We start from the raw sequence: 46,735 nt of genomic DNA on the forward strand, positions 1-46,735 counted from the left end.
TCAGAATGCCGTTGGTGTATTGCGGGCCACCGGCCGCGGTCACCATTTCCTTATTGACGATACAGTCGCCGGAGAAGAAGGTCGCCTGAACGCCCTGTTCACGCATCTGCCGCACTAACGGACCGGCTTCCGGATGGCAGCCACCGAAAAACACCACATCCGGTTTTTGCGCACTGATTTTAGTCACCAGCGCGTTAAAGTCTTTTTCGCCGCGCGACAGCCCTTCATACATCACCTCCTTCACGCCCCGTTTGTTGAGCGCCGCTTTGGTGGCGTCCGCCAGCCCCTGACCGTAGGTGTCTTTATCGTGGATGATGACCACTTTTTTGGCTTTCAGTTTGTCGATGATGTAATCGCTCGCTACTAATCCTTGCTGGTCGTCGCGGCCACACATGCGGAACATGTCACTCATTCCGCGTTCGGTGATTTGCGGGTTGGTGGATCCTGGCGTGATGGCGATAATTCCGGCGTCGTTATACACCTCGGAGGCAGGCATGGTGGAGGATGAGCAGAAATGCCCGACCACGGCCTGCACTTTATCCTGATCGACTAAACGGTTGGCCACCGCTACCGCCTGTTTCGGTTCGCAGGCGTCATCGCCCTGCACCAGTTTGATTTTCTCGCCATTAATCCCGCCTGCGGCATTAATGTCTTCGGCAGCCTGCGTGGCCCCGTGCCAGTACTGATCACCGTAAGTCGCATTCGGCCCGGTAAACGGCCCCGCGACACCAATCACAATATCCGCATGCGCGGAGAAAGCGGTAACCAGACAACCGGCCAGCAACAAAGAGAGCGGACTTTTCATAAATTTCATCGACATCGTCATGATCCTTAGTACTGTGTTTGAGTAGAAACCTGAACTAAAAAGAAAATTCTGAAGCTTAATTTTGAAATTCACGGCTGAAGCCAAAAGACGAAAGGTTTCCCGAGGTTGAATCAAAGGTAAGAAACTTAAGCAAAATATCTGCCAGTGTTTCCAATACTCTGAGAATGTGCCGGGCTCTGTGAGTATAGATAGCGTTCAGCCTGCGCTACGGGCAACTGACAGAAACGACGACGGGATCACACCGCACTGCGCTGGTGCTGAAAAACAGCGAAAAAGACGATTGTGAAACTGCGTGCACCAAAATGAACCGTGATAAATCAGTCACTCAGTTCACACAATTACGCCTGGTGACATTTTTATCCTTTGCTTCTTGCGGCGGGTTGTTTTGTAATGCGGGCAGAGGATTGCAACGGGAAACCACTGAACAATGAAGAAATTATCCTGCCTGACGGTGATCGTTCTGGCGATGGCCTTAACCGGGTGCGCTGGAGATTATGTGATACACACCAAAGCCGGTGATCAGCTTTTTGCCCACGGTGAACCGGATCGCGACCGGGATACCGGCATGACCAGTTACACCGACATGAACGGTGATTACCATCTGATGAATACCAATGATATTGCGGGTATCGTGAAGAAATAAGCTCGGCTGTTTTCGCGATGAAAAGCGGTGATCTGCGCTAAATCTGGCAGTCGGCTGAAAATTCGTTATTATCTTTCCCCACTTTTCAGCCGGGCTGTCTGGTGTCTGAGATTATCGATACTTGTATTGCACCGCCGTGCCATGACGAGATAGAAATTTTCTTTCAGGACGAGCACCTGGTCCTCATCAATAAACCCACCCGGCTGCACGCTGATTCATCGTCTGGATTTCGGCACTTTCGGGCTGATGGTGATTGTGCGCAACAAGGCGATAAATGCCGCCCTTTGCCACCAGTTCAGCCAGCGCACGGTCACCAAAATGCACAGCGCACTGCTCTGCGGGCATCTGAACGAGAATGAAGGGATGATAGACGCGGCGAACCGGTCAACGTGCGATGTAACATTCCGTTCTGAACGCGCTATTTATTGAGAAATATCGTTAAATCAGCAATTACCACATCAAATCATCAGGCACTTTAAAGTCAGCGTAAGGATCTTCTTCATCCTGCTCTTCCTGACTCAGCGCACTGTTTAATACGATACTGTTCGCATCACGCTGGGCAATTTTATCGGCCACAACAGCGGGAATAATCGCGTATTCACTGTCACCCGTTTTCTCCGCAATCAGACGCGCAATAGCAAGACGCCCGCTGATCAGCTGAGCCTGCGTTGTCTTATCCACATATATCTTTTTGATTAAATTATTGTCGGTGAAGTTGAAACCGATATCACCTTTGGCAATATCGATTTTATTCATTTCAACAAGCTGCTTCACCTGCGCCTTATATTCTTTTGATAGCGCCGCTTGTTTTTGCTGTTCGTTGAGCTGCTTGTCGCGCTCAAGCTGGGCCTTTTTATTCTCTTCCACCGCCGCTCTCGCCTCGCGAGCCTGAACGCGTGATTTTTTAGCCGTTTTTTCGACTTTGGCCATTTTTTTGCTGGTCACTAAACCCGCTTTCAGCAATTGCTCTTGTAAGGACAGTTTTGTCATTTTCGTTTCTAAATCCGTTAAATAATTTCAGGGATTATACCTGCAATCTTCGGGGCAGTGCCAGATGTGACCGGTTCTGAGTATTCACCACGCCCCATAGGGATAGGTTTTGCCTTTGATGAAGTCCTGAGTCTTTTGGGTATAACTGTATCCTTTAGAATGACGGGTAGCCGCCACCGATATCCGAATGTACGCCGGGTAACGCCAGCTCCGGCCACGCCTCTTTAATGCTGTTGGAAGCAAAGTTAAAACGGCATTCGTTCTGCGCCGTAATCTGGAAGACTTTATCTGTGATCCCCGGCCGCAGAACAATATTCACCTCACCGGTATCGGCTGTGTGCGGATTAAGGCCATTAGCAGGCGTACCAATCGCCGCGACAGTATCGAAAAGACCGATAAAGCGGTTTTTCCCGGCAGGCATACCGAGATATTCCACATCACCGATCCCCTGACGGATAGCCGTCACGATTGCAGCGTCCTCAGAAAAGACCCGGTTAGCGAAATGCCGGGCGGCGGCTCCGCGGCTGAACCCGAAAATATCGAACTGAAGAGTTTTTATTGCAATATCGCCACCTGATGAGTTAATGAGAGTTCTTAGCGCTAACTGAATTGCCTGAACCAGACTTGCCACTGCGTCATCGGTTTTTGCGACCACTCCGGTATCTGATATTCCCAAGCCCAGACCCACGGTGCTGTCCGGGCTGCCCGCTTTTGTGCCAACCCGCGCTCCGGGCATGCCCTGAAAACGCAGCGTAGAACTCCCGCTTATAATCTCCCCGCCGCATGTCGTTTTATCGCCGATTCTAAGAAAAAATCCATTTGCCATTATGAATGTCCTTTTACTTTCATTCAGATAAATGAAATCGAGGTATCACTCTACGCCTGGCTATTTGAGATATGAAATACGAAGTCAGAGGTGGTTTTGTATGAACTATTCCTGCGCTTAATAGTGTCAGAAAAAAGGGGCTCATGCGTAACATGAACCCCTTTGATACTGGTGGTTAGCCCAGTAAATGAACTTTATACTTTCACCCGAAATTAAATGCCCTGCTCAGCAATATCCATCGCAAAGTACGTCAAAATGATATCTGCGCCTGCGCGTTTGATCGCGCCGAGGCTTTCGCGCACAACGGCACGCTCGTCGATAGCGCCGGCCTGCGCGGCGAATTTGATCATCGCGTATTCACCGCTGACCTGATACGCCGCCAGCGGCAGCCGGGAGGCTTCGCGAATATCACGGATCACATCCAGATATGCACCCGCCGGTTTGACCATCAGCGCATCCGCGCCTTCCTGCTCATCCAGCAGTGATTCGCGCACCGCTTCGCGGCGGTTCATCGGGTTCATCTGATATTGCTTGCGGTTGCCTTTCAGCACACTGCCGCCCGCTTCACGGAAAGGCCCGTACAGGGAAGAGGCGAATTTAGTGGAGTACGCCATGATTGACGTGTCAATGAAACCGGCTTCGTCCAATGCGCTGCGGATGGCCTGCACCTGACCGTCCTGAGCGGCGGATGGCGCGATAAAATCGGCACCGGCAGCAGCGGCAACGACGGCCTGTTTGCCCAGATTGGTGAGCGTTGCATCGTTATCCACGCCGTGGTCGTGCAATACGCCACAATGGCCGTGCGAGGTATATTCACAGAAACAGGTATCGGACATCACAATCATTTCAGGCACGGTGTCTTTACAGATACGCGCCATGCGGGCGACCAGACCGTTTTCGTTCCAGGTGTCGCTGCCGGTCGCATCCATGTGATGCGAAATACCAAAAGTCATCACCGAGCGGATACCGGCGCGGGCGTAGCGTTCAATTTCAAACGCCAGACGCGATTCGGGAATGCGCAAAACGCCGGGCATGGCTTCGATGGGAACGTATTCAGAGGTCTCTTCTTCTACGAAAATCGGCAGTACCAGATCGTTGACGCTAAATTCAGTTTCCTGAAAAAGAGTGCGCAGGGATTCGGACTGTCTCAGGCGGCGAAGGCGTGAACTCGGGAACTGATTCGACATGAAAACTCCTAAAAATTAATCTGTTGCGCTGATATTTTTTAGAAACAGGAGCGCAGACAGTTCAGACGGCAGGAGGCAATGCAGCGCCGTCAGACGATGAAGCCCGCATTTTATAATAACTTTTAAACAAATGATGAACTTTCCGTGAGGAGATGTAACAGAGGCCGCATTTTTGGAAAGGCGATCACCATTCAGGGGATCGCCGGAGTGAGGATTTAACCGAGTTTTATCTCACGATCGGCTGAGGCAATCGTCGATGGCCGGTGCGCGATAAATATCCGCGTGATATCCAGCTCGCTAATCGCCTGATTGATACGCGCTTCATTGTCGAGATCCAGATGGCTGGTCGCTTCATCGAGGAACAAAATGGCCGGACGACGATACAACGCGCGGGCAATCAGCAGCCGCTGTTTCTGGCCGCCGGACAAACTGCCGCCCAGTTCGCTGATCAACGTTTCGTAGCCCATTGGCATCCGTTCGATGTCGTCATGAATGTTGCAGCGCCGCGCGCAATCCATGATCCGCTCTTCGTCTTTTGCCTCATCAAAGCTGGCGATGTTCTCGGCGATAGAACCGGCGAAAAGCGTATCATCCTGTAACACACAGGCGATGCAGCTGCGGTAATTGTTCAGCCCGGCGGTGGTGATATCCATGCCGTTGATCAGGATGCGGCCTTCGGTTGGCGAGAGTAAACCGGTCATAATTTTCATCAGCGTGGTTTTCCCCTGCCCCGACGGCCCGGTGATCGCCACACTTTCCCCCGCCGCCACCGACAGGTTCAGGCCGTTAATCAGCGGCGCGGAAAGGCTGTCGTAATGAAAGACCAGATCCCGCACGTCCAGTGACGCTGCTTCGCCCGCCCGCAGCAACTCGCGCTCCGGCAGGGATTTCTCGGTATCCGTCAGCGCAATATCCGCGATACGGTCGCGATGCAGCGAAAGCATCCGCAGCTGTAACACCATGTTCAGCAGGTTCGCCGCGCGTTCAGAAAATTGCCCGCGATAGGTATTGAACGCGACGAACATCCCGAGCGTCATGTGCCCGTCGATTACCTGCGTCGCGCCCAGCCACAGCAGCGCGACCTGATCGAGCGTGGCGATCAGCGTGTTCCCACCGGTGAACATCATTTCAAACTTAGTTTTACGCACCGTCGCATTGGCATTATCAACGTTCAGGTTAAGCCAGAAGTTGGCACGCGCTTTCGATAAACCCAGTGCTTTCAGCGTACTGATGCCGTACAGCGTTTCCATAAAATGCGAACCGGCACGCGCACCTTTTACGATTTGTTCTTCCGAAACCTGACGATAGGCATTGTACGTCGTGAGGCGGAACACCACGTAAACGGCGGTAAACCCGAGGATCACCCAAATCAGCCAGCCACCGTACAGCACCATCATGACGATCAGCCCGACCGACATAATGCCGTCGATAATGCTGTTCACGACGTTGGTCGTCAGTGTAGTGCGCAAGGTATCGAGCGAGGCAAAGCGCGACTGAATATCGCCGAGTTTGCGCTTTTCGAAGTAGTCGAGCGGCAGTTTCAGCAGATGGTCAAACAGCCGTGCTTTCCACTGCACGTCAATCAGCGTGCTCATGACCAGCGACGTCCAGGCGCGCAACATACTGACGCCGGTGCGGAAAATAATGAAGAACAGCAAACCGAGGCAAATCAGCGTCAGCAGATCCGGATCTTTCGCCGGGATCACGTGGTCCATGACCAGCTGCATCCCAACCGGCAGCAGCAGGTTGACCGATTCAATCATCAGTGACAGGCAGAAAATCTTGGTCAGCGCAGGCATCAGGCCGCTGACGTTGCCCATCATTTTGCGCAAGTCCAGCCGGTCACGCGGTTTTTCACGGGTGAAACCGTTGTCCGGCCACAGCTCCAGCGCGACGCCGGTGAAGTGCTCCGACACTTCGCGCATACCCAACGAACGCCGGCCGAATGCCGGGTCATGAATAATCACCTTGCCCTGCTTCACGCCAACCAGCACCACGAAATGGTTAAGATCCCAGTGCAAAATGCACGGCGTTTTCAGGGCGCTCAGTTCGTCGATGTCCAGCTTCAGCGCACGGGATTTCAGTTCATTGGCGGTAGCAATATCCATCAGTGTGCGTAGCGTGGCGCCTCGCGACGAAATGCCATAGCGCTGACGCAAACTTTGCAAATCAACGTGTTTGCCGTGATAGCCGCACACCATCGCCAGACAGGCCAGCCCGCATTCGGCGGCTTCGGTCTGAATAATTTGCGGCACCCGGTTGCGCCAGCTGAAATGCAGGCGGTCAGCCAGCTCGCGTACGTTATCGAGATTCATTGATTGGCCCCACCACGCTTTTCTTCATGCTGTAATACGGAGACAACATCCACTGATACAGCGGCCTTTTCTCCAGGAATAAGGTTGATTCGGCTTTCATGCCGCTGGATAAGTTCAGCGTTTCGCCGTGCCAGTTCATGGCTTTTTTATCCAGTGAAACAATCACTTTGTAATAGGGCCCGCTGACCGTACCGTTGGCCGTGCGCGGCACGCTGGCGTAGGTATTCAGCTCCTGTTCGGAAACGGGAGCTGAAGAAATAGACTCGACCTTGCCGGGGAACTGGCCATATTTTTCAAACGGATAGGCTTCGTAGCGGATGTTGATATGCTCACCGGCTTTCACGTAAGGCACGCTTTCATTTGGCAGCCACGCGACCAGGAAGAACGGGGAATTTTTGGCTGGCACCAGCTGCGCCAGGCTGTCACCGGCGTTAACCATCTGACCCGGCGTGACGCTCAGCGAGGAAATCTTGCCGGAAGTCGGCGCGGTAATTAGCAAAGAACCTTTCGCATCGGCCTGCGCCAGCTGGCGCTCCAGATCGTTGCGCTGATAACCATATTGCGAAATCTGGTTATCAAATTCGGCCGCGCGGGTGACCAGCTCGCTGCGCAGATTGGTTATCTGTAAGGCTTCCTGAATTGCCTGCGTGTTCAGGCTCTGGAACGAGGTTTGTTGCTGATAGAACAGATATCGCTGGTTGTTCAGCTGGTCAGTATTGATCAGCCCTTTTTTCTGATACGCACCGTAGTTCTGCATGCTTTTTTTCATGGCATCCAGCCCTTCCTGCGCGGAATCCACCATGCTTTGTGACACCTGATGCGCCTTCTGGTACTGGTCGAGCTGCTGTTGCAGGTTTTCCAGCGTTTCCTGCTTATTGTGCTGAAGCTGCACAATGATGGCGTCAATTTGCTCACGTTGTTTTTTAATGGCAGCCAGTGTGGTGGTGCTGACATTCCCCGCCTGCGTCACCCGGCTGACGTCAATTTCATAGAGCGGCTGGCCTTTTTTCACCGGTTTCCCGGTATCAACATACAAACCGGTAACCACGCCCTGTTCCGGGCTGAATAAATTGATGCTATGCGGCTGAGTAATAATTTCACCACTGACATTAATTCGTCGGGTGTAGTTTGCGAAGATTAGGAATATCAGTAGAGCCAATATAAAAATGGCTGTCAGCGAAGTCACAATCCATAAAGGCCAGCCAGCAAGTAATAAAGCCTTACCCGTCCAGTGGTTTTGCTGATGATCATTCACCTCTTTGCGAAAGAGCATATTTTGTGATCCGGAAAAACAGAATCCCAAAAAGATAGCAGCCAGAAAATGGCCTGCCACCGCGATTACTCTGAAACAGGATGATCGTTTATTTTCATGGTGAAATTGTCATCACTCAATATCATCGAAAGACATTACCTCAATCACCCGGAATTAATAATACCCAAAGTGAATAAGATTAATTTTTGTCCGGAAAATAAATTATGCAAATTTTATTAACTATTAATTCAATTTTAAAACAATAGCTTAACTTCAACTTTCCACTTAGGAGATTATTCCTAGTCTAATTCAAGTCGTGGTGTTCTAGGCTTAATCCCCGTGAAGACATTGCGTAAAAATTATCTCCATAGCATTACTCAATGTTTTCATCGCCCCCGGATTTTCGGGGACTTGCTTTAACAGATTAAAAGGAAGGCCTAAGATGAAACAATTAACAGAACATGATATTGAAATGGTTAATGGTGCGGGTTGGTCGGAAGATATCAATAAAGTTGCCGATCGCCTCTCAAACTTTGGTCAGGACGCGGTAAGTGACACCAGTAATGCGGTGAACAAAGCGTATTCACAAATTTCCGATGGTCTTGCTAAAGCACAGAACTATCTGACGACCTAGTGATTAAAGGTTATTCAGCGTAATCCAGGCCCCGCTCACGCGGGGCTTTTTTATATCTTAACGGTTAAACACCGGCTTTCGTTTTATCCGTTTTCACCATGCTGTTTTTCAGCTTACCGACCAGTTCCTTACGGAAATCGCCGAGTTTAGGTTTGTCACCTTCCAGCCACGGCAGCGGACGGCAAAGTTCCATTGTTTTGATACCCAGACGCGCGGTCAGCAAACCGGCTCCGATACCTTGCGCAGCACGGGCAGAAAGGCGCGCCGCCAGATCCTGCGACATCCAGTCCATGCCCACTTCGCGTACCAGTTCGGACGCGCCGGCAAATGCCATATTCAGCAGTACCAGACGGAATAACCGGATGCGGCTGTAATAACCCAGTTCGATGCCGTAAAGCACCGCGATGCGATTCACCAGGCGCAGGTTTCGCCAGGCGATAAAGGCCATATCCACCAGCGCCAGCGGGCTGACGGCGATCATCAGCGCAGATTCCGCGGCAGAATGGCTGATTTCCCGGCGCGCCTGCGCATCCAGAACCGGCTGGACTAAGCGGGCATAAAGTTCGACCACTTCACGGTCGTTTTGCGTTTCATGCAGTGACGCCTGCCAGCGTTGCAATGCCGGATGGCTGTTATCCAGCCCGGCCTGCGCAGCCAGTTTTTCGCAGAATGCGCGCCCCTGCCCCAGCCCGTGGCTGTGCAGTAAATCCCGCGCCACATCACGTTCATCAGCGCGCTGACGCAGACGATACAGACGACGCCACTCAGTCGCCACGGAGCCCACGCCCGCGACGATGATCAGGCCGCCCGCCGTGCAGGCACCAAGCGCCACCCAATCCTGCTGAACCCAAGCCTGATGCACCCATTGCACGCCCTGCGCGACGACACTGATACCCAGCACCGCAACACCAAGACGCACAATTTTGCCCCATAAACTGCGGCGCGGTTTGAGCGCACGGCTGAGTACCGCTTCGGCTTCGCCCTCTTCATGCTGTTCGTCGGTTCCGGCGGTCACCGGAATAAAGCGTTCTGAAATCATTTCGTCAAAGGCCAGCGCCGGTTTGATCACCGGGTCAGCAGGCGCTTTTAATTCCGTTTCAAAATCGATACGCGGTTTTAACGGTTCGCTCATCGCATTTTATCTCCCAGTAAAAACTCCATCACCGCGTCCAGACGGATGTGCGGCAACGGCGTGTCCGTGCTCATTTCGCGCGGACGAAACTCGTCAAAGTGAAAACCTTGTTTTTGCCAGAATGCCGCGCCCGGTAAACGTGCAGGCACTTCGCCGGGGAACACCGTCAGCGGCGCGCCATCCTGTAAACGATGGCCTTTAAGCGCGGGAAGGCTTTGCCCCTGATATTCCACCCTGCCGGTTTCGGTCGCCTGAACGGAAGCCAGCCCGGCGCAGTCCATGCTGATGCCTTCGAAGGCCGCATTTTGCCAGGCTTCCTGCACCAGTTGCTGCAACAGCGAAACCAGATTCGCATGCTGATCGCCGGTGATGTGGTCGGCTTTGGTGGCCGCAAACATCAGTTTATCAATGCACGGATTAAACAGGCGGCGGAACAACGTGCGTTTACCGTAATGGAAACTTTGCATCAGCTGAGTCAGCGCCAGACGCATATCGTTAAACGCCTGCGGCCCGCTGTTGAGCGGTTGGAGGCAATCCACCAGCACAATCTGGCGGTCAAAGCGGACAAAGTGTTCTTTGTAGAAACCTTTCACGATGTTCTGGCAGTAATAATCAAACCGCGCGCGCAGCATGCCAAGATTGCTGTTTTTATCCGCCTGCGCCAGCTGTGCGTCGTTGTACTGATGCATTTCCGGCCACGGGGAAAACTGCAATGCCGGCGCACCGGCTAAATCGCCCGGCAGAACAAAACGCCCCGGCTGAATGAAGTGCAGGCCTTCGGTTTTGCAGCGGATCAGGTAATCGGTATACGCCTGCGCAATCGTGCCCAGCAGATTTTCATCGGCGGGTGCCAGCGGGTCACATTGCTGGCACAGTTCCAGCCACGGCTTCGCCCATTCAGCGCGATCGCCCTGTAACAGCCCCGCCATCTGGCGTGACCAGTCGAGATAATTTTGCTCCAGCATCGGCAAATCCAGCAGCCATTCGCCCGGATAATCGACAATTTCCAGATACAGCGTCGAGGTGTCTTTGAAGTGGCGAAGCAGGGAATCGTTAGAGCGGTAACGCAGCGCCAGCCGGATTTCACTGACACCGCGCGTTGGCGTCGGCCACGCAGGCGGCGTGCCGTAAAGTGACGCCAGGCCTTCATCATAAGCAAAGCGCGACACGCCCAAATCACGCTGCGGAACACGCTTCACGCCGAGCAGCCGTTCTTCCCGCGCAGCCGAAAACAGCGGCAAACGTGCGCCACTGTGCATGTGTAAAAGCTGGTTAACGAATGCGGTGATAAAGGCCGTTTTTCCGCTGCGGCTTAAACCGGTGACGGCCAGCCGCAGATGTCTGTCCATCCCGCGATTGATCAGTGAATTAAACTCGTTTTGTAGTCTTTTCATTGCTCTCCCTGGCGTAGCGCCCAAACAGCGCGGTCAAAATTCGTTTAAATAGCGGTTCTAATAGTAGTGCCAAAACGTACCTGAGTGGGCCTTTTCCCACCACGCCCAGCACACGCGCCGCCAGCCCGGCCGGACCAAAGGTCAGCGCCAGCGTGATGACCACGCTGAGAATTTTGGAAAACCAGCTGCTCTTACCCGGCAGCGGGGAATTCAGGTAACGGGCCATAAGGTTTCCTTAAGCGGACGTGAGGGAAATATAGCAGCCGGAGCGTTGTCCGGCGGCCAGAGGCGTAGCGAAGAATCGGGCTAAAGCTGGCGAAAGCGGCTGCGTACGCCAAAAGTTTCTGAGGTGACGTAACGTTCAACCTGCCGCAAACGCTGCTCGCTGGCTTTCAGCTCGCGGTCGGCTTCTTCGAGTAAACTGCGCGGCGATGGCGCGGTTTCCTCGTCATATTCGCTGGCTGGAACCGGATCCAGCACGTAACTCAGAATGATGTAAGCCACCAGCGTGAACATGAACAGGCCGAAAAAGACCGACAACACCGCCATGATGCGCAGAAGTTTGACCGGTACACCGAGATAGTGCGAAAGCCCGGCCAGCACACCCTTCACCACGCCCTCTTCCGGCACGCGGTAGAGTTTTTTCTCAGACAAACGCGTCGCCATTATGATTGCCTCCAGCCCGGATGCTCGGCGTCCAGAATTTCTTCCAGTGCCTGAATACGTTCACGCATGCGCTGCGCTTCAAGTGTCAGGCTCGAGAGATTTTGTATCTCATGCTGACTGAGCTGACTGCCATTTTGCTGGCGGTTGCTGTAGTGAAGCCATAACCAGACAGGCGCCACGAATAAAACAAAAATAGTCAGCGGAATTGCTAAAAACAGGAAGCTCATTATTTATCCTTAATTCTGATGAGTCTTATGGGTGCGTTAACCCCGTATAACCTGCCTGCGGACAGGCAGGTTTGCCGGAAAATTACGCGTCCTGATTACCGTTCATTTTGGCTTTCAGGGCAGCAATTTGCGCGCTGATTTCATCGTCGGCTTTCAGCTCAGCAAACTGCTGATCCAGCGATTTCTTTTTGCCAATACTGACGCTTTCCGCTTCTGCTTCCATATGATCGATGCGGCGTTCGAACTGCTCAAAACGCGCCATCGCTTCATCAATTTTACCGCTGTCGAGCTGGCGACGAACGTCACGCGAAGAGGCTGCCGCCTGGTGACGTAACGTCAGCGCCTGCTGGCGGGCACGGGTTTCAGTCAGTTTGCTTTCCAGCTCGCCAATTTCTGATTTCATGCGATCCAGCGTTTCTTCTACGACGGTCACTTCATTTTTCAGCGTCGCCACCAGCTCGGACAATTTCTGTTTCTCAATCAGCGCCGCACGCGCCAGATCGTCTTTGTCTTTACGCAGGGCCAGTTCGGCTTTGTCCTGCCATTCAATCTGCTGGGATTCACCCTGTTCAATGCGACGGATCAGCTGTTTCTTTTCTGCCAGCGCGCGGGCGGAGGTTGAACGTAGTTCCACCAGCGTGTCTTCCATTTCCTGAATCATCAGACGAACCAGTTTTTGCGGATCTTCTGCTTTATCCAGCAAGGTGTTGATGTTGGCGTTAATGATGTCAGCGAAGCGAGAAAAAATACCCATAATCGAAATTCCTCTTTGATTCTGTTTGGTTTCCGGCCAATTGTTTACCGGTTAAAGCCGCAGGAAAATTTTCATCCGTGGCGATAAACCTATATCAGGATCCGTGCCAACTTTTTAAAATCATTATCTTCATGAATAAATTGAATTTTTTATTTTCTTCTCTGCTATGCTTAATTTCCAAGATGATTATTTTCACTAAGAGTTAGTGTGTTTCACCACGCAAGGAAAGCCTCATGACTGATAATACAGACAATTTACTCGGCGAAGCCAATGCGTTTATCGAAGTTCTGGAACAGGTTTCGCAACTGGCGAAACTGAATAAACCGGTGCTGGTGACCGGTGAACGCGGCAGCGGTAAGGAACTCATCGCGCACCGTCTGCATTATCTGTCACCGCGCTGGCAGGGGCCGTTCATTTCGCTGAACTGCGCCGCACTCAATGAAAATCTGCTGGATTCCGAGCTGTTCGGCCACGAAGCAGGAGCGTTTACCGGCGCGCAGAAGCGTCATCTCGGGCGCTTTGAACGGGCAGACGGCGGCACGTTATTTCTTGATGAACTCGCGACCGCGCCGATGCTGGTGCAGGAAAAATTATTGCGCGTGATCGAATACGGACATCTGGAACGCGTCGGCGGCAGCCAGCCGTTACAGGTCGATGTTCGTCTGGTGTGCGCGACGAATGATGATCTTCCGGCACTGGCCGCCGCCGGAAAATTCCGCGCGGATTTGCTTGACCGCCTGGCGTTTGACGTCGTTCAGCTTCCGCCGCTGCGTGAGCGCCAGCAGGACATCATGTTGCTGGCGGAGCATTTTGCCATCCAGATGTGCCGAGAACTTTCTCTGCCGCTATTCCCCGGTTTTACCGAACATGCCCGCGAAACGCTGATGCGCTATCGCTGGCCGGGGAATATCCGCGAACTGAAAAACGTCGTGGAGCGTTCAATGTACCGGCACGGCACCAGCGATTTTCCGCTAGATAACATTATTCTGAATCCGTTTGCTCAGCGGACGGCGTATTCCGCACCGGAGGAACCGCGTGAGAGTGTTTCGTTACCGGCGTTGCCGCTGGATCTGAAACAGTGGGTCACCGGTCAGGAAAAAAATCTGATTGAGCTGGCGTTGCGGCAGGCGCGTTTCAACCAGCGCAAGGCCGCTGAGCAGCTTAACGTGACGTATCATCAGTTACGCGGAATGTTGAAAAAGCACGGAATACAGGTGAATTCGCAGGAAAGTGACTAAATAACAGGCAAAAAAAAGCCAGCACCCGAGCTGGCTAAGTAATACTGGAAGCAATGTGAGCAATGTCGTACCTCGCGATTAACGCCCCTGGCGGGACACCTCTCGTCCGGTGAAAAGAATGATAATGGTTCTCAGTATCGTCTGTAAAGCACTTTGTTGAGAATATTTCTCATTACCACACGGTTTTTAAGGCTACTTTTTGAACAACCTTAGCATCATTACGGACTACCACTCCGGGAAAGGATCGGCCATTGCCATCCAGCTGTCGATCCCTTCGGCCATTTGCTGCTCACTCAGCAGGCAGGCATCCAGCCGGTGAATAATCTCTTCCTTATCCAGATGCTGACCGATGAATACCAGCTCCTGACGCATATCGCCAAACGGCTCGACCCACTTCTCCATAATTTGCTGACGAGTTTCTTCATCCTGCGGCCAGTCATTTTCAGGCAATGCACGCCAGAAAATCCCCGCCATGCCATATCGCACGATCCCGCCCGCCTGACTCCATTGCCCTGCAAAACGGGGGCGTGTCGCCAGCCAGAAAAAGCCTTTCGACCGCAATAACGTCCCGCCGCCCCAGTCGCCATGTACCACGCGATAGAATTTATCTGGATCAAATGGCCGGCGCGCGGTGTAGACAAAACTGCTGATACCGTACTCCTCGGTTTCCGGCGTATGTTCACCACGCAGTTCCTTGAGCCAGCCTGGTGCCTGCTGCGCTGCGGCGAAATCGAAAAGACCGGTATTGAGTACATTTTCCAGCGGCAAACTGCCCGGTGATATAGGAATGATTTGCGCTGCCGGGTTCAGGCTTTGCAGTAGCGCGATCACTTCACGCTGCTGCTGGCTGTCGAGCAGATCCGTTTTGCTCACCAGCAACACGTTACAAAATTCAATTTGATCAATCAGGAGATCGGTCACGCTGCGTGCGTCGTCCTCACCCAGACTTTCACCCGCCTCCTGAACGCTGCGAGCCTCCTGATATTGCTGCATAAAATTGACGCCATCCACGACGGTGACCAGCGTATCCAGCCGCGCAAATTGTGAAAGGCTTTCGCCGTTTTCATCTTCAAACGTAAAGGTTTCCGCCACCGGCAGCGGCTCTGAGATCCCGCTCGATTCAATCAGCAGATAATCAAACCGCCCCGCCTGTGCCAGTTCGCGCACGGAAATCAGTAAATCTTCCCGCAACGTGCAGCAGATGCAGCCGTTGCTCATTTCCACCAGTTTTTCCTGCTGGCGGTCGAGCGTAACTTCGTTCGCGACCAGCGAGGCATCAATATTTACTTCGCTCATATCATTGACAATCACCGCTACGCGCATGCCCTGACGATTATTCAGGATATGGTTCAACACGGTAGTTTTTCCCGCGCCAAGGAAACCGGAAAGCACGGTGACGGGCAGTAAAGACATAATTAACCTCGAATCAAAAGACCGCGCAGGCAAAATACTTCGCCTGCGATTATTGTTATAATATAACATAACAATGTCAGCGCGATTTCAAGGGTTTTCTGAAAGAACGGATAAAAACTGCGCGAAATGCCGCAGGATTTCACCCTGTTTTGTGCAATGGATTGGGGTACCTCGCAGAGTACGGTACACTTAAGGCATTGCACCTTAACTTTGAAGCCTTTATGCGTCGTCTAACTTTGTGGATGCTTTTACTGAGCAGTTTGTCCACAGCAGTGTTTGCTGAGACTGCTCCAACACATGCCAGCCCGACGGTTGCCAGCGCAACGGATAGCGATATTCGCCAGAGCGGCTTTGTCTATTGCGTCAACGGTATGGTCAATACCTTCAATCCGCAAAAAGCCAGCAGCGGGCTGATTATTGATACGCTCGCCGCACAGCTTTACGACCGTCTGCTGGACGTTGACCCGTATACCTATCGCCTGATCCCTGAACTGGCGCAGAGCTGGGAAGTGCTCGACGATGGCGCAACCTACCGTTTTCATCTGCGCAAAGATGTGCCTTTTCAGAAAACCAGCGGATTTGTACCTTCACGTAAAATGAACGCCGATGATGTGGTGTTCAGCTTCCAGCGCATCATTGATCCGAATAATCATTTCCACGGGGTTAACGGCGAAGAGTACCCGTATTTCGACAGTTTGCAGTTTGCCAAAACGGTGAAAAGCATCAAAAAGCTTGATGACTACACGGTCGAGTTTCGCCTGAATAACCCCGATGCCTCTTTCCTCTGGCATCTGGCGACCCATTACTCACCGGTGCTTTCCGCTGAATATGCGGCCAGTTTGACAAAATCAGGCAATGAAGAAGAAATAGATCGCCAGCCTGTCGGCACCGGCCCGTTCCAGCTGGGCGAATACCGCACCGGCCAGTACGTGCGTCTTGAACGCAACGGGCAATACTGGAAAGGCACGCCGCGCATGGCGCAGATTGTGATCGACATGGGCGTCGGCGGCACAGGACGTTTGTCTAAATTGCTTACCGGTGAGTGTGATGTTCTGGCGTATCCGGCGGCCAGCCAGCTGTCGATTTTGCGCGAAGATCCGCGCCTGCGCCTTTCCCTGCGTCCGGGCATGAACGTCGCCTATCTGGCGTTTAATACCAATAAAGCGCCGCTTAACGATCCGCGTATCCGTCAGGCCGTTGCGCTTTCTATTAATAACCAGCGTCTGATGCAGTCGATTTATTACGGTACGGCAGAAACGGCGGCGTCAATTTTGCCGCGCGCCTCGTGGGCGTATGACAGCAATGCGCAGGTGACGGAATACAATCCGGCCAAAGCCAGACAAATCCTCAAAGATCTCGGGCAGGAAAAACTGAATCTGCATTTGTGGGTGCCGACGGCATCGCAGTCGTTTAACCCGAGCCCGCTGAAAACCGCTGAGCTTATTCAGGCGGATTTAGCACAGGTGGGGATTAAAGTGACGATTGTGCCGGTTGAAGGCCGTTTCCAGGAAGCCAAGCTGATGGAGATGAACCATGACCTGACGCTGACAGGCTGGTCGACGGACAGTAATGACCCGGACAGTTTCTTCCGCCCGATGCTCAGCTGTGCAGCGATTCATTCTCAGACCAACTATGCTCACTGGTGTGATCCGGCGTTTGATGAATTACTGCGTCAGGGCCTGTTGTCGCAGCAGCTTTCCCAGCGCATTGAGTTTTATCAACAGGCACAAACAATCCTCGAACAGGAATTACCGGTGCTGCCGCTGGCTTCCTCGCTACGCCTTCAGGCTTACCGTTACGACATCAAAGGCCTGGTTCTGAGTCCGTTCGGCAACTCTTCATTCGCAGGCGTCTTCCGTGATGACGAAGGAAGGAAAGCCCCATGATTATCTTCACGTTACGCCGCATTTTGTTGCTGCTGGTCACGCTGTTTTTCCTCAGTCTGGTGGCGTTCAGCCTGAGCTATTTCACGCCGAATGCGCCGCTGCGCGGTGCGTCTTTGTGGGATGCCTATCGCTTCTATTTTATGGGTCTGTGCCAGTTTGATTTTGGCGTTTCGAGCATCAACGGCGAAAGTATTACTTATCAGCTGAAAGCGGTATTCCCGGCCACCATGGAACTGTGCGTTCTGGCCTTTGCGCTGGCGCTGTTCGTCGGGATCCCGCTGGGGATTCTGGCGGGCGTAATGCGCGGAAAATGGCCGGATGTGGCGATCAGCAGCCTGGCATTACTCGGTTTCTCGATTCCTGTTTTCTGGCTGGCCGTTCTGCTGATGCTGTTCTTCTCATTACAGCTCGGCTGGCTACCGGTCTCTGGTCGTCTTGATTTACTGTATCAGTTGAAAACCGTGACCGGCCTGACGCTGGTCGATGCCTGGCTTTCGCATTCGCCGTACCGCCACGAGATGATCATCAGCGCGATCCGCCACATGATTTTGCCGATTGCCGCGCTGGCCGTTGCGCCGACCACGGAAGTGATCCGCCTGATGCGGATTTCCACTGATGACGTGCTGGCGAAAAACTACGTGAAAGCCGCTGCAACCCGCGGGCTGTCGCGCTTTACCATTATCCGTCGTCATGTTTTACACAATGCGCTGCCGCCGATTATCCCAAAACTGGGTTTGCAATTTTCCACTATGCTGACGCTGGCGATGATTACGGAAGTGGTCTTTAACTGGCCGGGCATTGGGCGCTGGCTGATCAACGCGATCCGCCAGCAAGATTACGCCGCGATTTCCGCCGGTGTGATGGTCGTGGGCTCGCTGGTGATAGTCGTCAACGTGCTTTCAGACATTCTCGGTGCCCTGATGAACCCATTGAAACATAAGGAATGGTATGCCCTTCGATAACGTATACCGTGAAAAACAGGTGCCCAGTCCGCTGCGTCATACGTGGGGGATTTTTTATCGCGATACGCTGTCGATGATCGGATTCTACGGCGTGCTGGGGCTGCTGTTCCTGTGTGTTTTCGGTCATCTGCTGGCGCCGTATGCGCTTGATCAGCAATTCCTCGGCTACCAGTTGCTGCCGCCGTCGTGGTCGCGCTATGGGAATGTTTCATTCTTCCTCGGTACCGACGATTTAGGCCGCGATTTACTCAGCCGGATGCTAACCGGCGCGGCACCGACCATCGGCGGTGCGCTGGTGATCACCCTCGCGGCATCGCTGTGCGGCGTAATTATCGGCGTGCTGGCAGGCATTACCCGCGGGCTGAAATCAGCGATCCTCAATCATATTCTCGATACGCTGCTGTCCATCCCTTCCCTGCTGCTGGCGATTGTGGTCGTGGCCTTTATCGGCCCGAAACTTGAACACGCTATGCTGGCCGTCTGGCTGGCACTGTTGCCACGAATTTCCCGCACGATTTACAGCGCCGTGCATGATGAACTGGAAAAAGAGTATGTGGTGGCCGTGCGTCTGGACGGGGCTTCAACCTGGCAAATCCTGCGTTACGCGGTGCTGCCCAATATTGTCGCGGTACTGGCGACCGAATTTACCCGTGCGCTGTCGATGGCCATTCTGGACATAGCCGCGTTAGGTTTTCTGGATTTAGGCGCGCAGCTTCCGTCACCGGAATGGGGTGCCATGCTCGGCGATTCGCTGGAGCTGGTTTACGTCGCGCCCTGGACGGTAATGTTGCCAGGCGCAGCAATCCTTATCAGCGTGCTGCTCATCAATCTGCTGGGCGATGGTGTACGCCGGGCGATTAATGCAGGGGTGGAATAATGCCGTTACTTGATATCCGTAACCTGACTATCGAATTTATGACTGCCGACGGCCCGGTAAAAGCCGTCGATCGCGTGAGTATTACGCTAAATGCCGGTGAAGTTCGCGGGCTGGTGGGCGAATCCGGTTCTGGTAAAAGCCTGATTGCCAAAGCTATCTGCGGCGTCACTAAAGACAACTGGCGTGTGACCGCTGACCGGATGCGTTTTGATGATATTGATCTGCTGACGCTGTCCCCGCGCGAACGCCGCAAGCTGGTCGGCCAGAACGTATCAATGATTTTCCAGGAACCACAATCCTGTCTGGATCCATCGGAAAACATTGGCCGTCAGCTGATTCAGGCCATACCCGGCTGGACATACAAAGGCCGCTGGTATCAGCGCTGGAAATGGCGGAAAAAGCGCGCCATTGAATTGCTGCACCGCGTCGGGATTAAAGATCATAAAGACATTATGGCCAGTTATCCTTATGAACTGACTGAAGGCGAATGTCAGAAAGTGATGATTGCCATCGCGCTTGCCAATCAGCCGCGTCTGCTGATTGCGGATGAACCGACCAACGCCATGGAGCCGACCACACAGGCGCAGATCTTTCGCCTTCTGGCACGGCTAAACCAGAACAATAACACCACCATTTTGCTCATCAGCCACGACCTGCAAATGATGAGCAAATGGGCCAACCGCATTAACGTGCTGTATTGCGGGCAAACGGTTGAAAGCGCTATATGCGAAGATTTGCTGGCCGCACCGCATCATCCTTATACGCAGGCGCTGATCCGCGCGATGCCGGACTTTGGCCGCTCGCTACCGCACAAAAGCCGCCTGAATACGCTGCCGGGTGCGATTCCTTCGCTGGAGCATTTGCCGATTGGCTGCCGTCTGGGGCCTCGCTGCCCTTACGCGCAGAAAAAATGCATTGAAACTCCGCGCCTTCGTCTGGCAAAAACTCATGCATTTGCCTGTCACTTTCCACTGAATATGGAGGAGCAATAATGGGCGAGACCTTGCTTGAAGTCCGCAATCTGAGCAAAACGTTCCGTTATCGCACCGGCCTGTTCCGCAAAATGGATCTCGATGCCGTGAAGCCTGTCAGCTTCACGCTGCGTGAGAAACAGACGCTGGCGATTATTGGAGAGAACGGTTCAGGTAAATCCACGCTGGCAAAAATGTTGTCGGGCATGGTTGAACCGAGCGGCGGTGAAATCCTGATAGATGAGCATCCGCTGGAATTTCGCGATTACCGTTTCCGCAGCCAGCAAATCCGCATGATTTTTCAGGATCCGAGTACGTCGCTGAACCCGCGTCAGCGCATCGGCCAGTTGCTTGAAGCACCGCTGCGCCTCAACAGCGAAATGGATGCCCAGCAGCGCGAACAGCGTATCAACCAGACGTTACGACTGGTGGGTATGTTGCCGGATCACGCGTTTTATTACCCGCATATGCTGGCCTCCGGGCAAAAGCAGCGTGTCGCACTGGCGCGCGCTTTAATCCTTCAACCGAAAGTGATTGTTGCCGATGAAGCGCTGGCGTCACTCGATATGTCCATGCGTTCGCAAATCATCAACATGATGCTTGAATTGCAGGAAAAACAGGGTATTTCCTACATTTACGTGACGCAACATTTGGGGATGATGAAACACATCAGCGATCAGGTGCTGGTGATGCACGAAGGCGAAGTGGTTGAGCGGGGAAACACGGCTGAAGTACTCGCCGCACCGCTTCATGATCTCACCAAACGGCTCATCTCCAGCCATTTTGGCGAGGCATTAACTGCCGATGCCTGGCGTCGCGACGGGAACTGACACAGAAGATCCCTTACGTGTTTTGGCACTAAAACCGGCACAAGTTCCCTGAGCCGGTTTTTTTATGGCTGCAATTTCACAAAATGTCGATAAAACGTCTGCCGAAATCCCTTCATCTGGAATATTCACGGTCTTCTATTCCATTTCGCTATGATTTATCGCTTAACATTATTTTATCTCGACAGCGGTATCGGCAAGGATAGGGTCTGTAAATTCGCCTGAGTGACAGGCTTGAAGCAAAGGACCCGATCATGGAACAACAACGCAAGGCCGCGCACAGCGGCTGGTATCACGAAACACAATCCAGCCAGTATGGTCACCTGCCACTCGATCCTCATGCCGCGTTGATTCAGGATCGCTTTTTACTCGGACTGGAAAACCAGCTCGACCCGACGCTTCGCCCGCTGATTAACGACCGCCAGGGTTTGCTGCGCGCTTCCCGCGCCTGTTACGACGTGCTCTTCCCGAACAGCCTGAGCGTTTCGCGCACCGAAACCTTGTCGTTATATGACCGCCTCAGCAGCGCGCTGACCGTCGCACAGGTGAGCGGCGTGCAATGTCTTTGTAGCCATTACGCTGCCCGCCTCGCCCCCCTTTCCAGCCCCGATGCCTCTCGTGAAAGTAACATCCGCCAGACCCACATTACCCAGTTCGCCCGCCTGCTCGCCACGCAACCCACGTTAATTACCGCACCGATGCTCAGTCAGCTATACGACGTGGGGCTGAGCACGCGCGATATTGTCACGTTCACGCAACTCATTGGTTTTGTCTGTTATCAGGCGCGCGTGCTGGCCGTTCTGAACGGTCTTCGTGGCCGTGCTGCGGCTGTGTTACCAGGATTCCCGTCGCCGGAAGGCTGCGAGCAAAAAGGATTCTCACTGGCGATGCTGCAATGGACGTCACGCTTGCCGGAAGTGGTGCCGCAAACCGCCAGTCGTCACCAGCAGGATGTGCTGGATTTGATCGCACCGGATGCCCGTTCTTCTTCTTTCTATACCCTGCTGGTGCATGACGCGGATGCACTTAGCGAATTTTCGGCCGTGTTCAACAATATTATGCAGGCCGGGGAACGCCCTAAAGCCGCATGGCGTGAATTATCGGCAGTAACGACATCACAGTTAAACGGCTGTTTGTATTGTGCAGGGATCCACGGACGCCTTTATCTGGAAGCAGGCGGAAATGAAACGTTGATCGGTGAGTTGTTTAAAGAAAGTCATCGTGATGACGCCGTCGATTATGTCTCGCAAAAACAGGCTGATGCCAAAGAAGCCGCATTGCTGGAAGCCGTGATTACGTTAACACGAACACCTGAACGTTTTGATGCACGCCGCCTGCACGGTTTATCTGACGCAGGTTACAGCGCAGCGCAATCTCTGGATATCCTGCTGACCGCAGCCCTGTTCAGCTGGTCAAATCGTCTTATTCAGACGTTAGGCGATACGCTCAGCAGGTAAACCAGACTCGTTTTTCATTCATTCTTTACCCCTTCTTTTCGGCAGGACATTCGCCTGCCGAATCCATCAAATGTAAATACCTGCGCCGCCTAACCGTCATAAGTCGTACTAATCTTATTTTCAATCGGAAATTTAGTGTTAAAACGAGAGACAAATCACATCAGGTTATTTGCTGCTCTGGTTAGAACTTCATCCGCCACAATTTTATTCATAAAACCCCACAAACATCACCACAAGCCAGGGGTATTCACTGCGTATTCATATTTTTCCAGCCGAAAAGCCCACTTAAGACTTTTCAGGAAAAACAAAAACTAGATAGCCTTCCGGATTATTATTCATACAACATATTCACATTGCCTATTTAGAAAACATAAACGTTAATTCTGCATAACATTTCGAACATAGTTTAATCAGGACGGATAAGTTAAATGTAACGATACATTTCAAACTCCTTGCCTCATTTACGAAGATAGTGAACATTACTTGCCGTCATCCCATCTTATAACAATGCAAAGGGTGCTTATTTCGCGCCACTTATGCGTTTTCGCCATTCACGGGCGAAAGGAATAAACAGAGGTACGAGTGTCAACTGCAAACAAAACACCAAATAATGAAAGCGTGAGTCTGAACGCATTCAAACAGCCAAAAGCGTTTTATCTGATTTTCTCCATCGAATTGTGGGAGCGTTTCGGTTACTACGGCCTGCAAGGGATCATGGCGGTTTACCTGGTCAAAATGCTTGGCCTGAGTGAAGCTGACTCCATTACCCTCTTCTCCTCATTCAGTGCGCTTGTGTATGGCTTCGTGGCTATCGGCGGCTGGCTGGGCGATAAAGTGCTGGGTTCAAAACGCGTGATCGTGCTGGGTGCGATCGTGCTGGCGCTGGGTTATTCATTCGTTGCCTATTCCGGCCACGAAATCTTCTGGGTTTATCTGGGTATGGCGACTATCGCCGTCGGCAGTGGCCTGTTTAAAGCAAACCCATCCTCATTGCTTTCTACCTGCTACGAAAAAGATGACCCGCGTCTTGATGGCGCATTCACCATGTATTATATGTCGGTCAACATCGGTTCATTCTTCTCTATGCTCGCCACGCCTTGGCTGGCCGCGAAGTATGGCTGGAGCGTCGCGTTCTCCCTGAGCGTCGTGGGTATGTTGATCACTATCGTGAACTTCCTGTTCTGCCGTAAATGGGTGAAACGTCAGGGTTCAAAACCAGACTTCGCGCCACTTCAGTTCCAAAAATTACTGATGGTGCTGGTTGGCGTCGTGGCGTTGGTGTTTGTTTCCAGCTGGTTACTGCATAACCAAACCATCGCACGTATGGTTCTGGGTGTGGTTTCTGTCGGCATCATCATTGTGTTTGCGAAAGAAACTTTCGCCATGCAAGGCATTGCACGCCGTAAGATGATTGTTGCGTTCCTGCTGATGATGGAAGCGGTGGTGTTCTTCGTGCTGTACAGCCAGATGCCAACGTCTCTCAACTTCTTCGCAATCCACAACGTAGGTCACGATCTGCTGGGTATCAGCTTCCAGCCTGAGCAGTTCCAGGCACTGAACCCGTTCTGGATCATGGTTGCCAGCCCGATTCTGGCCGCTGTTTACACTAAAGTGGGCGACCGCATGCCAATGCCGCATAAATTTGCGATCGGGATGGTGCTGTGTTCAGGTGCGTTCCTGGTGCTGCCGTGGGGTGCAAGCCTCGCCAACGAACACGGGATTGTGTCTGTTAACTGGCTGGTTCTGAGCTATGCATTGCAGAGTATCGGTGAACTGATGATTTCCGGTCTGGGTCTGGCGATGGTGGCGCAGCTGGTTCCACAACGTTTGATGGGCTTCATCATGGGCGCATGGTTCCTGACAACCGCCGCGGCTGCGATTATCGCAGGTTATGTGGCGAACCTGACCGCAGTTCCTGCTGATATCGATGATGCGCATGCTTCACTGGCAATCTACAGCCACGTGTTTCTGCAAATTGGTATCGCGACCGGCGTGATTGCCGTACTGATGTTGGTTACCGCATCTAAACTGCACCGCATGACACTTGACCGCGAAACGGACGAAAAACAACCTGAACTGGCTTCTGCTCAGTAATTACAGAACGTTTTTCAGTGATGAACGCTTCCCTCGGGAGGCGTTTTTTTTTTGCAAGAAATTTAGCAAACATCATGATTGTGTTAGGATTGTGTAATGCACCCTAACAAAAAAACACAATTCTGATGAGCGTAAAGCACAGTCACTATAAGCAATTAACCTGCTACTTAGCTGCAGATATTCTTAAAAACAAAAGAGAATTTTCCTGGCGGCGGATAATACTCAGATGTATTAAACAACCTCAACATCGGTACATTTTCTGGTGGCGTATTGCGAGTTATTTGTATGCTACTGAAAGCCATTTTTGTAAATCTCGTGCCCGTAAGATTAATTATTCGCTAATCAGAAAGTATGGCATAGAGATCATGCTAGGTGCGCAGGTTGGAGAAGGGATCAGGCTTCCACACCTCACCGGCATCGTGATTAATCCCCACTGTATTATTGGGAAAAATGTTCGGATTCGGCAAAATACTACTATCGGCATTAAAGTTGATGAAGGGACAAGACAAATAATGATTGGTGACAATGTCGATATCGGTGCTAATTGCTGCATTATCGGAAATGGCATTACGATTGGTCATAACACCACCATTGGCGCAATGTCTTTTATCAACAAAGATATTCCCGATAACGCCGTGTGTTATACGGAAAAAAGCATCAAAATAATTATTAAACCTTGAGAGGCATGCATTTGACTAATGAATTCTCATCTCAGATGAGTTCATTTTTAATTGTTCTCTCTAAAAATTTTTCACTACCTCATCCAAGATAATAGCGCCCCTTCCCGCTCTGCTTCGCCCGATACATGGCCGCATCGGCTCTGGCCATCAGCGTGTCCGGTAACAAAGGCTGACGCGCGCGCCCGATCGCCACACCGATACTCGCCGACAACGCCACCGGCACGCCGGCCACGCGTTCGATGGAGTGCAGGGCGTTCATCAGGCTGATACAAATGCGGCTGACATCATTTTCGGTGTTCACCAGATGTCCGAGTAAAATCGTGAATTCATCTCCTGCCAGCCGCGCCACAATATCCTGTGAACGCAGATTATCGCGTAAGGTATGACCGAAAAACTTCAGGATCAAATCGCCAAATTCGTGCCCGTAGGTGTCGTTGTAAGCTTTAAAATTATCAATATCTAAAAAGAGCAATGCGATGTCTTTATCTGCTTTTTCTTGTTGTTTTGCGGCATAAATCAGTGACTGCTGGAACGCACGCCGGTTAGGTAATCCGGTCAGTGAATCGTGATTGGCCTCGAACTCAAGCTGCGCCTGAAGTTCTTTGATTTCGCTGATATCAGTAGAAAGACCGTAGTATCCGTTACGCACATCGTCACAGGGGATCAGTGTGGTGTGCAGAACGCCGCCCTTGCCGTAACGCGAATCATCGGATAATTCAATTTCGTAGCTGACCGTCATGCCCTGCAAAACCTGCCGGATATAGGGCTGAATTTTTTCGTAACTCTCGTACCCCACCACATCCCTGACCTGCTGCCCGTTCACTTTATTTTCTTCCACGCCGTACCAGTTCGCGTGGAAGTGATTCACAAACGTATATTGTTCATTAGCATCAACATGGCAAATCAGGGCAGGAATGTTGTCGGTGATGGCCCTGAGACGATTTTTGCTTTCGGTCAGCTCGCGTTCACGGGTCAGACGCTGCGCTATTTCCTGATGGAGCTGGTCCATCGCCATCTGAAGCTCGTGCGTGCGCGCTGCAACGCGACGTTCCAGATCTTCCTGTAAGGAATAAAGCGCCTGTTCGATATGTTTACGCTCAGTGATATCGCTGATGACCACAATATAGTGATGGGCGTCACCGGTCGCATTACGCACCAGAGACGCCGTCAGCGTCACCCAAAGCGTACCGCCGTCTGCGCGCTGCAACAGTTTTTCAACGCTGAAACTGTTTATTTCACCCGACAGCAGGCGTGGTACGAGAATGTTCTCAGCGTAGAGATCGTCCGGATGGGTCACATCTTGGAGTAAGCAGGTGCGCAGCTGGTATTCGGCGTAACCGAGCATGTTGCAAACCTGCGGATTGATACGTAACCAGCGCCAGTCGAGCCCGACCAGAGAGAAACCGACTGCCGCGTGGGCGAATGTCTGTTCAAATAAGGCTTCGCTTTTGGCGAGGTTGTCTTCGACCCGCGCGGTGTACTGACGGTTTTCCAGGTGGAAAATATAGCTTTGCACCAGCGCGGTCATGTCCAGCAGCGTCTGCTGATCCTCTTCGCTCCACCCACGTGTGCGGTCATCAATCAGGCACAGCGCGCCGAGCGCAACGCCCTCTTTGGAGTACAGCGGGCAGCCTGCGTAGAAAACAACATGAGGTTCGCCGGAAACCAGCGGATTATCGTGAAACCGCAAATCGAGCCGGGCATCCATAACAATTAACGGGTCTGGCTGAAGGATCGTGTGACCGCAGAACGAGGTATCGCGGGGAGACTGGTTGATATCAACGCCGGTATGGGACAAAAACCACTGCCGGTCAGCGTCAATCAGTGAAACAACGACCGCCTTTGCCTGAAACTGACGGGCAGCCATCCGGGTTATTCGATCGATTTCCTCAATTCTGGGGGAATCTACTATGCCCAGAGAAGCCAGTATGGCAAGACGAGCTTGTTCATCAACTGCCTGTTGAGGGACTAACATAGTGCACTCTCAATGATTACTGGTGAATATTCCACCGAGTCTACTGTGTTTAACCGCAAAAACGGCCCTGATTCCGCCCTGCAAAGGCAAAATTCAGAATAGTGACAGATCACGAAACGCGCATAAATTTAACAAAAATGGTACAAGCTTTGACAAATCAATCATTAAAGCGAGCTGACCCAATTCACATGCGTGGCATCAGCCTGGCCGGATCGTTCTGCATCCCGGCGGTATTTCTCCCGCATTTCCGAAGGCGTGGTGCCATAAAACTCATGGAAATATCGGCGCAGCGCGCTCAGCTCAAGCCCGCAATGACGGGCAATGGCCGCCAGGCTTTGGTCGGACATCGAAGACGTCCGCAATAACCGTTTTGCCAGCAAAAGTCGACGGCTGCGGATAAATTGCGCAATCCCTCCCATAGGCTCAAACAACCGGTACAATCCGGAACGCGAGATCGCGAAGTTTTTGCAAAGAATGTCGATGCTGATCGGATTACTAAGATGTTTCTCAACGTACAGACAAATCCTTTCCAGGCGCGCACTTTGCTCGAACGGATGCTCGACTTTTTTGCCCGCCACGAGATGGAGTGTTTGTAAAAACACCGAGGCAGCACCTTCGCCGGTACTGAGAACTTCCTGCTCGGTCATCTGGTCAAAGACCTGCACCATCGTGGCAAAATGGTTGCGTAAAATGATGTTCACGGGCGAGGCTGCCGGAATACGTTTGCCATGCAGCGAGGCGATATCAACATTAAAATTCAGGCTGTGCTTGGGCATAATAATGTATTGATAGGAGCCCAGACGCGGCTTGCGGTCACCGGGATAAACATGAATTTTAATCGGCTGCGACATGTCCTGGATCAGGATATCGCCCTGACTGAGCACGAAATCCTCCCCATAACACTGGCAGGCCATTCCGCCGACGATCATGATAAAAATCACAATATGATCAGGCATCGAAAACAGGTTGCCATATTGCCGGCTAATATCGTGTTCACTGACCGTCAGCACGCCGCCGATAACGCGGCCAAAATTATAGCCCGTGACGCCCCAGTCAAATTCTTCCCGGTGACGGTCGGGCAATTCCAGTTTAAAACCGGCGCTGGACATGCCGTCTTCCCATTCGTAAAAGCGGGTTTCGAAGTCCTGATAAATGTTGGCGCCGTCAACGATCTTTCTTGAAGATGAATCGCTCATTATCTCACCGGAAATTAAGATTATTCTTAAACGATAATCTACGTCATACTGAGAAATCAATGCTTAACAACAATTGATCATACTTCTCCACCGAAAATGGCCATTTTCAACGCTTGCTCAGATTGTCTAAAATGCCGTGAAATCAGTCAATAAGCGGCTTATTCGATGAATTGATAACGCGTTTAGTCCGCGATAATAAATTTTGAATCGGTTAATATCGCATTGAAGCCTTTCACTTTTGTGATTTGCTATTGTTTAAAAGATACCCACCCCATTTTTCACGCAACCCACCAGGAAATCGCAATGGATAAAAGAAAAGTCCTGGATGAAGGACGTCAGCTAAAACGCCTGAATGCGGAAACCCGCCGGCATGCGCATATGCATAAATGGTTCGCTATCGTGGCGGCTCTTGATTGTGTACTGGTCATTTTCTACGATCAGGATATGCGTAATATCGTCTTCTCGGCGGGTGTTTGCGTGGTCTGTACCTATTTATGGCTGAAAGGCAGAAAACAATCCCGCAGCTATCGCCGTGAGTGGGATGAAAAATTCGGTACAAAAAATCGCCTCTGAGCCATTTTTTTCGGCTATCTCTGCCCTTCCTTCATTCGTTTCATAAAGAAATTCCTAATTTTCGCGAACGTGTTTTGTTCGGGCGCAATCATCAGCCAAAATAACATTTGGCATACCCGCAAATAACAACTCATATAATTTATGACTTCCATTGTTTATCAAAGTCTTTCCCGGATGATTATGCTGACACCGTTTCTAAACGCTGCCTGTACCCTTCTTCTGAAAAATCTAATCAGGACACGATTTCCCACTTATTGATCCAGGCAGATCATGCTTTGTATTGGACTAAATCTGCGGGTAAGAACCGGATCGAACTGATTTGATCGTTATTCACCCGAACATTATATCGAATACATTACTTAGGGCATGATAACCAATTGAATTTTCAAATTTAATAACAACGGTAATAATCTCATCCAATTGTGAGTAATAATTGCAAAAACAACCTGATGAGTTTACTGGCTAAAAATGGCGTCAGGACACACTCATTTCCTGCTCGGGGTAGTTAACTCATGCTTACTGATATTGCGATATGCCAGGCAGTTCTTGATGCTCTTCCCGAAGCGACGGTACTTAAAGACGACGAACGCAAACTTGTATTTCTGAATCAAAAAGCCAGCGAGTTCTATGGCCGCACGCGTGAAGAACTGATTGGCCAGGATGTCTCGTTTTTTACTGATCCAGAACAGGCCGCCCGTCAGCGTGAGCGTGATGATGAAGTCCTGGCCACCGGCGAAAAAACGGTGAATGAAGAAACGCTGGTGGATCCTTCAGGTAAACGCCGAAACGTTCTGGTTCGTAAGTCTCGGGTGACGCTGGAGACGCGCTATTTTATTCTGACGTCTATCATGGATATTTCTCTGCTGCGCAGTTCAGAAGCCCAAATCCGTTACCTCGCGCGGCACGATGTCTTGACAGGCCTGCCGAACCGGACCGCATTAAGTGAAGAGCTGAGCCAGATCGCAGCGCAGCGCATGTACCGGCCGGAGCCGTATGCCCTTTTCCTGCTGAATCTGAACGACTTTAACTACATCAACGATACCTATGGCTACCAGGCTGGCGACGCCATTTTATGCGAGTTTGGCCAGCGTTTGCGTAACGAACTCGGCAATAATGGTACGGTTTCCCGCATTGGCGGCGACGAATTCTCCATCATTTTGCGTAACAGTCCGACCAGTGAAATCGCCAACAATCTGGCGCTCGAAATTCTGGTGATGATGCGCCAGCCGTTTACGCTGACGCGCGCGAATCCGATGATTACCATTTCTTTCGGTATCGTGATGTTCGGTGCCGAGAATATTACCGCTGGCGAAATCATGCGCCGGGGCAATACCGCCTTGCTGGAAGCCAAACAGCGCGGCAAAAATATGTTCTCGTTCTATTCTGAACTGCTTGATGCCAGCAGCGTGAGTAAACGCATTATGGTGAAAGCGCTGGCCGAATCGCTGGCAAAAGACGGGGATTTGTCCTGCGTTTATCAGCCTATTTTGCGCAGCTGCGACGAAAAAGTGGTATGCGTTGAAGCCCTCGCCCGTTGGAACCACAGCGTGCTCGGGCAGGTTTCACCGGTGCAGTTTATTGCGCTTGCAGAAGAAACCGGGCTGGTGATTCAGTTGGGTGAAATCGTCCTGCGACAGGCTTGCCGGGATATCAAAAACTTTGAGCAGCTCAATCTGGCGATTAACGTTTCTGCCGTGCAGCTCGGTGAGCCGGATTTCGGGCCGCGTTTTCTGGCCGTGCTGGAAGTAGAGGATTTCCCGCCTTCGCGGCTTGAGCTGGAACTGACCGAAACGTCAGTCATGAACGCCAATGCCAACAGCCTCAGTCAGCTGGCAAAACTCCGCAAACTGGGCGTTAAAATCTCTCTGGATGATTTCGGCACCGGCTATTCCAGCCTGAGTTTACTGAAAGATATCTCGGTGGACAGCGTGAAAATCGACCGTTCGTTTGTGCAGTACGTCACAGAAGTGAACGATACCGCCGCCATCGTCACAGCGGTTTCTCAGCTCGGCAATAAAATGCATCTCAACGTGATTGCGGAAGGCGTAGAAAATCAACTGCAAAAATCTTTCCTGGTTTCAGCAGGTTGCTCGCATCTCCAGGGCTATCTTTTTTCGCGCCCCGTAACGGTCGAGGTGTTAAACAGTTTGTTGAGTAATGAAATGGATATGTTGGCCGGTACATAAAACCCGCAACCATAAGCACCATAGATAACTCAAAACACCTTATTAATTCATTCAATTGGCGCTCGTCCCTGTTTTACTGACATGATCCGAGGCTGATAAAACACGCCGTTTAAGGAATTACAACATGTCATCGTTTTCAGGTATCTGGGTCCCACTGGTCACGCCTTTCCATCAGGGTGAGATCGACTTTACTGCACTCAAGTCTTTGTGCACCCGGCTCCTCAAACGGGGTGTGGACGGCGTTGTCGTCTGTGGTACTACCGGCGAAGCGCCGATGCTCACCAAAGAAGAACAACTTCAGGTGCTGGACGCCGTACTGGAAATCGTACCCGGTCAGCAAGTGATTATGGGGCTTTCCGGCACGCATATGCCAGCGATTCGCGCCATGCAGGACGCCATTTCAGCGCGCCCTGTCGCCGGTCTGCTTATCCCCGCACCTTACTATATTCGCCCCTCTCAGGCCGCACTGGTCACCTGGTTTACCGAGATTGCCAACCACTCAACGGTTCCGGTTGTGGTGTACAACATCCCTTATCGCACCGGTGTACACATGGAACTGGACACACTCCGCCAGCTGGCTAAACACCCGCAGATTACCGCGGTGAAAGATTGCGGCGGCAGCATCGATCTGACGCTTTCACTGATTGCAGACGGTGAACTGGACGTTCTGTGTGGTGAAGATGTGCAGATTTTCTCGACGCTGAGTCTCGGTGGCGCAGGCGCGATTGCGGCCTCATCGCATATCTTCCCGGAAGAGTTTGTGGCGCTGATTAAGCAGTTCAGAGAGGGGGATCTTATTGCCGCCAGAAAAACATTCTTTGGCCTTCTGCCGATGATCCGCCTGATGTTCTCCGCCCCGAATCCGGCGGCGATTAAATACGCCCTTTCACTCGACGGGCTGATGGAGAATGAGCTGCGTTCACCAATGCTGCCTGCCCCGGAAAATGTCGAAACGGCTGTACGCGATTTCCTGAACCAGCGTTCCCGCTGATTTCACCGGATGACGGGCAAAACATCCGTCATCCCCTGCATTATAAAGTGAACAATTGAACGCCCCGTCACAATTAAATCACTGACTTTTACTCCCGCCGGTTCTAGGATAGAAGCAGACCTTATATCGCCGTGCAGCTGTTTCCCGAAGCCGAAATGTTTCGCGGAAGCAGACTGGTAGCTCATCCAATGGAGTGTTTATGAAACTGTATTACAAACCCGGTGCCTGTTCCCTTTCTCCACATATCGTCCTGCGTGAAGCGGGTCTGGATTTCAGTATTGAGAAAGTCGATCTGGCGACCAAGAAGACAGAAACCGGTGATGACTTCCTGGCAGTGAACCCGAAAGGGCAAATCCCGACGCTGCTGCTCAGTGACGGCAGTATTCTGACCGAAGGCGTTGCGATTGTTCAGTATCTGGCTGACCAGAAACCCGACCGCCAGCTGATGCCGGAACAAGGTACGCTGGCCCGTTATCACGCGCTGGAATGGCTGAACTACATTGCGACCGAACTCCACAAAGGTTTCTCTCCGCTGTTCAATCCGAAAACGCCTGACGAATTTAAAGCACTGACCCGCGAAGCGTTGAGCAAGAAATTTGCGTACGTGAATGAATCCCTGAAAGGTCACGCATTCCTGCTGGGCACACGTTTCAGCGTAGCTGATGCGTATCTGTTCACCGTGATGGGCTGGGCAAAAGCGCTGAAGTTTGATTTCACGGCACTGACCGAGCTGAACGCGTATCTGGAGCGTGTTGCTGCACGTCCGGCTGTTGACGCAGCCATGAAGGCTGAAGGCCTGAAATAAGCATTTCCTGAGTTAAAAAAATGCCCCGGCTGAATAATCAGTCCGGGGCATTTTTATTGAAACGTTACGCAATTTTTTGTGCGTGGCGATTCTTGCAGGAATTACAGTTTTACCGCAGGGAAATGATGTTCCGGTTTAACCATTTTGTCCTGCGCTGCAACGATTTGCAGCTCGTACTCGCCCATCGCATGAGTGGTCAGCATCACTTCATAAACGGCGGCGGTTACATGCTCGAGCGCTTTATCCAGCGCCTCGCCTTTGAGCAGATTCACCAGCAATAATCCGCTGGTCAGGTCGCCCACGCCAACGGGCTGACGCACGCCGAAATCGACCAACGGGCGGTCGATATGCCAGGCTTCATCCGCCGTCACCATCAGCATTTCAAAACGATCGCTGTGATATCCCGCACGGCTCAGATGTTTCACCAACACGATTTTCGGGCCTTTCGCGATAAGCTCACGCGCCGTGGCAACGGCTTCTTCAACGCTTGCCACCGCATGTCCGCTCAGCAATTCAAGCTCCAGCAGGTTTGGCGCAACGATATCGCAGTTCACCAGCGCCTGATTGCAGTGAAATTCCGCCACGCCCGGCGCCACGATGCAGCCTTTCTCAGGGTGCCCCATGACCGGATCGCAAAAATACCAGGCATTGGGATTCGCCGCTTTCACCTTCCGGACAATCTCCAGAATGCTTTGCCCTTGCTCCGGTGAGCCGATATAACCGCTCAGCACGGCGTCGCAGTCTTTCAGGCGATCGATTTCCGCAATACCCTGCGCAATTTCGGTCAGATGGCTGGCCGGCATCACGCAGCCTGTCCAGTGTCCGTACTGGGTGTGGTTGGAAAACTGAACAGTATTCAGCGGCCAAACGTTTGCGCCCATACGACGCATCGGGAACTCAGCCGCGCTGTTGCCGGCGTGTCCAAAAACAGTATGAGACTGGATAGAAAGAATGCTTTTCATGAGGAATTTCCGATAGCAGCGTCATCGGTGGATGGCGGAATAGCTGAGATCACAGGTCAAAACGGGGAGCATTTTGCTCCCCGTCGTGCCGGTCGTAAAACTTATGCCCAGAGCAGCAGGGTGTAGTTCTTTTTACCGCGACGCAGCAAGGTGTAGCGGCCAAACAGACGATCACCGTCAGTAAAGCTGTACTCGGTGTCAGTCTGTTTTTCACCGTTAACGGACACGGCGTTTGACGAAATCATAGTTCGCGCCTGACCTTTAGACGGCGCCATACCGGCGATCACCAGCGCCTGTTGCAGGTCGGTATCGCGCGGGACTTCGAACAGCTCCAGACCGTCCTGCGCCAGCTGGCCGAAATCGACTTCGGTCATTTCGCTCAGCGAACCGGAGAACAGGCTTTGCGTAATACGTTTCGCGGCAGCCAGACCTTCTGCGCCATGAACCATGCTGGTCACCTCTTCGGCCAGAACGTATTGCGCACGCGGTGCTTTACCGCTGTTTTTATCTTCTTCTTCCAGCGCATTGATGTCTTCGATGCTCATGAAGGTGAAGAATTTCAGGAAGCGGTAAACGTCGGCGTCCGCTGTGTTGATCCAGAATTGGTAGAATTTGTACGGGCTGGTTTTCTTCGGATCCAGCCAGACTGCGCCGCCTTCAGTTTTACCGAATTTGGTACCGTCAGCTTTGGTGATAAGCGGAACGGTCAGGCCGAAGACCTGTTTCTGGTGCATACGGCGGGTTAAATCGATACCGGACGTAATGTTGCCCCACTGGTCGGAACCACCAATCTGCAAGACTACCTGATGGCGGTTATACAGCTCCGAGAAATCGTAACCCTGCAACAGGTTGTATGAGAATTCGGTGAAGGAGATGCCGCTGTCATCACGATTCAGTCGCTGTTTGACCGCTTCTTTGTTGATCATCTGATTAACGGAGAAGTGTTTACCGATATCACGCAGGAAAGTCAGCACGTTCATGCCGCCAAACCAGTCGTAGTTATTCGCGGTAATGGCGCTGTTTTCGCCACAGTTGAAATCCAGGAAAGGAGAAACCTGCTGGCGGATTTTCTCAACCCACTCGTTGACCGTTTCGTTGGTATTCAGTTTACGTTCAGTGGCTTTAAAGCTCGGATCGCCGATAAGGCCGGTCGCACCACCGACCAGCGCCACAGGCTTGTGGCCATTCAGCTGGAAGCGTTTCAGGCACAGCAATGGCACCAGATGACCCAAATGCAAGCTGTCTGCGGTAGGATCGAAACCGCAATAGAGTGCAATTGGCCCTTGCGCCAGTTGCTCAGCTAACGCTTCTTCATCCGTTACCTGGGCAACGAGGCCCCGCTCTTGCAATTGTTTAATCAGGTTGCTGCTCGCCATCAAAGACTCCGTTTGTATGTACTGAAAATTATGTACTGAATGTGTGCAGATTCATGTCTGACATCATGCCGCGCATGTGCCTTTTCTCTCACCTTTACGGGGAACGACATAGAATAAAGCGCTCGTCGTCCGAGCGCTAGGGAATCGCGTTTTTTTTCGTGGTTAAGGGGCGAGGCGGTCTATTTTCCAGCCAGTTTCTGTTTCTGCTTCATCGCGTTGATAGATAAACCGGTCGTGCAGACGATGTTCGCCGCCCTGCCAGAATTCCATCGAATCCACTTTCACGCGGAAACCACCCCAGAAGCTGGGAAGCGGCACTTCGCCGTTGCTGAATTTTTGTTTGAGTTCGAGGAACTTGCTTTCCAGCACACCACGCGCCGAAATACGGCTCGACTGCTGCGAAACCCAGGCGCCGATCTGGCTGTCTTTCGGGCGGCTGGTGAAGTATTTCATGACTTCCAGCGATGACAGGCGTTCTGCCTGACCAAGGACGATGACTTGTCTGTCCAGCATATGCCACGGGAACAGCAGACTGATGCGGGAATTGTTCGCCAGTTGCTGCGCTTTGCGGCTGCCGAGATTGGTGTAGAACACCAGTCCTTTTTCGTCATAGTGCTTTAACAGAACGATACGCTGAAACGGTTGCCCGCGTTCGTCAACGGTGGCCACAACCATCGCCGTCGGGTCTGCCAGACGGGCATCACAAGCCTGTTTCAGCCAGTGCTCAAACAAAGGAAGTGGTTCGGGAGTTAAATCAGCACGGCGCAGCCCGCCACGCGTGTATTCACGGCGCGAGTCCGCAATATCAAATTCTTTGTTATCAGACATATGGATTCAGGTGCGTTTCAGATGAAGGTAAAACGCATTTTGCACCCCCCGCGTCAGGATCTCAATGTTCCTGACGCGGGGTTTTGGAAAGCGGAAGGCGAAGCTATTTCTGAACGCAATCGTCGATAATGACGTTATCCCCGCGCTGGACGAAGGCCTGATTGCCTTTTGACCAGAAGGTATAGCGGCCATCGCTGTAACGGGTTCCTGAGGCGGCTTCGACCTGTTTGAGTTTCAGCTGCTCGCCATCAAGCACCATGCCCACCTGCTGTGACGGTTTATCCAGCGTGACGGTCAGTGGCAATGTGCCGCACTGATAATGTAGTTCTTCCGTCGGGCTTTCAGCCTGATGACTGAACTGGCTGCATCCTGCCAGCGTTAATCCGGCTAACGAAGCGATAATCGCCTTTTTCATGTGGTGCTCCCTGTAGGTTCTGGTTTACCTCCGTTATGTACCACGCCAGAAGGCGCAGCACATTGAGATAAAACCGAGAACGCATCAGGAGCGGCTTGAAACCACCGGGTAAATTGCGCCAAGCACAGTTTCGCGACTGGCCCCGGTCACTGACGGCAGATTCCCCGGCTGACCGGATAACGTTCTGAAGGCCAGCCATGCAAACGCCAGCGCTTCCATGTCATCACCGCTGATACCGCAGGCATCGGTGGTACAAACCTCTGTGCCCGGCAACATCGCCGAGAGTCGCGCCATCAGCAGCGGATTACGTGCGCCACCGCCGCACACCATCAGACGATCGCAACCGCCCGCCAACTGAACCTGTTCGGCGATGCTTACCGCTGTCAGTTCTGCCAGCGTCGCCTGCACATCGGCGGCGGCAACTTCCTTTAAACGCGCAAGCTGTTTTTCCAGCCACGCCATATTGAAATATTCGCGTCCGGTACTTTTCGGCGCTGGTTCGGCAAAATACGGATCCGCGAGCATTTGCTGGAGCAGCCGTAAACTGACCCGCCCCTGCCCGGCCCATTCCGCATCTTTATCATACGGCAGTGCTTTATGGCGCCAGACCCAGGCATCCATCAGCATATTACCCGGCCCGGTGTCATATCCGCGCACCGGTTGCCCTGGCAAAAGCATAGAGAGATTGGCAATCCCGCCAATGTTCAGGATCATTCTGCGTTCTGCCGCGTCAGACAGTAATGCCTGATGGAATGCCGGAACCAGCGGCGCACCCTGCCCGCCCCATGCCATATCACGGCGACGGAAATCGCCCACGGTAGTAATACCGGTCATGGCCGCAATACGGTTGTTGTCGCCAAGCTGCATCGAAAAAGTGGTTTTGCCTTTTGGCTGATGCCAGACGGTCTGTCCGTGGCAGCCAATCGCCGTGACCTCGTCCGCCGGGATGTTGGCACTTTTCAGTAAGCCCAAAACCGCTTCACCGAATAAAATCCCCAGCTGTGTATCAAGCTCGCCAACCTGTTCAAGCGTGACCTGCTGCCCCTGACACATGCCCAGGATGGCATTTTTTAATGCCAGGGGAATAGGATGCGAATAGCTTGCCTGCTGTGCCACCATGCGTTCATCAATGGCGGCAAGCACAACATCAACACCATCGAGACTGGTGCCGGACATCACCCCGATATAGCGACCTGACTTCATAGATAACATCCCAACTCCTCAGGAAAAACGTCCGACAAGGTAATAGCCACAGAGTAATCGGTATTGAGAGAGCAGCGCCATGAGTTACTGAATTTTTTATTACGCCGTGTGATGACTTCGTGTTTTTCTTGTTACGGTTTTTTATTTTTGAAAATAGGTGTGCTGCAATAATCGCCAATAACAACCTAAAGCGCAGGAATTTTGATTTAACAGATGGCTGTCTAAAACTTAAACCTGCGTTTATTATTAGTTGAGTCCCTCTCCTGTATACTGGAAAAAGTGAAGTCAATATTTCGTATGACACCCTCGACACTGATGTTGAACTGTGTACTGTTTTTTCTCTGTTGCTGCCGCTACTCTGAAAGATGTGCAGCAGCATAAAAAAGGAGCTCTTTATGATTAAGCGTTTACTCGTCGTCGCCCTTGCCGGTGCAACCCTTGCTGGCTGCGTTAACGATAACTCTCTGTCTGGCGATGTTTACTCCGCGTCTCAGGCTAAGCAAATTCAACAAGTTACTTACGGAACCATCGTTTCTGCGCGTGCTGTTCAGATTCAGGGCGGAGATGATTCTAACATCGTCGGTGCTCTGGGCGGTGCGGTACTGGGTGGTTTCCTGGGTAATACGGTCGGTGGCGGTACTGGCCGTAGCCTGGCAACCGCCGCAGGTGCTGTTGCTGGTGGCGTGGCAGGTCAGGGCGTGCAAAGTTCTCTTAACCGTTCAAACGGTGTAGAGCTGCAAATTCGTCGTGATGATGGCACCACAATTCAGGTGGTTCAGAAAGCAGGCCCGACCAAATTCAGCGTCGGTCAGCGTGTAAGCATGGCGAGCAGTGGCAGCACCATTACAGTCTCTCCTGGCGCCTGATAGCTTTCGCCGCAAAACAAAAAAACCGAAGCCAATGGCTTCGGTTTTTTATGCGCCCTGCTTTTGGCAGAACAAATACTACGCTGTGTGACCTAAAAAAGACGACCAATTCTTATGATTTGCTTTGCAGGGAAGCGATATTTTTTTCCAGCCGGGAAAGCATTCCACCCAGTTGTTCAATTTCTGCAGATGACATCCCGGACAAAATTTCTTTGCGCGTGGAATCAATCACCGACTCCATCTCGCTGATGATAGCTTCCGCTTCTTCTGTCAGTTTAATGCGTTTAGCACGGCGATCGCTGGCGCAAGTCTGACGGGTGATCAGTTTCTTTTCTTCGAGCTGATCCAGCGTGCGAACCAGAGAAGGTTGTTCAATCCCAATGGCTTTTGCGAGCTGAATTTGAGACTGTTCGGGAGGTAACATATTGATATTGTGCAGTGTTACCCAATGTGTTTGCGTGAGTTCCAATGGCTTTAGCCGATCGTCAATCAACGCACGCCAGGCACGAACTAATCGTGCTAGATCTGACCCCAGATTCGATTCCAATTATCCCCTCCTTATAATTAGCATGCTAAGATAACTCCCCAGAGTTTAGCTTAGTTCTTGGAACTTTAATCGAGAAATTACAATTCTATATATAATGATAGGTACTATTGCGTCCGGAAGCAGGTCGTCTGCTCCCAAAGGTAAACTTGTTTATAACACAATCACTGGCAGAGATTAATATTGTGAATGCGCAAATGTTTCACTCAGGCTTCCCTCTCCCGGATCTGGTCCTGGGTGCCTCACTTTATTTCCCCCCGATGTTCAAAGCATTCTTACTGGGGTTGGTATTCTGGCTGCTGATACATCGGGTTCTACGTGACTGGATTTATTCCGGTGAAGTCTGGCATCCCACCCTCATGGATTTATCGCTTTTTGTGATTTCTATTTGTGCCGCATTGATGCTTATGGTGAACCTCTGAAATGAAATTTAAAACACTCAAATATTTCTCTACGGTGCTGGTTTTTGCGGTCGCTATATGTGCGGGCTGGTGGATGTGGAATTACTATATGCAATCACCGTGGACGCGTGACGGTAAAGTTCGCGCTGAAATTGTCGACATTACGCCTGAGGTTTCCGGACGGATTATCGACATCAATGTCCATGATAATCAGTTCGTAAAAAGCGGCGATCCTCTGTTCAGCCTGGATCCGGTGCCTTTCAGAATCGCTGTCGATAATGCGCAGGCGGCGCTGGCAAAAGCCGCAGCCGATTTAGCCAAAGCGGAACATGAGGCAACGCGCCGTCGCGGTCTGGGCACTAACGTTATTTCTGCCGAATCGCTGGATGAATCAAATATCAGCGCCAAAGCCATGCAGGCTGCATATCAGGCTGCTCAGGCGTCTCTGGAACAGGCAAAATGGAATCTGAGTAAAACCAATATTGTCGCACCGACTGACGGTTATATAACCAATCTGCAAACCCGCAAAGGGAATTACGCTACCACGGGAACTCCGCTGGTGGGGCTGGTAGATATTCATTCGTTTTACGTACTCGGCTATTTCGAAGAGACGAAACTAAAAAGTATTCGTGAAGGCAGCCAGGCTGATATCACTTTATTCAACGGGAATATTCCGCTTCAGGGGCGCGTCGAAAGTATTGGTCGAGCCATTTATGATCAGAGCCTGGATACGCCGTCGGATTTACTGATGAACGTGAAACCTAACGTACCGTGGGTTCGCCTTGCACAGCGCGTTCCGGTGCGGATTAAGCTGGAAAATGTTCCGGAACATGTCGTTCTGGTGGCGGGTACGACCTGCACCATTTCCATCCGTAATTAAGGCCCTGCCGTGAACCTTTCCTGGCTCGAGTGGAAAAATACGCCGTGGGGCAAAGCGACCGTAGGGCAATGGCGATACGCATTGCGCAATTCCATCGCCATGATTCTGGCGCTGTATATCGCCTTTGAATTCCAGATGGATGAGCCTTACTGGGCGCTGACATCCGCGGCGGTAGTGAGTTTCCCCACCGTGGGTGGCGTTATCAGTAAAAGCATCGGGCGTATTATTGGCAGCCTGTTGGGTGCGGTCGGCGCCGTCTTTATCGCCGGGCACTGTCTGAATGAGCCGTGGCTGTTTACGTTTTCTATCGCCGCCTGGCTGGGCGTCTGTACGTATATTTCCAACCACTATCAAAATAACGTTTCGTACGCCTTCGCACTGGCCGGTTATACCGCGGCGATTATCGCGTTTTCGACCGTAGACGTGACCGACACAACGCAGATTTTTGATATCGCTCAGGCACGCGTCGGGGAAGTGATCACCGGTATTTTGTGCGGCGGTTTCATGATGATGGTTCTGCCGAGCACTTCTGACGGCGACGCCCTGCTCACTTCCCTGCGAAAAATGCACACACAGTTGCTGGAGCACGCGCAGTTGCTGTGGCGGTCAGAAATCAATGAGCAGATCCGTACTTCGCATGAAGGATTGATCGGGCAAATTCTGACCATGAATCTGCTGCGCATTCAGGCTGTCTGGAGCCATTACCGCCTTCGCCGTCAGAATAACCTACTCAATTATTTGCTCCATCAGCAACTGCGTATGACCAGCTACATTTCCAGCCTGCGCCGGATGCTGCTGAACTGGCCCCATCCGCCGGAAAATCTGGCCGACGTATTAACCGTTTTACTCGATGAACTCCGCAAACCAGACACCGATAAATATAAATTGTCGAAAATACTTCAGTGCATTAAGCCTCATGACACCGCAGATTTTCGCCATCAGGCATTCTGGAAGCGGCTGCGTGATTTTTGCTGGCTGTATCTGCGCAGTGAACGCTGGCTGCGCCGCGTTGAAAATGCCAATGCCGCGGAGGCAGAAACGCTACAACCGCCAAAAATCAGCCATCTCGCTCAGCATACTGACACCGTTGAAGCCGCTTATAACGGCCTGCGGACGTTCCTGTGTATTGTTATCGGATGTTCGTTCTGGATGACGACGCAATGGGATTCCGGTGCCGGTGCTGTGGCGTTGACTGCCGTCAGTTGTGTGCTTTATTCCTCCACCGCATCGCCCATCGGCAGCATCACGCTGTTAATTAAATCGCTCGGTCTGTTATTCATAGGCTGTTTTTTACTGAAATTCGGCCTGATGGTACAAATCGATAATTTCTGGGTGTTCTGCGCGTTTTTCCTGCCAATGCTGGTGACCATGCAGATGATGAAGCTGCAATACAAAAGGTACGCCGGATTGTGGGGCCAGATGATTGTGTTTATGGGCTCGTTTCTCGCCGTTACAAACCCGCCGGACTTCGATTACGGATCGTTTATGAATGACGGCGTCGCCAAAATTGCGGGCGTCATGCTGGCGGGGATCGCGTTCCAGGTTTTACGCCCAAGTTCGGATAAACGTAAAAGCCGCCGCATTATTCGCGCGCTGCGCCGGGACTTTATGGACCAGCTCAGCCGTAAACCCACTCTGAGCCATTTCCAGTTTGAATCCCTGATTTACCACCGGATGAATCAGCTCAATCAAAGTAAAGATCAGCTCTCACGCACCTGGCTGCTGCGTTGGGGCGTGGTGCTGCTCAATTGCAGTCACATCGTCTGGCAGCTACGCGAATGGGAAACGCGATCCGACCCGCTTTCTGCAGTACGTGATGTCTGTATTCATTGTCTGAAAGGCGTGATGACGGAACGTGGCATCAGCCATGCAAATCTGGATGGTACGCTGGCTGAATTACTGCGTATGAGTGAATCGCTGGCGCATCATCCTGAACCGGCGGCGCGCGATCTGGCGGGAGTCATCTGGCGTTTATATTGCTCACTGTCACAGCTACAACAGGCAATTTCAACGGATGACGGTCCGGCGGATCCTGCGCTTACTGCCATAAAATCCACCTGACCGTTAAGACTCAAAACGGGTTACGGAACGTCGTAACCCAGCGCCGCTTTACGGATGCGGAACCATTGCTGGCGCGTCATCTCAAGGGATAATGATTTCAATGCAGACGCGACACGTTCAATTTTACCCGATCCAATAATGGGCAGTGGTTGCGATGGCAGACGCATCACCCACGCATAAACTACCTGCTCAATGGTATCCGCGCCGATTTCGTTCGCCACGGTCTGAAGTTCATCACGCAGCGGCTGGAATTCTGCCTCACAGAACAAGCGGCCTCCGCCCAGACAGGACCATGCCATCGGTTTAATACGCAACTGCTGACAAAGATCTAAAGTTCCATCGAGAATGACAGGTTGATGAACCGGAGAGATTTCCACCTGATTGGTGACCAGAGAAAACGGCAGACGCGACTGCAAAAGAGTGAACTGTGCAGGCGTGAAGTTCGATACACCGAAGTGTTTCACTTTGCCACTTTTATGCAGCTGCGTGAATGCTTCTGCCACTTCATCGGCGTCCATGAGTGGATCAGGACGGTGGATCAGCAGTAAATCCAGCGAATCTGTGTGCAGATTGCTCAGTGATTTCTCAGCGCGTTCAACGATGTATTTATGATCGGTAATGTAGTGACCAATCTTGTTATCGGGGTTTGCTTTGGTGGCGATACCGCATTTGCTCACCAGCTGCATTTTTTCGCGCAGCGACGGTTTCAGACGCAGAGCCGCGCCAAACGCCGACTCACACTGATAATCACCATAAATATCCGCATGATCGGCGGTCGTGATACCCAGCTCGATATGCTGCTCCATAAACGCCAGAATCTGCTGCGGCGTCATATTCCATTCCATCAGACGCCAATATCCGCAAATCAGTTTCGAGAAAACCGGACCTTGCGTAGAAATCGGAGTGCGTGCTTCCATTATGATTCCCTTAAGTTTTTCGTATTTTCAAGCGACAGAATACACAACGTCTGTGACGCTGTATTGATGCGAAGCGGAAGAATTGCAAAGAAGCAGACCGCCATCACGACCCTGACAATCTGCGTGACGTATTCAGAACAGTTCGGGTTGTTCCGGCAGCGGTTCGTCCGGCTGTTTTCCGGCACGTTGCTGGCGCGCTAAACGTTGCTGACATAAGCGCAGCACATGGCGTTTTTCCGTATCGGTCATTTTCATCCAGCCAAAACGTTCTTCGCGGCTGCGCAGGCAACCACGGCAATAGCCACGTTCATCGGCCTGACAAATTCCACGGCATGGACTGGGGATGTCGAAAAACTCAAGCTGCTGGGCCACGCGCCCTCCGCAAATAACGGTGAACTTTTATTCAAGACGTTTTCTCGCCATCCCGCAAGATGATTTATCGCCCGATGTCGCAATCTTCAAATATCTGCAACACGGCGCTGCTACCTTACGCGTGGCTGTTTATTCTGTCTGAAAACAGCCCTACTGTTTCCCCGACATCAATAAGAAAACAGATGTTTGCCCTCACCTCAGCCGGCACCCGCCGGCTCTTTTTTCTTCATTTCTCGCCCACACAGTGATACTACGCAGGGTAAGTTTTTTCGAAAAGGCACCGTGCGCGTAGTCACAAGCGCCCCGGATACGATAGAAAGAGCCATAAATAAACGGTCGTATGCGGGGAGTACGCTCCATAATGTCATACCGATCAATCCCATAATTTCGGAGTTACTCAAAATGACTAAGCTTTTCACCCCTCTTGTTGTTGGTAAAAACACTCTGCCAAACCGCGTGTTTATGGCGCCACTGACCCGTCTGCGCAGTATTGAACCGGGTGATATCCCGACGCCGCTGATGGGTGAATATTACGCGCAGCGTCACAGCTCCGGCCTTATCATCACCGAAGCGACACAAGTTTCCTTCCAGGCAAAAGGCTACGCGGGCGCACCCGGCCTGCATACGCCGGAACAGGTTGCGGCCTGGAAAAAAATTGTTGCCGGCGTGCACCAGAAAAACGGCCACATCGCCGTACAGCTTTGGCACACCGGCCGCATTTCGCACAACAGCGTTCAGCCGGACAACCAGACTCCGGTAGCGCCCTCAGCGGTCAATCCTAATACGCGTACGAGCCTGCGTGATGAACAAGGCCACGCCATTCGCGTCGATTGCCCGACACCGCGCGCGCTGGAGCTGAGTGAAATCCCAGACATCGTGAATGATTTCCGTCACGCCGCAGCCTGTTCGGCAGAAGCCGGTTTCGATTACATCGAGCTGCACGCGGCGCACGGTTATCTGTTGCACCAGTTCATGTCTCCGGCCTCAAACCTGCGCGAAGACCAATACGGCGGCAGCATTGAAAACCGCACACGTCTGACACTCGAGGTGGTAGACGCCGCCATTGACGCGATCGGTGCTGATCGCGTCGGTATCCGTATTTCCCCGATGGGTCCGTTCAACGGCCTGGACAACGGTCAGGATCAGGAAGAAGCAGCAATCTATCTGCTGGATGAACTGAACAAACGTAAATTAGCTTATCTGCACATTTCAGAACCCGACTGGGCGGGCGGCAAACCTTACACCACTGAATTCCGCGAAGTGATCCGCGCGCATTATCAGGGCGTGATTGTCGGTGCCGGTGCGTATACCGCGGAGAAAGGCGAAGAGCTGATTGAAAAAGGTTATATCGATGCCGTGGCGTTTGGCCGCAGCTACATCGCCAATCCGGATCTTGTCGAGCGCCTGAAATCACATGCGCCACTCAATGAACCAAAACCTGAAACCTTCTACGGCGGCGGTGCTCAGGGCTATACCGATTATCCAACGCTGTAATCAATAATAAATTTTTACGCCTTCTTTGCGGCAGCCGATGCCCTCCGGTTGCCGCTTTTTTTGGTCAGTCATTCAGCAACTGATTGCCGTTTTACGGACAAAACGGTCACTATCAGTTAGGCTTGAAATAATAATCATCATCCTGCAAATAAAGAGGAAATTATGCGTTTACTCCATACCATGCTTCGCGTCGGCGATCTGCCGCGTTCAATCAGCTTTTATACTGACGTTTTAGGCATGCGCCTGCTGCGTACCAGCGAAAATACAGAGTACAAATATTCACTGGCTTTCGTGGGTTACACCGAAGAAAGTGAAGGCGCCGTGATCGAGCTGACCTACAACTGGGGCGTTGACAGCTACGACATCGGTACCGCCTATGGTCACATTGCGCTGGGCGTGGATAACGTGGCACAAACCTGCGAAGATATCCGCAATGCGGGCGGTAAAGTGACGCGTGAAGCAGGCCCGGTTAAAGGCGGTTCGACCATCATCGCGTTCGTGGAAGATCCTGACGGCTACAAAATTGAGCTGATCGAATCCAAACATGCTGGTCAGGGTCTGGGAAATTAGTCCTTTGCAATAAAGGCCTTAACCACTGACAGGGGCGCATCTGCGCCCTTTTTTATTGCCAATTTCTCCGTGCCCCTGCAACGGGTGACAAAATTTGTCATAATGCGCGCTGAATTCGATGAAGATTAAGAAGCTAATGGCCGAGAATAGTGACATTAACGCCCTGAAAGGTCGTTTTCGTGGTTTTTATCCCGTGGTGATTGATGTGGAAACCGCCGGATTTAATGCCAAAACTGATGCGCTGCTGGAAATTGCCGCCATCACGCTGAAAATGGATGAGGACGGCTGGCTGCAAAGCGACGAGACCGTGCATTTTCACGTTGAGCCTTTCGAAGGCTCGGTGCTGGTGCCGGAAGCTTTGGCTTTCAACGGTATCGATCCGACCAACCCTTTGCGCGGTGCAGTTAGCGAATACGAAGCGCTGCATGAGATTTTCAAAGTTATCCGCAAAGGGATGAAAGAGCAGAACTGCAACCGGGCGATTATCGTGGCGCATAACGCCAACTTCGACCACAGTTTCCTGATGGCCGCGGCCGAACGCGCCGGGCTAAAACGCAATCCTTTCCATCCGTTTGCCACCTTTGATACTGCCGCGTTAAGCGGGCTGGTGCTCGGGCAAACCGTGCTGGCGAAGGCCTGTATCAGCGCCGGTATTGTGTTTGACAGCAGTCAGGCACACTCTGCACTTTACGATACTGAACGCACGGCAGAACTGTTCTGTGAGCTGGTGAATCGCTGGAAACGCCTCGGCGGCTGGCCGCTGGCACTTTCTGCGGATGAAAACGACGTGGAAGAAGCACCGGAAGAAAATCAGCAATAATTTTCGCGGCTTCATGCGGTCGAAAGGATGACCAGTCCTGATATAGGTC

Annotated in this window: 43 protein-coding genes and 3 pseudogenes (1 of these 46 only partly in view); 23 read left to right on the forward strand and 23 right to left on the reverse strand. The window is 52.0% G+C overall.

All coding sequences use genetic code 11. The features are described 5' to 3' along the window. Positions 1 to 820, reverse strand: partial view of a branched-chain amino acid ABC transporter substrate-binding protein gene (locus ACLBVC_RS15300; RefSeq protein ID WP_410150333.1) — the 5' portion only. It extends 305 nt beyond the left edge of the window; 820 of the gene's 1,125 nt are visible here — the first part of the coding sequence; it begins with the start codon at positions 818 to 820; its stop codon lies beyond the left edge, outside the window. Positions 821 to 1,253: 433 nt separating this feature from the next. Here ACLBVC_RS15300 and ACLBVC_RS15305 point away from each other — a divergent pair, with 433 nt between their 5' ends. Next, on the forward strand, positions 1,254 to 1,469 hold the full coding sequence (locus ACLBVC_RS15305) for a YgdI/YgdR family lipoprotein (RefSeq protein ID WP_410150334.1): 216 nt from the start codon (positions 1,254 to 1,256) through the stop codon (positions 1,467 to 1,469). A gap of 101 nt (positions 1,470 to 1,570) precedes the next feature. Then, positions 1,571 to 1,847: pseudogene (locus ACLBVC_RS15310) on the forward strand (pseudouridine synthase); the annotation flags it as partial. 72 nt (positions 1,848 to 1,919) lie between these two features. On the opposite strand, the gene ACLBVC_RS15315 reads toward ACLBVC_RS15310, so the two are convergent. The 5 genes and pseudogenes from ACLBVC_RS15315 to ACLBVC_RS15335 all read right to left on the reverse strand — a co-directional run bounded on the left by ACLBVC_RS15315 (position 1,920) and on the right by ACLBVC_RS15335 (position 8,060). Beyond that, positions 1,920 to 2,459 carry a DUF2058 domain-containing protein gene (locus ACLBVC_RS15315; protein ID WP_410150335.1) on the reverse strand — a complete coding sequence of 180 codons (540 nt, stop codon included), beginning with the start codon at positions 2,457 to 2,459 and terminating at the stop codon, positions 1,920 to 1,922. Between the two features lie 166 nt (positions 2,460 to 2,625). Continuing rightward, a pseudogene (locus ACLBVC_RS15320) lies at positions 2,626 to 3,222 on the reverse strand (phospholipase effector Tle1 domain-containing protein); the annotation flags it as partial. A 275-nt stretch (positions 3,223 to 3,497) separates the two neighbouring features. Beyond that, complete coding sequence (gene hemB, locus ACLBVC_RS15325; protein WP_410150336.1) at positions 3,498 to 4,472, reverse strand: porphobilinogen synthase; 975 nt, start codon at positions 4,470 to 4,472, stop codon at positions 3,498 to 3,500. A 215-nt stretch (positions 4,473 to 4,687) separates the two neighbouring features. Continuing rightward, on the reverse strand, positions 4,688 to 6,787 hold the full coding sequence (locus ACLBVC_RS15330) for a peptidase domain-containing ABC transporter (RefSeq protein WP_410150337.1): 2,100 nt from the start codon (positions 6,785 to 6,787) through the stop codon (positions 4,688 to 4,690). Beyond that, on the reverse strand, positions 6,774 to 8,060 hold the full coding sequence (locus tag ACLBVC_RS15335; RefSeq protein WP_410150338.1) for an HlyD family secretion protein: 1,287 nt from the start codon (positions 8,058 to 8,060) through the stop codon (positions 6,774 to 6,776). The genes ACLBVC_RS15330 and ACLBVC_RS15335 overlap by 14 nt, the downstream gene beginning before the upstream one ends. A 421-nt stretch (positions 8,061 to 8,481) precedes the next feature. Here ACLBVC_RS15335 and ACLBVC_RS15340 point away from each other — a divergent pair, with 421 nt between their 5' ends. Then, a complete protein-coding gene (locus ACLBVC_RS15340) occupies positions 8,482 to 8,673 on the forward strand; it encodes a chemotaxis protein (protein WP_195814489.1) in 192 nt (63 codons plus the stop codon). A gap of 64 nt (positions 8,674 to 8,737) precedes the next feature. On the opposite strand, the gene ACLBVC_RS15345 is transcribed toward ACLBVC_RS15340, so the two are convergent. The 6 genes from ACLBVC_RS15345 to pspA all read right to left on the reverse strand — a co-directional run bounded on the left by ACLBVC_RS15345 (position 8,738) and on the right by pspA (position 12,846). Continuing rightward, a complete protein-coding gene (locus ACLBVC_RS15345) occupies positions 8,738 to 9,805 on the reverse strand; it encodes a TIGR01620 family protein (protein ID WP_410150339.1) in 1,068 nt (355 codons plus the stop codon). Beyond that, entirely contained in the window at positions 9,802 to 11,199 is a 1,398-nt protein-coding gene (locus tag ACLBVC_RS15350) for a YcjX family GTP-binding protein (protein ID WP_410150340.1), read from the reverse strand. Before ACLBVC_RS15350 ends, ACLBVC_RS15345 begins: the two co-directional genes overlap by 4 nt. Further along, positions 11,174 to 11,425 (reverse strand): phage shock protein PspD, encoded by a 252-nt coding sequence (locus ACLBVC_RS15355; RefSeq protein WP_101077026.1) that lies wholly within the window; start codon positions 11,423 to 11,425, stop codon positions 11,174 to 11,176. The genes ACLBVC_RS15350 and ACLBVC_RS15355 overlap by 26 nt, the downstream gene beginning before the upstream one ends. A gap of 80 nt (positions 11,426 to 11,505) precedes the next feature. Then, on the reverse strand, positions 11,506 to 11,865 hold the full coding sequence (gene pspC, locus ACLBVC_RS15360) for an envelope stress response membrane protein PspC (protein ID WP_101077027.1): 360 nt from the start codon (positions 11,863 to 11,865) through the stop codon (positions 11,506 to 11,508). Continuing rightward, positions 11,865 to 12,092, reverse strand: coding sequence for an envelope stress response membrane protein PspB (pspB, locus tag ACLBVC_RS15365; protein ID WP_410150341.1), 228 nt, complete (start codon positions 12,090 to 12,092; stop codon positions 11,865 to 11,867). The genes pspC and pspB overlap by 1 nt, the downstream gene beginning before the upstream one ends. 82 nt (positions 12,093 to 12,174) lie before the next feature. Continuing rightward, on the reverse strand, positions 12,175 to 12,846 hold the full coding sequence (pspA, locus tag ACLBVC_RS15370) for a phage shock protein PspA (RefSeq protein WP_410150342.1): 672 nt from the start codon (positions 12,844 to 12,846) through the stop codon (positions 12,175 to 12,177). Positions 12,847 to 13,079: 233 nt separating this feature from the next. Between pspA and pspF the strand changes: the two genes are divergently transcribed. Further along, a complete protein-coding gene (gene pspF / locus ACLBVC_RS15375; RefSeq protein WP_410150343.1) occupies positions 13,080 to 14,084 on the forward strand; it encodes a phage shock protein operon transcriptional activator in 1,005 nt (334 codons plus the stop codon). A gap of 225 nt (positions 14,085 to 14,309) precedes the next feature. Here the strand turns inward: pspF and zigA are convergent, their stop codons facing one another. After that, on the reverse strand, positions 14,310 to 15,497 hold the full coding sequence (gene zigA / locus ACLBVC_RS15380; protein ID WP_410150344.1) for a zinc metallochaperone GTPase ZigA: 1,188 nt from the start codon (positions 15,495 to 15,497) through the stop codon (positions 14,310 to 14,312). A gap of 221 nt (positions 15,498 to 15,718) precedes the next feature. On the opposite strand from zigA, the gene sapA reads away from it, so the two are divergent. The 8 genes from sapA (at position 15,719) to ACLBVC_RS15420 (ending at position 25,251) form a co-directional block, all read left to right on the forward strand. Next, positions 15,719 to 17,383 carry an ABC transporter substrate-binding protein SapA gene (gene sapA / locus ACLBVC_RS15385; protein WP_410150345.1) on the forward strand — a complete coding sequence of 555 codons (1,665 nt, stop codon included), beginning with the start codon at positions 15,719 to 15,721 and terminating at the stop codon, positions 17,381 to 17,383. Next, positions 17,380 to 18,345, forward strand: coding sequence for a putrescine export ABC transporter permease SapB (sapB, locus tag ACLBVC_RS15390; RefSeq protein WP_152325752.1), 966 nt, complete (start codon positions 17,380 to 17,382; stop codon positions 18,343 to 18,345). The genes sapA and sapB overlap by 4 nt, the downstream gene beginning before the upstream one ends. After that, positions 18,332 to 19,222, forward strand: a complete 891-nt coding sequence (gene sapC, locus ACLBVC_RS15395) for a putrescine export ABC transporter permease SapC (RefSeq protein ID WP_165056933.1) — start codon at positions 18,332 to 18,334, stop codon at positions 19,220 to 19,222. Before sapB ends, sapC begins: the two co-directional genes overlap by 14 nt. Then, positions 19,222 to 20,214 carry a putrescine export ABC transporter ATP-binding protein SapD gene (sapD, locus tag ACLBVC_RS15400; protein WP_410150346.1) on the forward strand — a complete coding sequence of 331 codons (993 nt, stop codon included), beginning with the start codon at positions 19,222 to 19,224 and terminating at the stop codon, positions 20,212 to 20,214. Before sapC ends, sapD begins: the two co-directional genes overlap by 1 nt. After that, on the forward strand, positions 20,214 to 21,023 hold the full coding sequence (gene sapF / locus ACLBVC_RS15405; RefSeq protein WP_152325749.1) for a putrescine export ABC transporter ATP-binding protein SapF: 810 nt from the start codon (positions 20,214 to 20,216) through the stop codon (positions 21,021 to 21,023). The genes sapD and sapF overlap by 1 nt, the downstream gene beginning before the upstream one ends. Positions 21,024 to 21,274: 251 nt before the next feature. Beyond that, the gene (locus ACLBVC_RS15410; protein ID WP_410150347.1) at positions 21,275 to 22,477 is read left to right on the forward strand and encodes a CMD domain-containing protein; all 1,203 of its coding nucleotides are present in this window, start codon (positions 21,275 to 21,277) and stop codon (positions 22,475 to 22,477) included. A gap of 582 nt (positions 22,478 to 23,059) precedes the next feature. Continuing rightward, positions 23,060 to 24,571, forward strand: coding sequence for a dipeptide/tripeptide permease DtpA (gene dtpA, locus ACLBVC_RS15415; protein WP_410150348.1), 1,512 nt, complete (start codon positions 23,060 to 23,062; stop codon positions 24,569 to 24,571). A 125-nt stretch (positions 24,572 to 24,696) separates the two neighbouring features. After that, positions 24,697 to 25,251: a serine acetyltransferase gene (locus ACLBVC_RS15420; RefSeq protein WP_410150349.1), complete on the forward strand. Its 555-nt coding sequence runs from the start codon at positions 24,697 to 24,699 to the stop codon at positions 25,249 to 25,251. Between the two features lie 79 nt (positions 25,252 to 25,330). On the opposite strand, the gene ACLBVC_RS15425 is transcribed toward ACLBVC_RS15420, so the two are convergent. Both ACLBVC_RS15425 and ACLBVC_RS15430 read right to left on the reverse strand, forming a co-directional pair. Continuing rightward, a complete protein-coding gene (locus ACLBVC_RS15425; RefSeq protein WP_410150350.1) occupies positions 25,331 to 27,226 on the reverse strand; it encodes a diguanylate cyclase domain-containing protein in 1,896 nt (631 codons plus the stop codon). 164 nt (positions 27,227 to 27,390) lie between these two features. Further along, positions 27,391 to 28,422 (reverse strand): helix-turn-helix domain-containing protein, encoded by a 1,032-nt coding sequence (locus ACLBVC_RS15430; protein ID WP_410150351.1) that lies wholly within the window; start codon positions 28,420 to 28,422, stop codon positions 27,391 to 27,393. A gap of 303 nt (positions 28,423 to 28,725) precedes the next feature. Here ACLBVC_RS15430 and ACLBVC_RS15435 point away from each other — a divergent pair, with 303 nt between their 5' ends. The 4 genes from ACLBVC_RS15435 (at position 28,726) to gstA (ending at position 32,977) form a co-directional block, all read left to right on the forward strand. Next, a complete protein-coding gene (locus ACLBVC_RS15435; protein ID WP_410150352.1) occupies positions 28,726 to 28,995 on the forward strand; it encodes a hypothetical protein in 270 nt (89 codons plus the stop codon). A gap of 512 nt (positions 28,996 to 29,507) precedes the next feature. Further along, positions 29,508 to 31,181 carry a putative bifunctional diguanylate cyclase/phosphodiesterase gene (locus ACLBVC_RS15440; RefSeq protein WP_410150353.1) on the forward strand — a complete coding sequence of 558 codons (1,674 nt, stop codon included), beginning with the start codon at positions 29,508 to 29,510 and terminating at the stop codon, positions 31,179 to 31,181. Between the two features lie 124 nt (positions 31,182 to 31,305). Next, positions 31,306 to 32,172: a 4-hydroxy-tetrahydrodipicolinate synthase gene (gene dapA, locus ACLBVC_RS15445; protein ID WP_410150354.1), complete on the forward strand. Its 867-nt coding sequence runs from the start codon at positions 31,306 to 31,308 to the stop codon at positions 32,170 to 32,172. 199 nt (positions 32,173 to 32,371) lie between these two features. Next, entirely contained in the window at positions 32,372 to 32,977 is a 606-nt protein-coding gene (gene gstA, locus ACLBVC_RS15450) for a glutathione transferase GstA (RefSeq protein ID WP_195822951.1), read from the forward strand. A 101-nt stretch (positions 32,978 to 33,078) separates the two neighbouring features. On the opposite strand, the gene pdxY is transcribed toward gstA, so the two are convergent. The 5 genes from pdxY to anmK all read right to left on the reverse strand — a co-directional run bounded on the left by pdxY (position 33,079) and on the right by anmK (position 37,761). After that, positions 33,079 to 33,939, reverse strand: a complete 861-nt coding sequence (pdxY, locus tag ACLBVC_RS15455) for a pyridoxal kinase PdxY (protein WP_410150355.1) — start codon at positions 33,937 to 33,939, stop codon at positions 33,079 to 33,081. Positions 33,940 to 34,040: 101 nt separating this feature from the next. Next, positions 34,041 to 35,315, reverse strand: coding sequence for a tyrosine--tRNA ligase (gene tyrS / locus ACLBVC_RS15460; RefSeq protein ID WP_195814468.1), 1,275 nt, complete (start codon positions 35,313 to 35,315; stop codon positions 34,041 to 34,043). 162 nt (positions 35,316 to 35,477) lie between these two features. After that, positions 35,478 to 36,143 carry a pyridoxamine 5'-phosphate oxidase gene (gene pdxH, locus ACLBVC_RS15465; RefSeq protein ID WP_410150356.1) on the reverse strand — a complete coding sequence of 222 codons (666 nt, stop codon included), beginning with the start codon at positions 36,141 to 36,143 and terminating at the stop codon, positions 35,478 to 35,480. A gap of 103 nt (positions 36,144 to 36,246) precedes the next feature. Further along, entirely contained in the window at positions 36,247 to 36,558 is a 312-nt protein-coding gene (locus ACLBVC_RS15470) for an MliC family protein (protein ID WP_410150357.1), read from the reverse strand. 84 nt (positions 36,559 to 36,642) lie between these two features. After that, entirely contained in the window at positions 36,643 to 37,761 is a 1,119-nt protein-coding gene (anmK, locus tag ACLBVC_RS15475) for an anhydro-N-acetylmuramic acid kinase (protein ID WP_410150375.1), read from the reverse strand. Between the two features lie 395 nt (positions 37,762 to 38,156). Between anmK and ACLBVC_RS15480 the strand changes: the two genes are divergently transcribed. After that, complete coding sequence (locus ACLBVC_RS15480; protein ID WP_410150358.1) at positions 38,157 to 38,627, forward strand: outer membrane lipoprotein; 471 nt, start codon at positions 38,157 to 38,159, stop codon at positions 38,625 to 38,627. A gap of 112 nt (positions 38,628 to 38,739) precedes the next feature. On the opposite strand, the gene slyA is transcribed toward ACLBVC_RS15480, so the two are convergent. After that, positions 38,740 to 39,174: a transcriptional regulator SlyA gene (slyA, locus tag ACLBVC_RS15485; protein WP_410150359.1), complete on the reverse strand. Its 435-nt coding sequence runs from the start codon at positions 39,172 to 39,174 to the stop codon at positions 38,740 to 38,742. A 194-nt stretch (positions 39,175 to 39,368) separates the two neighbouring features. Here slyA and ACLBVC_RS15490 point away from each other — a divergent pair, with 194 nt between their 5' ends. The 3 genes from ACLBVC_RS15490 to ACLBVC_RS15500 are packed head-to-tail and all read left to right on the forward strand — an operon-like array spanning position 39,369 to position 42,513. Then, positions 39,369 to 39,593, forward strand: coding sequence for a DUF1656 domain-containing protein (locus ACLBVC_RS15490; RefSeq protein ID WP_095925101.1), 225 nt, complete (start codon positions 39,369 to 39,371; stop codon positions 39,591 to 39,593). Between the two features lies 1 nt (position 39,594). Next, the gene (locus ACLBVC_RS15495; protein WP_195814466.1) at positions 39,595 to 40,452 is read left to right on the forward strand and encodes an efflux RND transporter periplasmic adaptor subunit; all 858 of its coding nucleotides are present in this window, start codon (positions 39,595 to 39,597) and stop codon (positions 40,450 to 40,452) included. 9 nt (positions 40,453 to 40,461) lie between these two features. After that, positions 40,462 to 42,513, forward strand: a complete 2,052-nt coding sequence (locus tag ACLBVC_RS15500) for an FUSC family protein (protein ID WP_410150360.1) — start codon at positions 40,462 to 40,464, stop codon at positions 42,511 to 42,513. Positions 42,514 to 42,533: 20 nt separating this feature from the next. Here ACLBVC_RS15500 and ACLBVC_RS15505 read toward each other — a convergent pair whose 3' ends face one another. Next, positions 42,534 to 43,430 (reverse strand): aldo/keto reductase, encoded by an 897-nt coding sequence (locus ACLBVC_RS15505; RefSeq protein WP_410150361.1) that lies wholly within the window; start codon positions 43,428 to 43,430, stop codon positions 42,534 to 42,536. A gap of 132 nt (positions 43,431 to 43,562) precedes the next feature. After that, positions 43,563 to 43,802 carry a DUF1289 domain-containing protein gene (locus tag ACLBVC_RS15510; RefSeq protein WP_410150362.1) on the reverse strand — a complete coding sequence of 80 codons (240 nt, stop codon included), beginning with the start codon at positions 43,800 to 43,802 and terminating at the stop codon, positions 43,563 to 43,565. 402 nt (positions 43,803 to 44,204) lie between these two features. On the opposite strand from ACLBVC_RS15510, the gene nemA reads away from it, so the two are divergent. From nemA to rnt, 3 genes and pseudogenes are all read left to right on the forward strand, one after another. Then, positions 44,205 to 45,296 (forward strand): alkene reductase, encoded by a 1,092-nt coding sequence (gene nemA / locus ACLBVC_RS15515; RefSeq protein ID WP_410150363.1) that lies wholly within the window; start codon positions 44,205 to 44,207, stop codon positions 45,294 to 45,296. A gap of 162 nt (positions 45,297 to 45,458) precedes the next feature. Next, positions 45,459 to 45,866 (forward strand): lactoylglutathione lyase, encoded by a 408-nt coding sequence (gene gloA, locus ACLBVC_RS15520; protein WP_152325728.1) that lies wholly within the window; start codon positions 45,459 to 45,461, stop codon positions 45,864 to 45,866. 102 nt (positions 45,867 to 45,968) lie between these two features. After that, positions 45,969 to 46,686 (forward strand): annotated as a pseudogene (rnt, locus tag ACLBVC_RS15525) (ribonuclease T). Positions 46,687 to 46,735: the final 49 nt, after the last annotated feature.

This window comes from Rahnella selenatireducens (assembly GCF_046449555.1).
In the GTDB taxonomy this organism is placed as follows: domain Bacteria; phylum Pseudomonadota; class Gammaproteobacteria; order Enterobacterales; family Enterobacteriaceae; genus Rahnella; species Rahnella selenatireducens.

Coding starts and splice junctions, on each gene's coding strand:
- ACLBVC_RS15490 (WP_095925101.1), top strand. CDS start 39,369: ATGTTTCACTCAGGCTTCCCTCTCCCGGATCTGGTCCTGGGTGCCTCA.
- pspF (WP_410150343.1), top strand. CDS start 13,080: ATGACTGATAATACAGACAATTTACTCGGCGAAGCCAATGCGTTTATC.
- pspB (WP_410150341.1), bottom strand. CDS start 12,092: ATGAGCTTCCTGTTTTTAGCAATTCCGCTGACTATTTTTGTTTTATTC.
- dapA (WP_410150354.1), top strand. CDS start 31,306: ATGTCATCGTTTTCAGGTATCTGGGTCCCACTGGTCACGCCTTTCCAT.
- ACLBVC_RS15350 (WP_410150340.1), bottom strand. CDS start 11,199: ATGAAAAGACTACAAAACGAGTTTAATTCACTGATCAATCGCGGGATG.
- hemB (WP_410150336.1), bottom strand. CDS start 4,472: ATGTCGAATCAGTTCCCGAGTTCACGCCTTCGCCGCCTGAGACAGTCC.
- ACLBVC_RS15420 (WP_410150349.1), top strand. CDS start 24,697: ATGAGCGTAAAGCACAGTCACTATAAGCAATTAACCTGCTACTTAGCT.
- ACLBVC_RS15340 (WP_195814489.1), top strand. CDS start 8,482: ATGAAACAATTAACAGAACATGATATTGAAATGGTTAATGGTGCGGGT.
- ACLBVC_RS15345 (WP_410150339.1), bottom strand. CDS start 9,805: ATGAGCGAACCGTTAAAACCGCGTATCGATTTTGAAACGGAATTAAAA.
- ACLBVC_RS15425 (WP_410150350.1), bottom strand. CDS start 27,226: ATGTTAGTCCCTCAACAGGCAGTTGATGAACAAGCTCGTCTTGCCATA.
- nemA (WP_410150363.1), top strand. CDS start 44,205: ATGACTAAGCTTTTCACCCCTCTTGTTGTTGGTAAAAACACTCTGCCA.
- ACLBVC_RS15435 (WP_410150352.1), top strand. CDS start 28,726: ATGGATAAAAGAAAAGTCCTGGATGAAGGACGTCAGCTAAAACGCCTG.
- ACLBVC_RS15335 (WP_410150338.1), bottom strand. CDS start 8,060: ATGCTCTTTCGCAAAGAGGTGAATGATCATCAGCAAAACCACTGGACG.
- ACLBVC_RS15410 (WP_410150347.1), top strand. CDS start 21,275: ATGGAACAACAACGCAAGGCCGCGCACAGCGGCTGGTATCACGAAACA.
- anmK (WP_410150375.1), bottom strand. CDS start 37,761: ATGAAGTCAGGTCGCTATATCGGGGTGATGTCCGGCACCAGTCTCGAT.
- ACLBVC_RS15315 (WP_410150335.1), bottom strand. CDS start 2,459: ATGACAAAACTGTCCTTACAAGAGCAATTGCTGAAAGCGGGTTTAGTG.
- zigA (WP_410150344.1), bottom strand. CDS start 15,497: ATGTCTTTACTGCCCGTCACCGTGCTTTCCGGTTTCCTTGGCGCGGGA.
- ACLBVC_RS15305 (WP_410150334.1), top strand. CDS start 1,254: ATGAAGAAATTATCCTGCCTGACGGTGATCGTTCTGGCGATGGCCTTA.
- ACLBVC_RS15495 (WP_195814466.1), top strand. CDS start 39,595: ATGAAATTTAAAACACTCAAATATTTCTCTACGGTGCTGGTTTTTGCG.
- sapA (WP_410150345.1), top strand. CDS start 15,719: ATGCGTCGTCTAACTTTGTGGATGCTTTTACTGAGCAGTTTGTCCACA.
- tyrS (WP_195814468.1), bottom strand. CDS start 35,315: ATGGCGAGCAGCAACCTGATTAAACAATTGCAAGAGCGGGGCCTCGTT.
- sapC (WP_165056933.1), top strand. CDS start 18,332: ATGCCCTTCGATAACGTATACCGTGAAAAACAGGTGCCCAGTCCGCTG.
- ACLBVC_RS15440 (WP_410150353.1), top strand. CDS start 29,508: ATGCTTACTGATATTGCGATATGCCAGGCAGTTCTTGATGCTCTTCCC.
- ACLBVC_RS15480 (WP_410150358.1), top strand. CDS start 38,157: ATGATTAAGCGTTTACTCGTCGTCGCCCTTGCCGGTGCAACCCTTGCT.
- pdxH (WP_410150356.1), bottom strand. CDS start 36,143: ATGTCTGATAACAAAGAATTTGATATTGCGGACTCGCGCCGTGAATAC.
- ACLBVC_RS15470 (WP_410150357.1), bottom strand. CDS start 36,558: ATGAAAAAGGCGATTATCGCTTCGTTAGCCGGATTAACGCTGGCAGGA.
- pspC (WP_101077027.1), bottom strand. CDS start 11,865: ATGGCGACGCGTTTGTCTGAGAAAAAACTCTACCGCGTGCCGGAAGAG.
- ACLBVC_RS15505 (WP_410150361.1), bottom strand. CDS start 43,430: ATGGAAGCACGCACTCCGATTTCTACGCAAGGTCCGGTTTTCTCGAAA.
- gstA (WP_195822951.1), top strand. CDS start 32,372: ATGAAACTGTATTACAAACCCGGTGCCTGTTCCCTTTCTCCACATATC.
- pspA (WP_410150342.1), bottom strand. CDS start 12,846: ATGGGTATTTTTTCTCGCTTCGCTGACATCATTAACGCCAACATCAAC.
- ACLBVC_RS15330 (WP_410150337.1), bottom strand. CDS start 6,787: ATGAATCTCGATAACGTACGCGAGCTGGCTGACCGCCTGCATTTCAGC.
- sapB (WP_152325752.1), top strand. CDS start 17,380: ATGATTATCTTCACGTTACGCCGCATTTTGTTGCTGCTGGTCACGCTG.
- sapD (WP_410150346.1), top strand. CDS start 19,222: ATGCCGTTACTTGATATCCGTAACCTGACTATCGAATTTATGACTGCC.
- pdxY (WP_410150355.1), bottom strand. CDS start 33,939: ATGAAAAGCATTCTTTCTATCCAGTCTCATACTGTTTTTGGACACGCC.
- ACLBVC_RS15430 (WP_410150351.1), bottom strand. CDS start 28,422: ATGAGCGATTCATCTTCAAGAAAGATCGTTGACGGCGCCAACATTTAT.
- sapF (WP_152325749.1), top strand. CDS start 20,214: ATGGGCGAGACCTTGCTTGAAGTCCGCAATCTGAGCAAAACGTTCCGT.
- gloA (WP_152325728.1), top strand. CDS start 45,459: ATGCGTTTACTCCATACCATGCTTCGCGTCGGCGATCTGCCGCGTTCA.
- ACLBVC_RS15355 (WP_101077026.1), bottom strand. CDS start 11,425: ATGGCCCGTTACCTGAATTCCCCGCTGCCGGGTAAGAGCAGCTGGTTT.